Below are 55,687 nucleotides of genomic sequence, written 5' to 3'. Positions count from 1 at the left end.
GAGTGTAATCCGGAGTCCAGAACCCACCCCCGATATCCCACGTGCCCATCCCGATGGCTGCAACTTCTAACCCCATTTTCGGCACGAATTTCCTCTCCATCAATGTTCCTTCCATCGGGTAACAATATATACTTGCCCTTGCTGAGATTACGCAGAGGTCTATTATGCGCGCTGCCCAGGCGGAAGTCGTAGCCACCCTCCTACTGATGGCCATAGCGGTCGCGCTCTGGGCGCTAGCGTGGAACTTCTTCTACCCCACCTGGCAACAGATTTCGCAGAGGATCGAGAGGGAGCGCCTCGCCTCCGAGAAGGGGTTGCGAGAGTACCTCCTGGTGGAGTTGCTCGAAAAGAACAGTAGTACAAATACCATATGCGTCCACGTCACCAACACAGGCGATGTTTCTTCCGAGATAGTCTCAGTGTACCTCAACGGAACCTTGGCGTGGAGCGGTTACGCCCCGATTCCCGCAGGACAGTCGAAGAGCATATGTACAAGCTTCACAGCAAAGGGAACCTACAACGTGGGAGTCTGCTCCTACACCAACTGCTTCGAGGCGAGAGACTATGTGGTCCCGTAGGGCGCAGGCGTCTGCTCTTGGGGCAGTATTCCTCACGATAGTCCTCGTGCTGGCGGCAGTAGTCCTGGTGCAGTACATGAGGTCACAAACCGAGCTACAGGCAATAGCCTCCCAGGTTCAAGCGCAGAGAGCGGGCGAAGGAGCCCTCACCTTCTCAGTAAACGACACGTATGCAACATCAGTTAGTGGCAATAACAGTCCGATCTCGCTTAGGGTAAATGTTCTCAATGGAACTTCTGTCTCTACAGGGACTCTCGAGGCACCGGACGGGAAAGGCCTCCTCCTCACCCCCACGGCTACGTCAAGCGGGTACCTGCTCCGGGTAAACGTCTCAGTGTCTGTTCCACTGGACACTGTAAACCTTACGCAGGGTCTGTACCTCAGGCCTAGCGCCACTATATGCCTGGAAATTTACACTAAGACCTCCTCGGGGAGCTACGCATTCTACACGGCGTACATCCTGCCAGCAAACGCGACTTCAAGCGTCCAAGTAACGTCCACAAACTACATCCTCTCAGTGCTACATCCCAAGAACTTCACGCTCCTCTTTGACAGAGTCCAGACAAACCTCACGCGCTACAACGCTACAGGCTTCTACCTCAAGATCGTGAACAGGGGCCCGGGCTACACTGCCCTCTACGGCCTGTGGGTAGTCACCAGTACAGCCGCGAAGAGGATGCCGCTCAACGCCGTGCTCCCGCCCGGCGGAGTGCTGCCACAGATCCCGGTGCAGCCGAACTCCTCCTCGGTGAATGAGGTTAGAGTCACCACGTCGACTAGAGTGTATATCTTACGCCCAACGCCACCCCGACTGCTCGGAGGAGCAGCCCCTCCTGCAGCCGGTACTCTCTTGATAGCTGTGTACCCGCCCGGCTCTGGGACAACAAACCCCCCGCCAGGGACATACACGTACCCGCTAGGCTCTCAAGTAACAGTCACGGCGAACCCCAGTACCGGCTACGCCTTCAAGTACTGGCTCCTGAACGGAACCGTATACTCCTCCAGCCAAACCGTAACCGTCACTGTGACCAGCTTCGTAAACTTGACAGCTGTATTCCAACCCGCGCTGCCACCTAAATTCGTGGTACTGAGCTACAACACGACAGTAACTGGGGCAGTCTCCTCGCAGCAACGGCTAGTAGTCACAGTCAACAACACTGGCCAGTCTACAGGTGTAGCCCAAGTCGAGGTCTACGACCAGTCAGGCAACCTTGTAAACAGCACGCAGGTGACAGTGCCTCCGGCAACACCCCAACAGGCAGTCGTTGTTATAAAGCTCCCGTCAACGCGCGGGACATACACCTGGACAATCAAGGTGAAGAACCTCGCCACTGGAAACTACGACGACGTGAAGACATTCACGGTGATCGCCAGAGACATCTTCCTCCAGTCCCGGAGCGCAATAGTATACGAGGACTTCGAGTCAAGCGCGCTCCCCTCAGGCTGGACGCAACTCGGCGGGACATGGAGCACAGCGACAGGGGGCTGGAGAGGCTACGCGTTAAGCGGTAGCGACAACAGCCAGGGCCCCGGCGGCGACTCCATTTTCGCCAACAACACACAGCTACCCGCAACAATATACGCTGTGGTCAAGCTCGGAAATGTGAAAGTAGATTACACGTACAGAGGCTTTGGCTTACTTGACTCTCTGAGCACTACGGCGTTCTTCTATGAGGTCTCTATTAGTCCAGTATCTACCTCCTACCTCTACCTATACATATGGAGGTTCACGGGGAACTGGAGGCCTCTAAAGTCGACAACTGCTGCTTACACGGGGACATGGTACACTCTCTACCTCGTGTTTACGAGAGGCCCGCCGAACACTATTACTGCCGTCCTCTATGACTCCAGCGGCAACCAGTTGGCTACAGTCTCCGCGAGCGACTCTGTGGTGAAGCCCTCATACATAGGCCTGGCCGTGGACGGGTCATCTTCAACGCTCTTCGACGACGTCGTCGTCGCCACTGGAGACCCCAGGTACGTGACGGTAACTGGGCTACAGCAGGGCTGGAGCGTGCTGCTCGTGGACTTCTCGGGCAACACTGTTGCACGTGCAATCGCTGACTCGACGGGTGTGGCCCGGTTGTGGGTCTTGAACAGCTCTGTTCTGCGGGACGCCACTATAAGGGTGCTGGACTCGAGCGGCAGCACGGTGATTCAGAAGACGTTCCCCGTCGTCATCGGAGGGGACACTTACTCTTATGGATGACTTTCGCCGCCCATATTTCCAGTGTTAGCCTCTTATACTCTCTTTCAGTCTCAACCTTGACGCTGCTGCATGCCTGACATTGTAGTCCTGAACCCCGAGTCCAATGTGGCGGTGGCCACCCTATGGACGAAGAAGGAGCTTGTAGTTGGGAAGCTCAGGGAGCTCGGCGTCGACACGAAGGTTAACATCGTCGGCACCCTTTACACCAGGTACGGGATAAACTACCTCCTGTACACCCTATCCCAGCACACGGAGATAGACTCGGTCATTGTTTTCGGGGCAGACCTCTCGGGGAGCGGGGAGGCGCTCGTCGAGCTCTTCAGGGGCAGGGTTCCTGAAGGCCTGAGGCTTATGTGGCCCCTCGAGGAGGTCAAGCCTATAATAGATAGCGTCAAGGTCGTAGACCTCCGCGAAGCCTTCAAAAAGAACGACTTTAACGCACTTGCAGAGGCCGTAGCTAGAAGCTACTCGCCGGGCGCCAAGAGGCAGCGTGTAAACCTCGAACTAAGGGAGGTTAAGGCCTCCTCCTGGCCCTTGCAGGTGGCGGGCCTGAGCATAGTCGAGGACGACGTCGTGAGGGCCTGGGGGAAGCTCCTCGACGCCGTGATGACCTGGGGTTTCCTCAAGGAGAGCGAGTACGGGGAGATGCAGAAACAGCTGCTCGGGGCCCAGGTTGTGCTCTACGCGGAGAAGGCCCTGAAGTCTGCGGAGAGGCTCGGCGAGTTCTTCCCACGGGACGAGCTAGAGAGACACGTGGAGTCGCTAATCAGGGGTGTAGAAGGTGCGAGCTACTCGTACGGCGAGAGGCTACGCAGGCACAGGGAGGCCGGGGATCAGCTAGAGCTCATAGTGTCTAAACTTGCCTCCTCGCCTAGCACTAGGAGGGCTATTGCCTTGACGTGGGACTTCCAGGTAGACCCCTGGAGCAGGGATCCCCCGTGCCTCGTAGCGATTCAGGGAGACCTCTCAGGGGGCAGGTACAACCAGCTAGCGTACTTCAGGAGCCACGACGCCTACGCCGGCTGGCCCGTCAACGTCTACGGCCTACTGAGGCTAATGGAGCACGTCTCAAGCCTCCTCTCCGAGAGGACAGGCCGGAGCGTGAAGCCCGGCTTCCTAATAGTCTTCAGCGCCTCGCTACACGTCTACGAGCACGACTGGCTACGCGCGCAGGAAGTCGTGAGCCGGGAAAAGAGGGGCTTCGCGGCATTCGTAGAGGACCCCAAGGGCAATTTCATAGTAAGGCTCGAAGGCGGCAGAATAGTCCTAGAACTGAGAGACCAGGAAGGCGTCCTCGTCGAGAGCTACACCGGCACCAGCGCCAAGGAGATCCTAGGCCAGGTTAACCTCGACGCTCTAATGCCCAGGCACGCGTCGTACCTGGCCAGAGAGCTAGTCCGCGCCGAGGAGGCTTTGAGGAAGGGGCTAGAGTACGTACAGGACGCCGTCTAGCCCACTGCAACCACCAGTATCTTCCTGAGAGCCTCTTCGAACACGTCCAGCTCCTCGAGCGTGTTGTAGATGTAGAAGCTAGCCCTCACAGTCCCGAGGGGTGCTCCCAGCCTCTTTATGAGCGGTAAGGCGCAGTGGTGGCCGCTTCTCACAGCTATTCCCTCGCTGTCCAGCAGCTGTGCTACTTCGTGCGGCGTGAGCTTTCCAACGTTGAAGCTGACAACTCCAGTCCTCTCCCTTGGGTCTAGGGGGCCGTACACCTTCACCCCGAGCCCCTGCAGAATGTCGAGAGCCTTCTTAGTCAGCCTCCTCTCGTGCTCCTCGACGTCCTCCATGCCCAGTTTCTCCAGGTACTCGACTGCAGCTGAAAGGCCTACAGCGCCAGCCACGTTAGGGGTGCCGGCCTCGAACTTGTGAGGGGCTTGCAGCCACTCGGCACTACATTCATCTACCCCGCACCCGACCAGCGAGATGGCCCCTCCGCCAGGAAACGGGGGCTCGAGCTTCTCCGCCAGCTCCCGGGTTACGTACAGCCCTCCGATGCCCATGGGCCCCAGCATCTTATGCCCAGAGAACGCTAGGAAGTCGGGCTTAATCCTGCCCACGTCCACGTGCATGTGCGGCACGCTCTGGGCTCCGTCGACGAGGCACAGGGCGCCGTGCTTGTGGGCTTCTTCACAGAGCTCCTTAACAGGGTTAATGACCCCTGTAACGTTGCTCACGTGCGTTACTGCGAGAACCCTCGTCTTATCCGAGAGTTTCCTGTAGAAGTCGTCCAGGTCGAGTGTCCCGTCCTCCCTGACCTCGATGATCCTGAGCCTCGCCCCGGCGACTCTGGCGACGCGCACCCACGGGAGGAGGTTGCTATGGTGCTCCATTCGCGTGACGAGCACTTCGTCCCCGCTGCGGAGGTGCCCGGAGACTAGCAGGGAGTAAGCGGCGAGGTTTATGCTCTCGGTCGCGTTCTTCGTAAAGACGAGTTCGTCCGGCCTGGCCCCTATGAACGCGGCGACTATCTTACGCGAGGCCTCGTACGCCTCTGTTGCAGTCAACGCGAGCTCGTGGACACTTCTGCCGATGTTGGCGTTCTGGTTCCTGTAGAAGCTGTCGACAGCTTCAATAACCTGTACCGGCCTCTGGCTCGTGGCAGCGTTGTCGAAGTATATGAGTGTCTTTCCGTGAACCTTCCTCGTGAATATCGGGAAGTCTTTCCTGATCTCGTAGGGGTCTAGCAAATAGTATCCCCGGGTACCGATATACGGGGGCAAACAATATAAATCATTATGTCCAGTTCTTCTGAGTAAAGTTTAAAGGTGACCGTATGGATAGCCTTCGTGGTGCCCATGGAGCGCCAATTTTAGAGAAGGTTTTTCTCCCAGAGAGGCAGAAGAGGCTAGTCGAAGCGGTTCTAAGAGGGGTTGACGATGTAGACGTGCTCGCGTCCGTTCTCGGCGTGAGACGGGAAGACATAATGCGGGATCTAGAGGAGTTGAAAGCTAAGGGGCTCCTTGAGGTTGAAAGAGCGGAAGAAGTGCTCTACGTCTTGACGAAGGAGGGCGAGAGATGCCTGGCCGAGGGCCTCCCAGAGGAGAAAGTCCTAGGAATCCTCAAAGCCCGAGGCGAGCTCCCGAAGACCGATCTCCTCGCGCTGGGGGCGAGGAGCGGTGTTTCTGAGGGCGAGGTAGAGTTAGGCCTCATGCAGCTCGCCGCGGCCAAGGCTGTCTCGTTCAAGTCAGGCGTTGTAAGCCTGGTTGATGCTAGCAGGGCCCAAGAGCTCGTAGAGAGGAATAGGAGTGCGCTACGCCTTGTCGCCCAGGGCTCCCAGCCTGATAGTGATGTTGCAAACGCTCTCAGGAGGCGGGGTCTCATAGAGGCAAGGAAACGCGCCAGGCTTAGAGCCGGACCCACTGCTCGTCTACTAGAGCTCTGGGATAAGGGACTCGTGCTAGAGGCCAGAGTGGTAACAGAGCTTACACCCGAGTTGGTAGTAAGCGGCGCCTGGAGGGAGGCCGTATTCAAGCCTTTCGACCTCAGCGCCGAGCCCCCTAGAGTGCTCCTCGGCCGCAAGCACCCGTACCTGGAATTCCTCGACTGGCTCAGAGAAATCCTTGTAGAGATGGGCTTCGAGGAGATGAAAGGCCCACACGTAGAGCTCGAGCTGTGGAACTTCGACGCCCTCTTCCAAGCCCAGGATCACCCGGCTAGGGAGATACACGACACGTATTTCGTAAAGGGAGGTATCCAAGGCTCCTTCCACGACGAAGAGCTCCTGAGGAGAATCGCAGCCGTCCATGAGAGCGGGGGCGGCACAGGATCCCGCGGGTGGGGCTACAAGTGGAATCCCTCGAGGGCGCTCAGGCTCATACTCCGCACGCAGACAACAGCAGTCTCTGCTAGAACACTCTACCAGCGCGGCCCCGGGGAGTACATGTGCTTCTCCCTAGACAGAGTGTTCAGGCCGGAGAACCTCGACGCTAAGCACAGCATGGAGTTCTACCAGCTCGAGGGCATCATCGTCGGGCAGCACGTAACGTTCAGAAACCTCCTTGGCTTCTTCGACGAAATGGCGAGGAGACTGGGGCTGGGGAGGGTCAAGGTCAAGCCGGCCTACTTCCCCTTCACGGAGCCAAGCGTGGAGGGCTTCATAAAGCACGAGAAACTGGGCTGGATAGAAGTCTTCCCAGGTGGGATGTTCCGCCCGGAGATGCTCTCGGCCCTAGGGGTTAAGGACGTAAACGTCGCAGCATGGGGTATAGGCATCGACAGGATAGCCATGGCAGTGCTCGGAATAGACGACATCCGGCTCCTCTTCACACAGGATCTCGAATTCATAAGGCGTACTCCCCGGCCTATACCGCTGAGCCTGCTGAGGTGACGCGGGATGCCTGTAGTAGAGGTGAGTCTTTGGGACATCGAGAGGCTTGTCGGCCGGAGCCTCTCGGCCAGCGAGCTGGAGGATCTACTACCAAGGCTGAAGTGCGAGGTAGAGGAGATTAGCGACTCTAGAGTCGCCTACGAGGCTACGCACGATAGGCCGGATCTCTACTCCGCCGAACTGCTCTCGGTCTACCTAAAGGGGCTTCTGGGGGTGGAGGAGGGCCTGCCAAGGTTCAACTACGGGGGCCTAGCCGGCGAAGCCCGAATCGAGGGGCCGGAGTACAGGCCATACGCGTTCTTCGCCGTCGTGAAGGGCGTCAGGCTAGACGACGAGGCGATACGCCAGTTGATGCAGCTCCAAGAGAAGGTACACCTCACTTACGGCAGGGACAGGAGGAAGGTCTCGATAGGGCTCTACGACCTCAACGGCGTAGAGTTCCCTATCAGGTACGTCGGCGTTAGGCCAGACTCTGTGAAGTTCAGGCCGCTCGGCTTCACCGTGGAGATGACCCCCCTGCAGGTGCTCAGCGAGCACCCGAAGGGGATGGCCTATAGGCACTTACTCGAGGGGCAGAGCGTCTTCCCGTTAATCCTGGACGCTGCGGGTAAAGTCGTTAGCTTCCCGCCAATAACTAACAGCGAGGACTTCAAGGTGACGGAGTCCACAAGGGATATCCTCGTCGACGTGACGAGCACAGATCCGGAGGCAGGCAGGAGGGTCATAGCCCTAGTTACGTCGGCCGTGGCCGTCAGGGGAGGGACGATCTACCATGTGAGAAATGTCTTCGCGGACAGATCTGAGCTCTCCCCGAGGCTCGACCCGGAGACGATACTTTACGACGTCTCCCTGAACAAGAGGTTGCTCGGGATAGACCTGGGTGTACCCGAGACAAAGTCCCTGCTGGCCAGGATGCGGATGGACGCGACTGAGAAAAGCGGGAGCGAGCTACTCGTGGCTTACCCCTACTTCCGGGTAGACATACTCCACCCCGTGGACATTGCAGAAGAAGTCGCAATGGCGTATGGCTACGATAGGATAGAGCCGCAGTACATGCCCCCTCTCCACCCCGGGCGCGAGGACGGGCTAGAGGTTTTCTCCAGGGCTGTCCGCGAGGCAATGGTCGGGATGGGCTTCCTGGAGGTGAACAGCTACATTATGACGAGCAGAGAGCTCATGTTCACCAAGATGGGCCTGGAAGCCGGGGAACTAGTAGAAGTGGAGAATCCGAGGCACGAGATGTACCACGCCCTACGTGTGTGGATAGTGCCCCAGCTACTCTCGACTCTATCGAACAGCAAGCACGCAGGCTACCCGCAGAGGATATTCGAGGTAGGCGATGTAGTGATCCCAGACCTTTCGCGTGAAAACAGGGCACGCGACGAGCGCCACCTCGCCTTTGCGATAGCGGGTAGAGGCGTGACGCTCACGGATGGCTTAGCAGTTCTAAAAGCTCTCTGCTCGCTCTTCAATGTGAGGTACGAGCTCGGACACTTGGAGCACAAGAGTTTCATAGCTGGTAGAACCGCTAGAGTAGACACAGACTGCGGCGAACTCGGTATATTAGGGGAGATTCACCCGCAAGTTCTCGTGAACTTCGACCTAGCAGTCCCCGTGGTAGCGGGTGAGCTTAACCTCGAGGTTCTCAAGAGGTGCTACGAGAGGTGGAGAGAGGGCTCCTCCTAGACCTCTGGGGCACCCTCTTCTGGCCCAGGCTGCCGCTCGAGGAGTACCACCTGATGAGGGCCAAGATGATACTACGGGCTCTAGACCAGGATGAGTTGAGCTTCGATGCCGTGTATAAGGCTTATATGGACGCGAGGAGGCTTGCCGACAAAATCAGGAACACAACACTCCATGAGGTAGACGTCATTGGCGAGGCAATAATCCTCCTGGACAAGCTCGGAATAGAGCCCACTGGAGACCTACTCCGGGAGCTGGAAGAGGCCTACCTACACCCCTTCGTCACGCAACTAGAGCTGGCCCCCGGCGCTGTCGAGTTAATCCGAACAGCGCGGGAGCACGGCTTTAGAGTCATACTAGCCTCTAACACCATTAGCGGCAGGCACGCCCGCATCCTCCTCATGGAGAAAGGGGTGCTCGGCCTATTCGACTACCTCGCTTTCTCGAACGAGATAGGCTTCCGCAAGCCACACCCGAAGTTCTTTTCGGTGATAGTACACCAGACAGGGATATCGCCATCCCGTAGCGTCTTCGTGGGAGACGAGGAGGGGGATATCGCAGGCGCTAGAGCCTTCGGGATGAAGACAGTGGCCTTCACGGGGTTCCACGAGTACAATGGCGGTGTGGCCCCCGACTACTTTGCGAAGAGCATGTCAGAGGTCGCGGAAATTATAAAAGTTCTTAGTAGCGCTTAGTATTGAAAGTTTTTTAACTGGCTCGTAGATATCCTAAGACACATGTCTGACGATGCTATTGTGAGTATCACGCCCGAAATAGCGTTAGATGAAGGGTACACGTATGCCGGCGGGCTTGGCGTCCTCGAAGGCGACAAGTTCTACACAGCCGCTAGGCTCGGGCTGAACTACTACGTGCTGACGCTCCTGTACCGGGGCGGCTACGTCGACTACGATTTCGACGCGGACGGCACCCCAGTCCCCAGGGCCCAGCCGCAACCACAGAGCTTCCTCGGAGGGCTCCAAAAGTGCTGCGAGCTCGAGTTAAAGCTCAAGGGCGAGAGCGCGAGCGTAGTGGCCTGGCAGTACAGGAGGGGGAGCGCGAGCGTGATCTTCTTCGATCCCCAGGCGCCGGAGTGGGCGATACACCTCACGGATCGCCTCTTTATCGAGAAAGACCTCCCGGAGAGGTTCCTCAAGTACGTCCTGCTAGCCAGGGCCTCTGCTGAGTATATCAAGGAAGTCCTGGATCCCGAGTCTATACGCTACGTCGACCTCCAGGAAGCGTATACTGCCTTCCTACCCCTCATCTTGAGACTACCCGGGCGCTACAGGCTAATAGTGCACACGCCAGGCCCGTGGGGGCACCCTGCATTTCCTAGAGACTTCTTCGAGAAGGAGTTCGGCTACAAGATGATAGAGGAGAAGGTCGTGCTCACGACTCTCGGAGCCATCATGTCAGGTGAAGTGATAATGGTCTCGGCGAAGCACTACGACATCATGAGGCGCGTAATCCCCCATTTACTCGAGAAAGCCCGGTTCGTCACGAACGGGATCGACCTCGAGAGGTGGATGCACAGGAGAATCAGGGAGAAGTACGAGAAGGGCGAGCTTAACAGCGAGAGCTTCTCCTCTTCGAAGAGCGAGGCCCGCGGAGATCTGGCCAGGCTCGTAAACGCCAAGAAGCCCGTGCAGGCAATTAAAGATCGAGCAGTCATAGTCTGGGCTAGGAGGTTGACGAAGTACAAGAGGCCCTACTTCGTCACCAGGCTGGTGGAAGAGCTGAGAGACGAAGCCGTATTCGTCCTCGGCGGGAAAGCCCACCCGGAGGACAAGGAGGGGCTACAGTTCATGAAGGCCTTCAAGGAGCTCGAGAAAAAGTACAGCAACGTCGTTTACTTCCACGACTACGACGTGGGGAAGGCTAGAGTCATCCTGGCCGGAGGAGACATCCTCCTCTTCACGCCTTTCTCCGGCTGGGAGGCGAGTGGGACGAGCTTCATGAAGGCAGCCGTGAACGGCACAGTGCCCATTGCCTCCCGGGACGGTGCTGCCGTCGAGCTGATAACCGATGGCGTAAATGGCTGGCTATTCGGGCATGATATAAGGGATCTGGTCGACTTCGGCCGCGATCCACGGGTGGCGGAGATAGATGCTAGAGAGTACGAGGAGCTAGAAGCGAAGCTCCAGAAGGCGCTTGACCTCTTCAACTCGGATCGGGAGGGCTTCCAGACGATAGCCCTAAGCTCTATTCTGACGTTCGCGCCTAGAGTCGACATGAAGAGAGTGCTGAGAGAGTACTACCCTGACTTTGTCAAGTAGTACCTCCTCAAGCCGGAGTTAGGCATAAAGTATTTTCGGCGCAACTCCTATCTTTAAAGCTATGAGTAGAGGCGTGGAGTTCTCCGTCTGGCAGCCGACGCGCGTGATCTTCGGACGTGGCTCGCTAGACAGAGTGGGGGAACTAGCTTCAGGGGTGGGCTCCCACGCTCTCGTCATCACTGGGAGGGGCTTTGCTAGGAGGTACGGCTACGACGAGAGGATTAAAAAGCTCTTGGAAGAGCATGGTGTAAGGGCGAGCTTCTTCCAAGGAGTCGAGCCTAATCCAACGTACACTACAGTCGAGAAGTGCCTCGAGGTTGCACGTACTGCTGGAGTCGATGTCTTCGTGGCCTTCGGGGGCGGAAGCGTAGTAGACGTTGCTAAGGCGGTCAACGTCACTTACACTCTTGGGGGGAGGGTCTCTGACTACGTCTACCCGAAGTCTGTGAACCAGAAGCTTAAGCCCCTGATAGCTATTCCAACCACGCACGGGACAGGTAGCGAAGTAACGAAGTACAGTGTTCTTGTAGACGAGGCCAGCAAAATGAAGGTCGCTATCTCAGGCGACGGGCTGTACCCCGACTACGCTCTCCTTGACCCAGAAGTCCTCAAGCACCTGCCAAGGGATCAGAGTGCGAGCACCGGACTCGATGCGCTGAGCCACGCCATTGAAGCATTCTTCAGCAGGCGCAGTACCCCCTACTCGGACATACTGTCCCTAGAGGCGGCAAGAATCGCGTTCCGCTACCTGCCCTGCGCGGTCTCAGGGGTGCTGGAGTGCAGGGAGAAGATGCTCTACGCCAGTATGCTCGCGGGCCTGGCAATAAACTACACGGGGACGAACGTGGGGCACGGCCTGGGCTACACTCTCACGGTGGAGCTCGGTATCCCCCACGGCCTGGCAAATGCGATGATACTACCCGGCGCCGCCCGCTTCTACGAGGCCTACATGCCCGAGAGAGCGGAGACGTTCTTCGAGAGCATAGGAGTCTCCAGGCCAGCCGGAGGGCTAGGCGAGTTGCTACAGTCCTTGAAGGCTAGTATAGGTGCTCCTCTCAGGCTAAGAGAACTTGGTGTCCCAGAGGAGAGATTAGAGCACTTCGTAAGAGACGGCCTACGCTACCAGAGGAACCTCTTGAACTCTCCCTTTGAAATTACAGAGGACGTGGCCCGCGAGATATACAGGCTAGTCTACTAGGACGCCAGGAGGTTCGCGATTTTCCTCGCTATCTCCACCGGCACGCGGTCGCGGTTGGCAAAGCTGAGCTCCACCAGCTCCACGTCTCCCCTTGATAAGATGCTTTTCCCGTAAGGATCTTTGCCTGCCCTCTCGTGTATAGAAGCGGCGACAGGTCTCTTGGAGTCAAGCGCCGCCATGACAGCCTCCTTGAACTTGGGGCTGAGGAGCTCCATAGGGCCTATCTCGTCTATAATTACTACTGAAGCCTTATCCACTGCCGCGTAGATGGCGTTCACCCCCACGCCCTCTAAATCCCTAACGTTCACTGTGTACCTCCCTATCCTAGGGCCGCTCTTTAGCTCCACGCTTGCGAGGACACCCCTAGCGTTGCTCAGGAGGTCTACAATCTCGAACCCCTTCCTCACCCCCGCCTCTCTCACCTCGAGAGTCAACATGCCGCCTACAACAATGCCCCTGCTCGTCAGGATTTCAGCAACCTTCCTGAGGCACGTAGTCTTCCCTATGCCCGGCCGGCCTGTTACAATGAAGTTTTTAGCCAAGAGCACCCCCCAGCTTTTTCTTCACCTCCTCCACTATGCTCGCCAAACTCTCCGTTCTGAACTCGAAAAGAGAGCCGAGAGAAATAGGTGTAATGGCTATCTTGCCGTCCTCCAGTACCGCGTGGACGTCGCTGTCCTCCTCGGCCTCCACGGGTTGCCCATAGAGCCAGTAGTACGGTCTCCCATGGGGGTCTCTCCGCTTGACTACCGCCGCGGCAAACCTACGCTTAGCCGGCCTCGCCATGACAACGTCCGTCGAAATTACAGGCGGAAAGTTTACGTTGAGCGCGTCGACGCCCGGGGGGAAGCCGCGCTTGACCACGCTCTCGGCGATTGCACGGGTGGCGTTGAGGACGAACCTGTGGTACTCTGGCTCCTCCAACTCCTCTGGGGAGTCAACGCACGCGCTGAAGGCCACCCCAGGCGTGCCCTCGATTGATGCCTGGAGGACAGCCCCCAGAGTGCCAGAGGTAAGGATCACCTGGATACTCAAGTTATCCCCGATGTTTATCCCGGAGAACACTATATCCGGTTTACCCGTGACTACGTTCATGGCAATGTAGATGACGTCGGAGGGGGTTCCGCTAACCAGGTACACAGGCTCCCCGTCTGTCTTTAGCTTGTTGACCCGGACGGGTTTGTGGAGGGTCAGGCCGAGGCCCGTGGCTGACTTCGGCGTCTCTGGGACTACGACATAGACTTCTCCTAAATCCCGGACAGCCTCCCGTAGTAGCGCCAGTCCCGGCGAGAAGGGGCCGTCGTCGTTTGTCACTAGAATCTTCATACGTATCCACTCTCCTCAGTTGCTTTTAAAGGCTTATTTCTTGGAAAACCTTCGCAAATCCCTGAGGATTGGGATACTCGTGATGTAGTCCTCTCCGAGCAGATCCCAGTAGATGCCCTCCGGCCTGAGGTACTTCCTCTGAGTCTTAATACTACGAGTAGGAGTCACCACATAGTCCACGGGCACATCGTGCTTCAGCATGGGCACGCCGTCCACCACCTGTAGGTCGTGAACCGTGGTGACTATCGGGGCAGAGTCGTCGATGGCCCCCAGAGTTCTGAGGATCCCGAATTCGAGGTCGCTGAAACCTCCACCTTTCCCGACCCTCCCTCCATACGTGTCTACCGCTACGCTTCCCGCGACTTTCAGGTCTATTGGCGGCACGTCCAGCGTGATGAATCTGCCGTATTCAAATGCTCCGCGTATTGTTGAGGCGCGAGGGATGGCCGCTCTGGGTATATTCCTTGGATTCACGAGGATGAAGCCTTTACGCAATCTAGGGGAGGCCATGATGAGCAACTTTCCGCTCCTCAAGACGGCTTCCCTCACGTAACGCTGAGGCGTGTCCGGATTGCAGAACACGACTCTAGCATCCTGGAAGATGTTGCTTTCTACTAGTCTCCTGGCAGCCGCCTCGGCGCCCCGAAAGTTCGGGATCCTGCCCTCAATCGGGAACGGGGGGAGAGCCACTCTCTCGGCCAGGAGCCTTGACCAAATGCTCTTCCTTATCTCTTCCTTTACTCTCCTCACGTCGTGCGGTGCCTGCACCGGGATCACCCCTACGGAGAGATGCGGGCTTTGCGCGTGTTACCGTTCCTGTCTACGCCCACGGCTACGAGTTCGACGCGCCCCTCCTCCTCGACAGCTTTGATATCAGCGACGAGGACGTACTCCCTTGAAAGGATCTCAACGACGCGGGACGCCTCTGGGAGTCTAACCTCTAGCAAGCTGGCGACGGCTCTAGAGACCTCTGAGAGCATCGGTAGCAACTCTGCCACCCTCATGCCTCTAAATCGGGCCTCCCGTACCTTCAAGTAAACCCTAGCCACGTCCCCACGTGGGGCTAGGAAGCTGATCACCTCGTCGTCAGAGAGGAGTACCTTTGCCTCCCTGGCGGCTACAAACCTCGCGGCGCTCCTTAGCGACTTATAGGCGTAGTTGAGCGCGTTGTGAGGCCTGCCGGACAGGTAGTTCTGTATGCTGATCGAGTAGCACACAAGGGCGTGCCTACTCAAGTAGCTGAGTGAGCGGTCAGTGAGAGGGGGCTTCACGCTTAGAGCACTCGCAACCTCCTCCCCGCCGTAAATAAGCCGGCCGCGGACGATCTCGTGAGCGATGAACTCGCCGTCGCGTATCAGCTGGTTGAGCTCGTCGAGCGTGAGGAACAAGAGGGAGACGTCGGGCCCTAACTCCTCCATTATGAGGGCTCTCTCCTCCACGGGCGGCTTCTCCCTGACTATAACCGCTATATTATAGTCGCTTAGCGGCGTGAAGTCCTCGCGCCTACTTGAGGAGCCGTAGACGACTACCCCTAGCAGGTTCTCCCCAAGTAGCCGGCCAAGCAGCGTGGGTAGGGGTTCCAAGGCTATCCGGATGTACTTACGTTAAGGAGGCCTAAATATTCTCCCCCCAGTAGTCCCCCGTGCGAGGAGCGTAACCTTATTATCTCCTCCCAGTCTTCTGCTCCACCATGAGCGGTGAGTGCGTGTTCTGCCGCATAGCCCTACGCGAGCAGGAGTCCTTCATAGTGTACGAGGACGAGGAGTTCATGGTCTTCCTCGACAAGTATCCCATAACGCTTGGACATGCACTGGTCGCTCCGAAGAGGCACTATGTGAACATTTTCGACATGCCCGAAGAGTCTGTGGCTAGGGCTTTCGTTCTAGCCAGGAAAGTTGCCGAAGCACAACTGAAGGCTCTCGGCGCAACTGGCGTCAGAATAGTCATGAATAATGGCAGGGATGCCGGCCAGGAAATCATGCACGCGCACATACACGTCGTACCTTATGGCGTGCCCCGCCTGGGCAGGAGAGAGCTCGACAGGCGCGAGGGTGAGAAGGTTGCAGCGGTCCTCAGAGGCTCGCTCGCCTAGGAGAGTCTGCTCGCTCTTCTCGGGCGGTAAGGACAGCACGTACGCCCTGCACTGGGCTGTTCTCAAGGGTTTCGAGGTCGCCTGCCTGGTTACGGTAAAGCCGCGCGCGGAGGACTCCATGATGTTCCACGTGCCGTACGTTGAACTGGCTAGGCTCCAGGCCGAGGCCCTAGGCCTGCCCATAGTCTACTACGAGCAGGGTTCCGAGGACGATGTCAAGGCGCTCAGGAGAGCAGTGTCTGCTGCTTGCGAGGAATACGGGTGCACGTCGATAGTCACTGGAGCCTTGAAGTCTGACTACCAGCGGCTACGCGTCTCTATAGTCGCAGAGGAGCTCGGCCTAGAAGTCTTCAACCCCCTCTGGCGCAAGAACCAGGAGGAGTACTTGAGGGAGCTCGTGCGGCAAGGGTTCCGCTTTATAGTAACGTCGATATCCGCTAAGGGTTTAAGCCCTGACTTTCTCGGGCGGGTTATTGGAGTAGACGACGTGGAGGCAATAATTGAATTGGCTCGCCGCCACGGCTTCAACCCCGCCTTCGAGGGCGGCGAAGCCGAGACGCTGGTCGTGGACGCGCCCCTCTTCCGGAAAGTACTGATGGTCGAAGGGCATCCTGTTAGGGTGTCCGAGTACAATTGGGCCTTCAAGATCACTAAAGTAGAGCTATTGGATAAGTACAGCTCCAGCCTGACAGCTAGTACGGTGGCCAGCAGTGGCTGACGTGGTGATTGAACCCTATAACATCAGGGTTAGTGGCGAAGCAGGGGAGAGGCTCTACGACATCTTGAAGAGAGCCGGTGTGCCGTTTAGGACTGAGTGCGGGGGGCGGGGGCTCTGCGGTAAGTGCAGGCTCATCATAAGAAGCGGGAATGTTACTCCGCCGACAGAACGCGAGATTAGGCTACTCGGAGAGGACTTGGTCGAGAGCGGCTACAGGCTAGCCTGCCAGACCAGAATCCAGGGAGCGGTACGTCTACTAGTCCCGCTCGAGACGCGCGTGGGGTCTCTAAGCGTTGCGTACTCTGGTTTGGCGAGGAGCGCCCCCCTATCGCCAATAGTCAGAAAGAGGCTTGTTGATGTTCAGCAGCCAAGCCTCGAGAAGCCCTTAGCAGATGCCGACTCGCTACTCGCGTCTCTCAACGGGGAGCGCTTGGATTTCGGCGTGGAAGCGCTGAGGGAGCTACCCCGTGCCCTGCGGCGAGGCTCCTGGAGGGTGACTCTCTCGATCTGGAGGGGGAGTAGGGTCATACGCGTGGAACCAGGGGACACTACGCCAGAGAACCTGGGAATAGCCGTCGACGTAGGCACTACGAAAGTCGTGGTACACCTCGTTGACATGAATACAGGCCGGACTCTAGGAGGAGTCTTCAGCGAGAACCCCCAGGTCGTGTACGGGGACGACATAATCTCTAGGCTGAGAGCAGCCCTGGACAACCCGAAGGCGCTAGAGGACATGAGGCGCCTCGTTACAGGAACAGTGAACAACCTAGTTAGAACGCTCTTAGTCGACTCGGGTTTCGCGAGCTCTGAGATCAACGCTGGAGTGGTTGTAGGCAACACTGTTATGCACCACTTGTTCCTAGGCGTCGACGTCTCGGGCCTAAGCTTCTCGCCTTTCGTCCCCTCCTTTGCACGGCCCCTAGAACTGCCTGGAGCCTCTCTCGGGCTCGAGAGTGTCAGGATGGTCTACTTTCCTCCCGTGGTAGCAGGGTATGTGGGTAGTGACGCCCTAGCAGACGTTATAGCCGTAGGCCTCCACCTCGAGGATAGCCCGTCTCTCCTCGTCGACATCGGAACCAACACTGAGATAGTCCTCAACACGGGCAAAGAGCTCCTCGCATGCTCTGCGCCTTCGGGACCAGCGTTCGAGGGAGGACACATCAAGTACGGCATGAAAGCTATGACGGGAGCAATAGCGTCTGTCTCAATAGAGGGGGACGTGGTACAGTACAGCGTTATAGGAGGGGTTAAGCCCATCGGGCTTGCAGGCTCAGCGCTAATAGATGCGGTAGCATCCCTCCTCGATAGCGGCATCTTGAACGAGAGGGGCTTCTTCAACAGGGACAGCAGTAGAAGAGTCAGGAAGTCGGGGGAGGGTGAGTGGTACGAGTACGTGCTAGTGTATGGGGAAGAGAGCGGCACGGGAGAAGACATAACGGTCAGCGAGAAAGACATTAGCGAGCTGAGGCTAGCTAAGGCCGCAATTGCCAGCGGCGTGAGAACCCTCCTGGAACATGCTGGGCTCGACGCGGGCTCACTCGAGAAAATATACGTAGCCGGGTCTTTCGGCTACAGCATTCGCCCTGAGAACGCCGCTAGGATAGGGCTCCTACCGGATGTCGACCCGTCTCTGGTAAAGCAAGTTGGCAATACGGCTATTGAGGGCGCGAAGCTCATGCTGCTCTCAGAGGACATGATAGCTGAGGCGCTGAGAGTTGCTAGGGAGATGAAGTACGTTGAATTATCAGCCTCTCCGTACTTCAGGAGGCACTTCGCTAAGTCTTTGAGGCTGGGGTGAATCGCGTTGCGGCTAGTCTTCAGGGAATGCTCCTACATTTTATCGCCACAGGGCCTGCTGAGGAACATTGACATAGCAATTGAAGACGGAAAAATCGTTGCAATTGGAAGGAATATTGGTGGCGACGAGGAGGTTGACTGCAGGGGGCTAGTCTCCCTGCCCGGCTTCGCGAATGTCCACACGCACCTATCCCACGTCTTTGCGGCTCCCAAGGTCACGCCTTCATGGGAGAACCACCACGTCGAAGCCCACTCACGCGAGGCCGTAGAGCACCTCTTGAGGCTCGCCTTAATAGACTCTCTCGAGCATGGCGTGACTCTCGTCGCCGACACAACTGCGTACCCCGATGTACTGCGAAGAGTTGCAGCGGAAGTTGGAGTGAAGGCCGTGCCTGCGGTTCCGTGGAGGATGCACGGAAGGCGTGAGCGCGGGATAGTCCTGGAAAGCCTCGAAGACATCGTGGATTTCTCCGAGGAGATCAAGAGCGCTCTCGAGGAAAACCCATCGGCCGTGCTTTTTGTCCACGTGGCTAACAGTAGGTTCCAAGTGTATGCGTCAAAGACAAAATACGGGAAGTTCCCCATAGAGCTTGTGGACTCTAAGGGCCTCCTCAGCAATGTAACGATTCTCGTCAACCCGGGGTGGGCTGCGAGCTGGGAGCTGAAGCTCATCAGCAAGAGGGGGTCGAAGATAGCTTATGCACCTGTGGCCGACGCTTTTACGGCAAGCGGAGGCTCGCTACCAGCCCGCGAGGTCGGCTACCACGGGATAACTTCAGGCCTCTGCACAGAGTCTCCTCTCCTGGGCTTGTCCCTAAGCGTGCTTGACGCTGCGAGGCACCTGCTCCTCTTGCAGAGGAGCCAGTTCTGGGAGAGAGAGCTCACGGCGCTGGAAGTCCTCGATATTGCTACACGCGGAGGCTACTCTATCTTGGGCTTCAAGGGCGGCGTATTGGAGGAAGGGGCTCCTGCTGACCTCGTGTTCTTCTACACAAGTCTCGTATACGTTGAAGACGTCACCCCTGAGAGGCTCCTCTTCTCGCTAGGCCCTGCGGGCATTAAATACGTCCTGGTAGACGGGAAATTTGTCTTGGATCCCCCAAGGAAACGCTTGCTAGAGGAAGCTAAGCGCGAGTCCCTAGAAAAACTCCGCGAACTAAGTTATGAACCGAAGGGTTAATTACACTGGGTATCGAGAATTTTCTTAATGGCTGCGAAGAAAGTTGTTAAGCGGGACGGGAGAGTAGAGGACTTCTCTGCCGTGAAAATATACAACGCCTGCATTGCCGCTGGAGCTCCCGAAGAGGTTGCGCACGAGATTGCCCGCGAAGCCGAGGAGAAAATCAGAGACGGCGCGTCAACTGCAGAGATTAGGCGGTTCGTGCTTCAAAGGCTGAAGGAAATGGCCCCCCACGCTTACGAGGCGTGGATCTTCTACGACCGAATAACAAAGGGGAGGATAACGTTCGAAGACGGTAAGGCTGTCGTTGTCGAGAAAGGCCACCTGTACCTAGGGAGGGAGGTCAAAGACATCGGGCCGCCCGGTCTGTCCTCGTCCGAAGAAGTGAGAGGCGTCCTAAAGGAGCTGGAGGACGACCTGAATTTTGGAGTGTCGAAAGCCACGATTAATGCCCGGCTATATGCCCTCTTCATGGGTGTCCTAAAGTCTTCTAAAATGCCCGCTGAAGAGAAGGAGAAGTCTATAAGGCTCATAAACGAGTTTCGCCAGAAGCTCGGCTGGAAGCCCTACGAGTTGAAAAAATTGCTTTAAAAGAATCTTTTTAAGCCTCATCCTGTATCTGGCTTCTGGGGGATGATGCGTCCCGGCCTTGTCCGAGAACATGTGAGGCGCCGGGTTTAAGATGACCCCTCTTTGCCAGGTGCGTTCCGTCGCAATTCACTCCGGGTGTGTTTAGAATTGCTAACCCTTCCCTGCAAGTAGCGAAGGTTAAGCTATTTCTCTTGGCCACTTCTTTCACGAGTCGCATTACGCTCACCCTGTAGCTACTGTCAGCGTAGAGGTAGCCGTGCAGCCTCTCCCCCCTCTCGAGATAGAGTTCGCGTATCCTTGGGATGAGTTCTGGAAAAGCCTCTGTTACTCGCCTAAGGTTGTCGGGCTTGACTTTGTATGTGGAGCTGACAATATGCTTCGCACCGGCCGACGCCGCAGCCTCTATGACTTCTCTTATGCTATTGCTGTCGTCATTCAAGCCGGGTATTATCGGGTCAAACCTTACGACTACCGGTACCCCGGCCTCCGATAAGGCCTCGACGGCTTTAATCCTCCGCGTGGGCGGGGGAGCGCCAGGCTCAAGCCGCTTGGCTAGGTCGGTGTCAAGGGTTGTTATCGTTATCGAGACGACAGAGTTTGACTTCGAGAGCATGTCTATGTCCCTCAAAACGAGATCCGACTTCGTTACGATCTCTATGGTGAACTTTTCTCTCAGCATCTCCAGTAGGCGGCGCGTATATGCCTTCTCCTTCTCGAGTGGCTGGTAAGGGTCACTGCTACTACTTATGTTGACTGTAGAGCCTTCTCTGAGCTTCTGGAGATCTCTACGAACTACTTCAATGAAGTCCTTTTTAGGCCTGGGGCTGAAGAAGTCCCTAATGTAGGACGAGGCGTAGCAGTACAGACACCTGTGAGCGCAGCCCGTATAGGGGTTTACAGTGTACTTAAATGGACACGTGCAGAGGCTTGTCGCGCGCCACGGGTCAAAGGATCTAATGTATGACATAACTCCTCATTCGAGTTCCAAGTACTCCCTAACAGCGACTACTCTAGTCACAGACCTAGTTATGGCGGGGATGGCTGCAGTCACTCCCACTAGCAGCCCCCCGATAGGAGCCAGGAGTTCACCGCCAAAGAACTTCGCATAGACGAGGCCCCCAGCTACCCCGAAGAGTATTGCCAGGAGCGAGTAAGCCCCAAGGGAGACTCTCCCGTGGGCTGTCTGAGGGTACTGGGCCTCTATGACTATGCCGCTTGCCCCGTCGACGAGCGCCCGGTACTTGCCGTTGCGGTACGAGTATTCTAGTACCCACACTGGGTAATAAATGAGCCCCCTGTACTCGACCTTTCTCTGAGTCACGGTTAGGGAATTCAGTGAGCTAAAGCTCTCCATGGCTTCAAGCCTCACCTTAGACTCGATGATCGAAGCGGCTATTTTCTCGGCGGCCTCCCGTGAGACCTGCGGCTCGTGGAACACTCCTTTGTCCTTAATCTCTGGATTGAAGGGCAACTTCCCCCTCACGGGGAGAGGGTAAGCCTCCAGTTCTCTGTCGAGCCACGTCCCGGATGCAGGTATGGACACAAGCCTTGTCTCGGTAACTTCTGTTATCGTCTCGCCGTAAACGTGGCTGAAGCCTCTAGCTGTAGCCTTGAAGTCAGTAAAGAAGAAGTACACGGGAACCCAGTGTAGCTCCCTCTGCGTGACTGCAAACTCTGTGGGTAGGTCTCTCGAAGCTGCATACTGCCTTGCAAGAAATTTGACAAGCTTCTCGAACGGGTCAAGGGACTCATAGAGAGGGAAGTAGAATTGAGCCTCTTCGGCCTCTAGCCTCTTCTCTGGGTGGAATGCTGTGAAGCAGTAAGGGCACGTTACTCTCGCCAAGCTTGATGGTATGCTGAACCGGGCCCCACACCGCGGGCACTCGACTTCTACTGTGCTCATGCCCTCTCAACCCTGGCGCTTTCAACTATGCTTCTACCGATGGAGTAGGCGGCCAACGTAAGGCCTCCAAGAACTAGGAGCGAGTTTTCAAAACCTACAACTGTTGCTGTTGTAGCGAAGAGTGATCCCGAGACCATTGAGAGCGCCAGTCCCCCGAGCATGCGCGCCAGCCTCTCGGTCGCAGTTAGGGGTTCAGACCTGTAGACACAGTACCCATCATAGCCGTCAAGCACAGCCGTGTAGGACGCTCCCCCGACAACGTAGGTAACGCTCCATACAGGTACATAGACGAGTTTAAGGTCTGTAACTTCAGACACTTTCGCGCTGAAGAAATCTAGCTTCTCGCCCCTCGCCCTGTACTCGCTCCTTAAAGCGTCGACTAACTTGTCAATCATTATCCTCACAGCTTCTCCCTTGCCTACCTCGACGCCTAGGAATTCCAGCTTAATTTTCTCCCATTCGTAGTCCTCCTGCACAAGGGGGATAGTTTTACTACTCTTCACAATGTACCCGGCAAGCACGTCCCTTACAGCCGACGACGGTATTCTACGCCTCGCCGGCAGGAAAACTCTTCTACTTATGTTTTTTACCTCCCTTAAGTATGCTTTTCTTGCTACAACCCGCTTTCCCCTCTGCTCATACTGAGTTATTTGCCACGAGGCAGTCACAGTACCCTTAAGGCTCGCGTACCACGCGGGATGGTATGCTCCCGTTATCTCGATGACTTCCAGGTCTCTAAACTTTGACAGTTGGGGGTCGCTCCTGGCAGCCTCGTAGAACTTGTTCTCAACATCACTCCTTGGGAGGGACGGTACAACGTGAATCAACGAGGGGCCGAAATCGCTTACGATTATGTTCGGGTAGCCGCAGTAGTCGCAGATATCTATCAGCGACTCAGGGTCGACTGTTAGAGGGGCGCCGCATCTCATACACCTTAACTCTTCCACAATACCCTTAGGCAAGTCCTAAGTGATAAGTCTTCTCCATGATAGGAACTTTTATCTAGGCGGGGTTTAGGTATACAAGCCTATGGGGGACAACAGGGAACAGAGAGAGGAGAAATCTTCCCCCTTTGCGAAGCTAGAGTATGAGGAGTGGACGCGGCACTCTCATCCCTCTGCATATGATAGTGTACTGGATCAACGCGAGGCTAGAGTTGCGCTTGCTCTAATCTTGGTGGGGCTCACCCTACTTTTCCTATACGTAGCACTCTTCCTGGCGGCCAGGTGACCTGTCTCTACTGTCCTAGGGCCTGCTCATCTCCTATCCTGTAGACGTGCCATTGGGGCTTAGGTTGCCTCGGCGTGTATATTGCCTCGTACATTACTTCTAGGTTGTAGGGGTCTTCCCGGAATGCATCGCCGAATGGAAGAGTATACTCGAGAACTTCGTGTATTAGGACCCCCCTATAAGTGAAAGCCTTTACCAGTTCACTCTCCTCTAAGAAACGGTAGAGCTCGAAGAGATCGCTCCCCTGTATGTAGGACAGGACATATACTCTTCCGTCTTCGGAGACGAGTGTTTCGCGGATCATCGGGTGGAGGGAGAGGCCCCAGGCAACTTGCTCGGAGCTCTCCCTGCTCGTGTGTAACTCTAGCAGAATGCCCGGAACTCTCAGCGAGCGAAACTTGGGTGTAAGCACGTTGAACAAGTGCAGAGGGCGGACGTGCTGGTTGTAATGATAGCTTGCAGTCTGCTGCTTCAACCCCATTTCTTCAGCCTTCTTCGACAAGCGAACAAAGGGATCCCGCATAAGCTCTGCTGTTATCCATAGATCCACGTAGTCAGGTTTTCTCTTTACAGGTGCACTAATTCTCGGCGAAATCTCTCTTTCCATGATTTCTCGTATAGAGTCGAAGTTTACTCTGAGGTAGCCCCCATCCAGTACAGCGTCTCTTGGCATATCACTCCTCCACAGAAACCTCCCCGCAAGGCTAGTGTACTCCTCGGACTTCAGTATGTCTGCCACATCGCTACACCTCCCAGCGGGGCATAGAGCCAACAATAACAGGGAGAGCTCACTTTTCCCAAGAGACACGGGTATTTTCTCGAGGACGAACGGTATTGGCTTCTGGTACAGCTCTTCGCTGAACCTAACTTTAAATAGGCCTAGCGAGAAGCCCATAGAGTTTAAGTCGAAAAGGGCACGTAGGAGGAACTTAGACCTCAAGCTCGACAGGACACGGGGAACACTCGACAAGCTTACACCAGAGCTACGCGCAACGTCAGTGTAATCCCTGCAGAAAGGTAGGTGCCTTATTACGTTGAACTCTATCCTCCTAAGGCGAAGCACGCGCACTTCAATTTCTATTAAAAAAGAGTCCAAATAAAAATATCCGGTGAACTTACCTTACTATCCCCGAAACCTCTTGGATTAGCCTTAGAGGTGTGTACTTTCCGTCCTCGTAATACATCCTGGGTAGTGTTATAGCTACGAGTTTGAAGGCGTCCGGGCTCCTTGCCCGAAGACCTCTTAACTCGCTAGCGACTTGAACAGCCTCTGAGAGCATCTCTTCTCCTGTTTTAGTGTTGCTCCAGTCGTACAGGGCATAGAGAACAGCCCCAATAAGCTTTCCGCTGTTAAACTCTGGGAAGAGCGAGTCGTCTTCTATTATGGATGCTATTTCAACTACATGCTCGAGGAACTTCTCCCCGACAGCTGTTGTGGTGAAAACTCCGTTTCTCTCCACGATCATTTCCCGTGCGGTGAGTCCTTGAGCAAGCAGGTATGGAGTATCTACGCCGAAGCCTATCCCGCTCTTTATTCCCCCTCTAGACGCCCTAATACCCTTCTTTCTCGCGAGAATTACTAGCGTCTCCAGCACTACGTTTAGTGTTTTCTCCAGCTTCCCCGCGTCCAAGTATACCACGACTACTCCTGCCTTAATCCGCCCCATGTACCTAATTAAGGCTTGTTATCATGGGAACATATAATGTTGACTTCACTTTCACTATACTTGTTGGCAACCTTTAAATACTCTTTCAGCGTAATTTCCTCCGGGGATTAGTGGCGATGCCTAAGAAGAGCAAGGGCAAAGCCGAAGAGGAGGTAGAACTCCGGGAAGCCAGTTCTGAGGCAAGTGAGCTAGACGAGATAGCGCGTGGTATATTGCAGGAGGACGAGGCGGCTGAAGCCTTCCCGGAAGAGGTCGAGGGCGAGGAGATACGCCTAGAAGACCTTGAGGGTGTAGGTAGGATAACTGCGCAAAAGCTACGGGCAGCCGGTTACTACTCCGTTAAGGATCTAGCGTTCGCGTCTGCGCATGAGCTAGCGCTGATACTCGGCTCGGAGGAGCGTGCTATGGCTATAATCAGGGCAGCACAGAAGCTCGTAAGCCGGGGAGAGGAATTCATCACAGCGAAAGAGCTATTCGAGAAGAGGAAGAATATCGAGTACATTAGCACGGGCGTTAAAAGCCTTGACGACCTGCTCGAAGGCGGGATAGAGGTTGGAAGCCTCACGGAGCTAATAGGCGAGTTCGGCGCCGGGAAGACACAGCTATGCCACCAGCTTAGCGTGATCGTGCAACTACCAAAGGAGAAGGGTGGTCTTGGTGCACGGGCGCTTTACATAGACACTGAGGGCACGTTCAGGCCCGAGAGGATAATCCAGATAGCTAGAGCAAGAGGGCTAGAACCCGAGAAGGCTCTTGAGAACATAATATATGCTCGGGCCTACAACAGCGACCACCAGATGTTGCTTGTCGACGAAGCCAAGAAGTACATTGAGAAGAACAATATTCGACTAATAGTAGTTGACAGCCTAATCAACCACTTTAGGTCAGAGTATCCCGGCAGGGAGAACCTGGCCTCGCGCCAGCAGAAGCTGAACAGGCATATAAGCCAGCTCCACAAGCTCGCAAGCCTCTACAATCTGGCTGTTGTCGTGACGAACCAGGTAATGGCGGCTCCAGACGTCTTCTTCGGCAACCCCCTCAGGCCTGCAGGTGGGAACATTATGGCCCACGGCTTCACGTACAGAATATGGCTCCGCAAGGCTAAAGAGGGGAAGAGGATAGCCAGGATCATCGACAGCCCCAAGCACGCTGAGAAGGAAGCCGCCTTCGCAATATCCGAAGACGGCGTTACAGACGTCTAAGAATAGCCCCCGGCGCGCCGGGGCCTCAGACTCACATCCTGTACAGGGTTGGTAGGCAGAGGCTGGCTCGCCGGGCCCACGCAACGCGGCAGGCTTCTCCGTACTTCTAGGATGCTTGCAGTGGCGGAAAAGGTTTAAAAACGCTGGGAGGCTATATTGGGTAGAGAGTGAGTAAGTATGGGTGGGGGCAAGAAAAGGCCCACGGTAAGTGCCCTCGAGAAGAGAATGAAGAAGGGGGCTGAGGGGAAGAAAGAGGAGGGGGGCAAGAAACCGCAGATGAAGCTATCTGGGTCAACTGGTGAGTTGACGGAGCTCTCACTCGAAGCCGTTGTAAAGGACATAAAAGGCCTAAAGTACATTACTCCCTACGTTCTCGCCACCCGTTTCGGCCTGAAACTTAGCCGGGCGAAGAGGGTTCTACGCGAACTTGAGAGCAGAGGGGTTCTTGTAGCTGTCGACAAGAACAGCAGAGTGCCGATTTACGTGCCGGCCGGCAAGTAGTGTCCTTCAGGTTTTCTCAAAGAGGTCGTATAGCGGCAGGGAACTCTGCGTTCTCCTGTAGAGCTTCCTGAGCTCCTCGCCGGCATTTATGACATTGTTCTCTGTCAATTCCACAAGCCTCCTCCTCCTCAACTCGAGGAGTATTTTCTCGGCCTTCCCAAGTTCGACCCCATCGTTAACCATGTCGCTCAGGAACCTCAACTTGCCTACGCTCCAGTACCTGCCTAGATACCTTATAGCCTTCGAAAAGTCAGCGTCTTTCAGGAGATCCTCTAGTCCGCTCAAATCCCCTCCCTCCTTCTCGGTAGCCGTAGTTCTGGCGGGAGCCTCCTTGCTGGGCGCCTCCCCCTCAACCCCTCCTATTCCGGCCTCCTCGTGCTCCGGCTCCTCTGCCTCGCTTTCTACCTCTGCTTGGAGGAATTTTAGAAGCGAGTGGGAGGAAACTGCCCTAGTCTTCTTCCTGCTAGTCTTCCTCGGAGTAGGGGCTCTAGCAGGCCTAGCGGGCTGGACTGCCTTCTTGACGTAGACTACCCGTGAGGGCACCTCAATGTTTATGACAGGCTCGATTACCTGCGGCTCCCCCTCGCCGCGGAATTCCCCGCTCTCGAGCAACTCCTGTACAAGCACGTAGAGTGTGATTTCGCTAATCCCCTTTCTTTTAGCCCACTCCACGAGCTCCCCAGCGGAGACGCTGCCCCTGCTTTTTATGAAGCTCTCAAGGTCGCCCTTGAGGCTGGCATAGTCCTCCATGGCCCCTTCACGCTACAACATGTCTCATTCACTACTCTCCACAAGGCCCCTATATTTCTGGCGTCCCTCCCAACAACCCCGAGACAAAGGTTATTACCCAAAACCCCCATGGAGTCTCCTAGAAGGTAACTTAAAGTGGCTGAGGCGACGCTACAGGAACTACAAGACAAGTTGCCAAGGTCTCTACTAGAGGTGCTGGAAAGAGAGGGGTACAGTAGCCTAAACTACATACAGCTACAGGCCCTCAAGCTCTATAGCTACACCAGCAACCTCCTGATTGTAGCACCCACCGGGTCTGGCAAAACAGAGGCTGCTGTTCTTCCCATACTTAAGAGCCTATTGGAAGAGGGAGGGCAACCAATATATGCCTTATACATTACCCCCCTCCGGGCGCTAAACAGGGACATAAACCTCAGGATGCGAGACTTGTTTGTATCGCTAGGGTTCTCCGCAGAGATACGACACGGCGACACGCCCCAGTCAAAGCGCAGGAAGATAGCTGAGAGCCCACCGCACTTCCTTATCACAACCCCAGAGACGCTCCAGTTCCTAATTGTAGACAAGAGGCTTCGGACACACCTACCCAACCTCCGGTGGGTTGTCGTCGACGAGCTCCACGAGCTCATCGACGACAAGAGAGGCGTCCAGCTTGCAGTTGCCCTAGAGAGGCTTAGACTCCTCTCAAAGAGCCTCAGAGTAGTGGCTCTTTCTGCAACGCTCAGGGATCCTAGCAGGGCGCTTGAATTCATTAGTGGCGGGCGGAGCGGTACCGTCATAGAGTGGAGCGAGAGAAAAGCCTACAGGATCACGATTGCAGATATCCCCCAAACAGGCGGATATACCCCCGACAACGTGCCACCAGAGCTCTACTCCAAGGTTAGGCTAATCGCCGACGAAGCGGCCAAGGGGGGCGTAATAGTCTTCACGAACACCCGAGACACGGCGGAACTGCTTGGGAGGGTTCTCTCGAGAGACTTCGGGCTTGAGGTTAGAGTCCATCACGGCAGCCTATCCCGTGAAGAACGCGAGGAGGCAGAGTCCATGTTCAAAAGCGGGAAAATAAAGGCGGTAGTCGCGACTTCGAGCCTGGAGCTCGGCATAGACATAGGGTACGCTAGGCTAGTCGTGCAGTTCGGCTCGCCTCGACAGGCCATAAAACTGGTACAGAGGGTCGGGCGTGCGAGACACAAGCTAGGCGAGGTATCAGAGGGCATCATAATCCCCCTCGGCGTAGAGGATGCCGTCGAGTCGGCCGTTCTCGCCAGAAGGGCTGTACGCGGCGACCTCGAGTCTCTAGGCACCTTTAAATCCCCGCTGGACGTCCTGGCCCACCAGGTAGCTGGCCTAGTACTCGAGTACCGCGAAGTGCCCATAGACAGGCTCTACGCAATAGTCACGAGAGCCTACCCCTACAGAGAGCTGAGCTACGGTGCACTAGTCGAACTACTGAGGTTCATGGACTCTATCGGCATCGTCAGGCTCGACGGCGATAGGGTTAGGATGGGGAGGAGGACGATAAGCTACTACTACGGCTCGGCCTCGATGATCCCCGATAACCCCTCTTTTGACGTAGAAGACCTTGCCTCCAGGAGGGTAATAGGGCACCTAGACTACTCATTTGCATCAATGATAGACAGGGGTAAGGTGATTATCCTGTCCGGGAGAGCCTGGGAGATCGAGGAGGTAGACGTTGAGAGGAACAAAACCTACGTAACTGAGCACACGGGAGAATTGGGAGAGCCGCCGATCTGGACAGGCATGTTGCTACCCGTAGAGTGGAGGGTTGCCAGGGAAGTCGGAGCTTTTTACAGGAGGCTTTCCGAGCTATTGCCGAGAGGCAGAGAGCAGGAGCTCTTCAGAGAGTACAAAATCCCGGACTCCATAGCTGCCGAGCTGAGAGGAATCATGGAGAAACAACTGCGCCTGGGGATCCTCCCTACCGAAAACAGCGTAGTCGTGGAAGTCCAGCGCCAAAGCGGGAAAACTATTATCGTCTGCCACACGTACCTGGGCACGAGGGGCAACAACCTGCTGGCCCTCCTCCTGGCGTTTGCAATTAGAGGGTTTTACGGCTTCTCTACGCGCTACTACGCTGACCCCTACAGGGTATTTGTCTACGCCCCCTCCGAGCTTTCGGGCAACATGGTAGAGGAGGTCTTGAGGAAGGGCATACCCTGGGCGCTTGAGAGAGTGAGAGAGGCCGTGCGCGAGAGCAACGCATACCTTCTCGAACTCCTACACGTGGCGACTCGGATGGGCGTAATAGACAGGAGCAGGGGTAAAGTCGAGCCAGGCTACTTGTCCATACTGAAGAAGAGGCTCAGGGACACCCCCGTTGACGTGGAGGCGGTTAACTCGTGCCTGGTCGAGCACTTCGACCTAGAAGTAGTCGAGAAATTCGCCAGGTCTATTGAGGCCGGGAAGAGGAAAGTTTACGTCTACACAGTTGCAGAGCTAAGCCCTCTATCCCAGCTAATCTTCGAGAAGCCATTCGTGAGGACAGGGGTCATCTCCTCGGGCATCCCGATATCCTCTGTCCTAACAGCCGTCCTAAAGAGGCTGGAGAGCACGAGAATAGTGCTCTACTGCATGCACTGCGGCGAGTGGAGCTCAGAGCTCAGGGTGCAGGACGCCCGGAACATAGCTTCGTGCCCAAAGTGCGGGTCGAGGGCCTTAGCCGCCCTAAGGCCCTACGAGGCGGAGAACATAAAGATAATCAGGAAATGGAGGAGAGGGGAGAAGCTCACCCGCGAGGAGGAGAAGTTCGTTGAGAAAGCAAGGCAGATAGCGTCGCTCTTTATGTCGTACGGCTACCCAGCACTCCTGGCGCTAGCCGGTCACGGGATAGGCCCGTCGACGGCGAAGAGTATTCTCTCGAAGAGCCGGGATGAAGAAACGCTCGTTAAAAACATACTTTTAGCCGAGGCCAACTACACCAGGACTAGGAGGTACTGGGAGGACTAAGTTCTCCTCTCGACGTCGACAGGCCTGCCTTCACGCACGCTCTTCCAGCAAGCCTCCGCTATTTCGACAACCCTCAGCCCGTCTAGCCCCGAGATCGGCGGGTGCGTGTCGTTGAGTATGGAGTCGATGAACGCTTGATCCTCTCGCACGTAGGCGTCGTAGAACCTCGCCCAGAACCACTGCACACCCCTGAATACGACTCCACTCTTCACGCCAATAGCCAGGTTTGGATCCACGTGGCTGCCCACATAAACTGTCCCCTCGGTGCCCAAAACCTCAGTTCGCAGATCGTAGCCGAAGACGCTCTTCCTGCTACCGTGCAAGACGCCGTAGACGCCGTTTTCAAACTCGAAGTTCACGTTGACTAGGTCGAGGTCACCCTTAGCCCTAATCTCGTCGTAGAGGACTGCTGCCCCCGAGACGTATACTTTCCTAACCTCGCTACCTACCAGGAACCTGGCCATGTCGAAGTCGTGGCTAAGCATGTCCAGGAATATCCCGCCGCTCAGCTTCGGGTCTTGGGCCCAGCCCGGCGGAGCACCCGGGTCGCGCGCGATGTTGAGGAACGCGACGGGCCTGCCTATCTCGCCGCTCAAAATCCTCCTCCTGGCTTCCTCGTAGGCGGCGTCGAACCGCCTCATGTACCCGACCATCAGTTTAAGCCCAGCCTTCTCGGCCTTCCTCACTACGTCTACTGCCTCGTCTACCGTTACGGTTATAGGCTTCTCTGTGAAAACGTGCTTCCCGGCCTCCAGCGCTCTAACAATCATGTCGTGGTGCAGGTAGGTAGGAGTAGTGACAAAGACAGCGTCGACTTCCCCGTCTCTCAGCAACTTGTCGTAGTCAGTGTACGCCTTAACCTTGAGCTTCTCGGCCGTAGACCTAGCAAGATCCTCTACGACGTCCATTACAGCGACCAGCCTCGCATTCTCAACTCTGTAGGAGAGAATCTCCGCGTGGACTCTGCCGATCCTGCCGAGGCCTGCTACAGCCACACCGACTCTCTTCAAAGCCGCCACCCCTATTTCTCACCTAAAAACCCGTGTTAAGCATTGCTAGCAAGTTTTTAATAATGTATTTTCTTCAGGAATAATTCCAGTGACTCCAGTGCTATCTCCTCCCAGCCCTTAACCTCCACGATGCGAGCCCCCCTTAGCTCGACACGCGGCCTCACACCCCAGTTAAGCTCGACCAGCAGGCCATAGAGGCTCGCCTGCGCGCGCTCATAGCCGCGGTACGAAGTGTAGCTCTTAACCTCCGCGACGCGGACGGGAACGCCCTCCCGGAAAAGCACCTGGTCGGCCACACCGTAGAGCCACCCGAACCTGAACCTCCACGCCAGCGGGAGCGGGGTTGAGACAAGCCTCTCTCGTGCGATCAGCTCGGGATCTCCCCAGAGCTTCGAGTGGAGCTCTCTGCCAGCCTCTGTTCCCATGCCTTTGCCTCTACCCCGTATCTTTGCAACTTGCGTGACCGTGTACTTCGCCTCCTTAGAGCTACGAGCTCTCTCAAACCTCTCAATACTCTTCTCGAGGAGTAGAAGGGCGAGACTACCTGGCATCTCGGAGGCCGTCCCTAGCTATTGCAAACTCCGCGCTAGCACCCCTGGGCAACCGGGGGCTGTCCAAGACCTCCACGAGGAATGTCTCACCAGTCCTCTTCATTAGGAAGCGGTGCGTGCTGGCATGCGCGATAATGTTCCCGCCAGCAGGGAGTTTTACCGCCACGCCCCACGCGCTTGGGACGCTCACGACCTGGTTTGTTATAACTGTCACAGTCCCGTACAGCCTTGACAGCCTCTTCAGCCAGTCGAGCATGTAGTTGATGCGCTGCTGCCTCATGGCAAGCCACTCCCTCCCCCGGAACTGGGCCCTGTACAGGGCGATGACGCTGTCTATCACCACTAGCCGGGCCCCAGACTTGAGAACCTTTGGCAGGCCCCTCACGACGAATTCCTCGAGCTCGTCGACGCTAAGAGGCCTTACGACGTATATTCCCGACAAAGGATCCTCCACGCCAAACCTCTCCCCGATGCCCTCTATTCTCTCGGGGCTGAAGGTTCCCTCCGTGTCCACGTAGACTGCTCCACCCCCGAGACCGCCCCTAGCCGGGGGGAGCTGAACCGTGACTGCGAGCTGGTGGCATAGCTGTGTCTTGCCCGTGCCGAACTCGCCCGCGAACTCGTAGATATCGTAGACCGTGAAGCCGCCTCCCATTAGTTCATCAATAGAAGCCACGCCCGACGACAGCGCGTCTCTCTTTTGGAGGAGTGCGGCGTACTCCCTCCCAGTATATGCTTTTGTCTCCCACCCCGCAATGCGCCTGGCTGCACGAACGATCCTAAGTGCACGTTCAAAATCGATTCCAGCCAGCTCCTCGAGCTCCTCGGGGTTGAAGAGAACTAGATCCTCGACGTGCTCGATCCCCAGAGCCTTAAGCTTGGCGATGGTGACCTTGCCGATGTTCTCCACACCGGCAAGTTCATCGATGTCGTGCATCAAGGCCCACCGCAGAACGGCTCGCCATCCAGGGAGCACAAACCCTTGTCACCACAGGCCAAGCGCCTGGCGAAGCTCCAGGCCCCCTCCAGGCTCCTGTCACCGTATACTAGCACTGGGACGCGGTAAGTTACAGATATCCTCGAAAGGATGTCTAGTGCGTACAGCACGCCTTCGCGAACGTCTCTCGTAAACCTCTGGTCGATGTCCTCTACGACCACGGGACGCCTGGCTTCATCGAGGCTACGCGGGAGGTCGAAGAGCAGGAACTCGAGAAACTCTTCGTCGAGCAACTCTGGCACGTAAAGGCCCCCAGGCACGTCCAGGTATACTCCGCTCGCAAGGCTAACTCCAGCTGGCAGGTAAACGCTCCTACCACAAAACTCGACGGAGACGCTGAGTGGGAGGTAGAGCACGGTGGTCTCGCGGGTAATAGCTAGGACTTCTTCTGCGAGCTCACCGAACATCGAGCGTATCTCTACGTCCCTGAACACCTTGAGGTGTGTTCTCGAGAACTGCTCCCTACCTATCAAGACTACCCTGCTCACAGTCCCAGCCTCTCACGCCCCCTCTTCGCCAGAACCTCTAGCCAGGGGTTACCCGCTAGGAAGGACGGCACAGCCCCCGCTCCTGGTGCTACGGGCTCGAGGGCGCTTGCTGTGTTCTCCGCCTGCTGCACCAGGCGCGCATCTAGCCCGATCAACTCCCGCATCTCTCTGATCTTCCTGTAGACCCCGAACCCTTTCTCCGATAGTGAGATCAGGAAGACTCTACCTTTCTTCCTTACTTTTACCAGTGAGTACTTCTGGAGGAGCTCTATAGCCTCCCGAGCCTTACTAGAATTCCTCGAAACCTCTACCAGGCTCTTCTCGCTCTCTCCTATCTTCCAGACCCAGAACAATATCCTGGTAAACTCGTCCACAATAAAGCACTGGGTAGCCTAGTATAAATATGTTTTTATTGAGTAAAACAATGTTCTATCAATAGTGGGGGCGAAAATAACATTACCTCACGTGGCATTGAGTGGGGGTATGTCCGACGACGTTAAAGACAGAGTGTTCTGTCCCTCATGTGGGGACTACGTAAGACCACGGGTTGTCCGCACACTAACGCTCAGCGGAGAAGTCATCATCGAGTACTACTGCCCGAAACATGGCCTCGTCGAAACGCAGAAGAAGCAACTCGCACTACCCCAGAGGCGGGTAACGCCAGGAGGGCTTTACATCGTCTTCGAGGGCATTGACGGTAGCGGCAAGACAACACAGGCAGTCATTCTCTACGACTACCTGTTGAAGAAGGGCTTCGACGTGGTGCTAGTCAGGGAGCCGTGGGTCAAGGCAATCAAGGACTTCCTCTACAAGCACGACCTAGATCCCGACGCCGAGGCCTACCTCTTCGCCGCCGACAGGATAATCCTGCAGAAGGAAGTCGTGCTGCCGTCCCTAGAAGCCGGCAAGATAGTGCTCTCCGACCGATCTGTGTTCGCCAGCCTCGCGTACCAGGTTGCGAGGGGGTTGCCCGAAGAGTTCATCCTCGCTATAAACAGGTCTATACGGTTGCCTGACGTGGTTGTACTGCTGGACGTGACCCCAGAGGAGGCCCACAGGAGGCTAAAGGCTAGAGGCGAGGTGACGCGATTCGAGGATCCAGGCTTCATGGCCAAGGTGCGTGAAAGGTACCTCCAGCTAGCTAAAGACTACGACGACATATTCCTCGTAGTAGACGGCAACAGACCAATACAAGAGGTTCACAGAGAGATTCTCTCAAGGCTTAAAGAACGACTCTCAGGGAGGGTTAAGCTCGATTGATGGCATAAGAAAAACAATTTATAAATTTGGAGAACTACTTACTCTTGTATGCCGGGAGCTCGTCGCTCGTCCACAGGCTCGATACTAGTACTGGTGCTGTTACTTTCGGGTTTAGCGTTTCTAGCCGGCCTCTACCTCGGGAGCAAGTACCAGGCTCCCGCACCGCTAGAGGCCCCAGCAACGTATGCCGGAGTAAGAGTAAAAATAATAAATGATAGAGACTACTACCCCACTCTCTTGGATCTTCTCTCAAAGGCTAACAAGTCAATATACATTGCAATGTTCGAGTTTAAGAGCGACACTGACGAAATATCGAGAATAGTGGAGATCCTCATATCAAAGGCTAAGAGAGGGGTTGACGTGAAGGTAGTCCTAGAGAACACTATTGACGTGAACGAGCTCACCTATCGCAGGCTCCTGGACAACGGGGTCTCTGTGAGGTTCGACACTAGGGCTAAGACGACTCACGCCAAGCTGGTGATAGTAGACGGGAGGTACGTGATAGTAGGCTCACATAACTGGAGCTACATGGCGATGATGCGCAACCACGAGGCAAGTGTCCTCATCGACAACCCGGAAATCGCGGCTGCTGATGCATCGTACTTCATGTCGATATGGCGGGGTGAGTAGGTGGACAAGGACAGGCTTGTAGGCATAGTACTCACGCTACTCTCACTCTCCATCGGAGCAACTTACACGTATGCTCTATTCTTCGCGGGCGATGAGACAAGCATGCTTGTCTTGAAGCTGACTGCCCTTGCCACAGTAGGCTCCTTCCTCCTAGTACTCCTAGTTATCGGCGTGTCTCTAGTGCTCTACCCGCCCCCCGTTAAGGTAGAGGAAATCGAGAGGAAGCTCTCGGAGGAGCTCAGGAAGCTCAAGGAGAAAGGCTACCCGTTCCCCTGGGTGCAATAATTATAGGCCTGGCGCTCTCTCTTAAGCGATGAAGCTTGGAAAAATCCCACTAAACGAGCTGCTCGGAACCCTCAGGGAAGTAGGAATAGCTCCCAGCTTAGACGCCAACACTGTTGAAGGAGACCTCGTAGCATCAACAAACCCCGCGGTAGGAGTCCCCCTAGAAGCCCTCGGCTTCTTCGCGTTCCACTACTCTGCCTCCAACGTCGCCGTGGCACACGCTCAACCGCTCTACGCGTTTCTAAGCCTGACGATGCCCCCTACTTCCACCGATGAGGAGGCGAGCCTGGTCATAAAAGCGTTTGCAGACGAGTGCAGGCGGTACGGAGTTAAGCTCGTTGGTGGCCACACAGCCCGGTACGAGGGCATAGAGTACCCCCTGGCCGTCTCAACAGTGATTGGTAGGAGGGTGCGCGACCGTAAGCCGCCGAGCACAGGTGACTCTATATACGCCCTGGGGGTTGTCGGGGCCGAGGCAGCCTGGCTCCTCGGCAGTGAGGTTCCTCTGAGAGAGATGACCCCGCTGGACTATGCCCTCTTGCTCCAGAGAGTCCCCGAGGTTAAGTTCATGCACGACGTCTCGGAGGGCGGCGTGCTCGGGGCTCTACTCGAGGTTAGCCACTTCTACGGCCTACAGATCGAAGTTCAAGCTGACGGGATTAAGGTCTACCCCGGGCTACCACCAGAGCTAGACCCCCTTACTGCCCCAACGTACGGCGTGCTACTCGCATTCACCGACGAGCCAGCAAAACTCGAGGCTGTTTGTAACGACGGCAACATTGCGTGCGCCAGGATCGGCTACGTTAAACAGGAGGGCGTCGGGGTGGTCTACAAGTCGTCGGTCTACGTGGAACCGCTGCCAAGCCCCCTCGTTGAACTCTACAACCCGTACACGCCAGGGGAATTTGAGCTAGCGCAAGTCGAGCTCGCGGCTAGGAGCCTCCTAAAGACGCCCGGCTTTGAGCAGTTAGTGCCGGAGGTCGGGTCGAATATAGCCTTTGCGAGGACAAGGCCCGAGAAACCAGAGGATGTAGCCGCAATCGAGGGCAGGATAGTGAGGACGCCCCGTGGATTGAGAGTGTGCGGCAGAGTTGCTTACGGCGCTTCGAGGCACCTGGCAAGAGTCCTCATCGAAGCCTCGAAGCTCGACCCAAGGCTACGCTCCGCGATAAACCTGAGGCCTGACCCCCTGTTCCTGGAAGCCCTAAGGAGCATGGGCATAGTGCCCGTTGTCGTCTCGGGCGTGCACTCTGAGTGCCCAGTAAGCTACGCTATAGCTAGTGGGGCGAGAGGAGTAGCGTTCTACTACTCCAACGTGCCCAATCTGGAGCCCTCCCTCGTTATTCTAGCGGAGACGCCCACGGCCCTCGTCGAGATAATAAGGGAGGCTTTGAACCGGAGGAAGACTTTATCAAGCCCCGAGCCACCTAATACACGATGATGACTTCGCTTGCCCCCCGGCGACCGGTGAGCCGGATTACCGCGGACTGAACTTCTCCCTTTTGGAAAAGTATTATAACGCCCTCAGAGGTGGGTTAACCAATGCCGAAGCTACTCTACCAGTTTGACAGCTACATGAGAGAGTTTGAGGCTACTGTCACTAGGATTGAAGGCAACAAGGTTTTCCTTGACCAGACAGCATTTCACCCCGGGCCGAGCGGTGGCCTGGACACAGACAAGGGCTGGCTCGAGCTCCCAACTGGCGAGAGAGTTGAGGTACTCCAGGCCGTAGAAGAAAGCGGAGACGTGGCACACGTGGTCTCAACCCCGCTAAACCTCCAGCCCGGAGCACGCGTGAAAGGGTTGCTGGACTGGGAGCGGAGGTACAGGATGATGAGGCTGCACACCGCCAGCCACGTCCTAGCGGCAGTCCTCTACAACAGGTACGGGGCCATGGTCACTGGCGGGCACATCCAGCCTGAAGGCGCGCGCGACGACTTCGACCTACCGGGTGTAGTCGACTGGAAAGCGGCTCTCGCCGAAGCCATAGCCGAGACCAACGGCATCTTGAAGAAGTGTATAGAGGTGAAGGTATACTGGCTGAAGAGGGACGAAGCCCTAAAGATCCCGGGCATCGTGAAGCTAGCTGGCAGGCTCCCGCCAGAAGTGGATGAGATAAGAGTAGTAGAGATTCCTGGTATAGACATCCAGGCAGACGGCGGCCCCCACGTCAAGAATACTTGTGAAGTCGGAGAGGTCATACTCCAGAAGACAGAGAGCAAGGGCGCGAAGCGCAAGCGCGTCTACTATACTGTGGCACCGTAAAGCTTTACCCTTACCACGGGTAATGCTCACGTGAGCGAAGAAGTAATCCGGGTTTTCTCGGAGAACGCTGAAGCCTACGACTCCTGGTATAGAACCGACGCGGGCAAAGTCGTCCTTGAGGCAGAGGCAAAACTCCTAGAAACGTACCTGCCCGAGGGCACCGGGATAGACGTGGGAGCCGGCACCGGAGTCTTCGCGGAAAAGCTCTCCAGGAATCGGGAGATCGTGTGTTTAGACCCCTCTGAGTCCATGTTACGACTCGCTAGAGAGAGGTGCATGCACTCGATTGTAGGCGTAGGCGAGTACCCGCCGCTCAGGAGCAGATCAGTGGACTTCGCCTACATGGTGACTGTAGTGGAGTTTCTCGAAGACCCCAGCAGTATATTTAAGGCCATAGGGAGCTTGCTCAAAGAGAAAGGAGTACTAGTGGTTCTGTCCATAGAGAGGGAGAGCCCCTGGGGGCGGCTCTACATGAGGCTCGCCGCAGAGAGAGCAGACCCGGTACTCTCGAAAGCAAGGTTCTACACGAGACGCGAAGTCGAAGAAATCCTCCTCGCGTCCGGCTTCGCCGTAAGGGGCAGGGCGTCGACCCTAGACTACGAGCCCCTAACAGTCCCGGAGGGCGAGCCGAGACGGTACATAGAGGAGGAGTGCTCAGAGTGTGGCGTCTTCTTGATCGCCTGCGAACAGGCCCCCCGAACCCCTTGCAAGCCCGCCTAGGCCGCCCAGCCTAGCGACCTTCAGGAAGAAGCCCGGCCACCTCGCAAGAGCCCCAGCTAGAAAGGACTTAGTCACGCACCCTGCAGTCACACACTCCAGCACTTCTACTGGCGCCTTCTCGAATATCTCGATCCGACCAGCAGGAGTACTCCTCTCGAGGGCCCTCAGTACTCCGAGCTGGACTTGGATATTGAAGTCGAGGCCATAGCCCGAGATTACATCCTGGAAACTCCTCCTGCCTAGGACGCTCTCGAATAGCGCCCTTGCGGTGATCATTGAAGGCCTAATGCCCTCTCCTGAGAGAGGCATTACCGCCCCAGCGGCTTCGCCTATCCTGACTATACCGTCCCCCTCCAGGCGTAGCCCGCCCGAGGCGACAGCACTACCCATTACAGAACCCCCCGTTTCCAGCCCAATAGTTCTCGCCAGGGATCTCAGATGGCCGAGCAAGCGATCCCTGCCAGCGATTCCCCCAACGCCAACCTTTGCTTTACCATCCCCGAGTGGGAAAACCCAAGCGTACCCGACCAGGTCTGGTAGGAAGTGTATTCGAATTGCGTCTCCAGGGTACTCCCTGACTCTGCCCTCAACTTGGAGCGCTAGCGCTTTCCTGCCGCCATAAGCCGCGTGGCCCCGGGCATCGACGACAAGGTCAAAGCCGTGTAGTCTCCCAGGATCAACCCACCTCCTCTCGACGTCTACCCCCTCCAGGAGAGAGCTGATAAGCCTCTCCTTGTCGATTATATATCCGTAGAATCTCCCCCTGCCAGTCTTGGAAAGCCTCTCCCCAACGTATACCTCATAGCCGGTGATCTTCACTAGCACTATGTCTTCAGGTATCCTGAACACTCTTTCAATAGTGTGAGGCACTCCCCAGCCACAAGCCTTGAAGGCATACCTTGGAGCTCCCTCGAAGACTTTAACCTTGTAACCGGCATCGACGAGTAGCCTGGCGAGGAAAGCACCAGCAGGCCCCCCTCCTACAATGGCTACTCTCTCAACTCCTCCTCTTGTGCTCATAGGCACGCCCGACCTCCACTATATGAACCACCTTGAACCCGTCCTTCACCAGTGCATCCGCTATGAACCGCCTATGGCACTTGAACCAGAGCCTCTCGGCGCACAGCACAGCAACAACCCTTTCAAGGGCCAGCTCCTCGAGGGCCCTCAACCCCCTCTTGAACTCTTCTGTCTCCATGTACCGCTCATAACCCCCCTCCCGGTAGCCTCCCAGCTCTCTCCCAAGCCACACGTAGCCGTAGCCCCGGCTCTCGAGAGACTTCTTCAGGCTCTCTGAGTTGAAATGCGGGTACTTCGAAGAGACAGGCCAGCGGCGTACGTCCACCACGGCCTCCACGCCGTACTTCTCGAGAATAGAGAGTAACTCTTCTAAGCTCCTGCTACTATGCCCAACAGTGTAGATAACTCTGGCGTTCCCCTCTATCCGCGACCCGCAAGCCTCTCTACTCCGGGGTTGCACCTTTTCTTCACCACGGGAGCGCCCAGGGCTGTCTGGACGTGTTGCTGAAGACCTTACTCAAGTGACTTCAGTACCTGCTCGAACTCGTCTACTGACAGTTTACTGAACTGTAAAATCACTTGGACTTTGTCAGGCTTGACTATAGTCACGATGGCGTCCCTGTACACGCCCTTGACTAGGGGTCCAAACTTCGCCGTGACTTTCCCCTCCCTCTCGAGAAAGCCGACAATCTTGTCTATACAGCCGTCCTTTACTGTAAAGACGTACGTCTTCGACGACGCACACACCAGGCTCCTGTTTACCACGCACACAAGTACAACTAGCGACCACGCATATATTACCTTTAACTTCAACGCGCTAGACGCTCACACCTGCCCTGCGGTTCTCCCTATACCAGTACCACTCGAAAAGGGGGTTTAGGCTCCTCTCGCGTCGGACTAGTCCAGCCCACTTCCTGTCTATCTCGGCTCCTATCTCGAACGCCCGCCTGGACAGGCTGGCCAGGTCTTCCCTTGAAGCCCTTCCAGCCAGGAACTCCTCCCGGAGACGTATAGCCTGCTCGTAGAGCTCCCTCTCGGCCTCTTCAATCTCCCTCATTATGGCATCGGCGTACCTTGGATACGACACTAGTAGCCTCCTGTGAAGTAGCTCGTGGGCCCACCAGTAGCTCTGGGGGTCATACCTGTCTGTCGGGCTAGAACCCAAGTCCGGGACTCCCGACTCGAGGAAAACCGGCTTGTAGAGGGATATGCACGGGGAGCTTGTAGCAGTTACGAAGACTATTGGCGTTCTCTCGTAGAGCAGTGCAATCATAGAGTTTGCCGTCTGGCTTGGCCGCGTTAAGCCCCCGGCGTGCATGCATATGTCGCGCATAGAGCCGCGGGCAGGCGAGTAGTTCCCGTCTCCTGCATGGCTCCTCATTAACCTGCTGACTTTCCAGAAGTCGATCTCGCCCTTGCTAGCCTCCAGTAGGGCCTGCGTAAACCTCTGTCTGTAGACACCTTTAGCTACCTTGGTGTACAGAAAGTCTGAGAAGTGTCTCGCGAAGTCCAGCTTCTCTATTCCACGTGTCTTCATGTATTCGCGCAGGCTCTCGCTCTCGAGATCCCACCTCTCGTGTATCGATAGAGCGTTCGAGATGCTCCTCACGTCCTTCACTCTCTCGGCGACCCAGTACCTCCCTGCTGTCTCGAGAACCCACGCTTCCCGTGGATCCGCGATTATGAAGGAGTTGTGGTAGTAGAACTTTCTGTCCTTCCTGCAGCTGCCACCCTGCCCGTACTCCTCCAAGAGCTGGGTAATCACGCCGAGTGCCTCTCTCGCTGTTCTAGCACGCTCCAGGGCGAGGCGTAGGAGATCCATGCCGGTCAGCCCCGTCTTCGCGTACTGCTCTTTAGTGAATACTGCCTCGTTCCCGATGGCGACGCTGTACTCATTGACGCCCATTTCAGCCCCCCACATCCACCAGGGCCGCGAAATGACAGCCGCGTACGTTTCGTCGACCTGGGGGACTTCAATATAAGTACACTTAACGTACTCCTCGCTGTGCCTCTTGCGGGGCAGAAACTCGACGACCTGCGCCTCGTTAGGATCCCTATCGCTGTTTTTCGCAAATATTGTTACTCTCTCCCTAGTATACTCGCCTAGTGCTACAATAGTATCGCACATACCTGCAAGAGTCCCCGCCTCTACGGGTAATAAACCTAGCTACTCGGCGCACCCCCCTACACTGTTGCTGAGACTCGCGTCCTCCAGGATTTCCCGGGGAATAGGCGGGGAACCGCTCCACGTAATCCTCCCGTCATATAGCACGAATACTCTGTCTGCAACCCTGCTGACTAGCTCGACGTCATGAGTAGCTACCAGCACGGCTTTACGCTCTCTACGTAGCTCGCAGATAGTGTCGAGTAGAAGCTTCACGCTTCTAGCGTCAAGGTTAGCCGTGGGCTCGTCAAACAGAACCACCTCGGGGTCGTAGACGAGGATCGATGCTATCGCAACCCTCCTCTTCTCCCCGAAGCTGAGAGCGTGTACAGGCCTCTCGAGCAGATCTTCAATGCCGAGCTGCGCGCTCACGCGGGCAACTCTCTCCTCCTTCTCCTTAGAAGATAAGCCCAGCTGGTCGAGGGCGAATAGCAGTTCATCTCTCACAGTAGGGTTGAAGAGCTGGTCGTCGGGATCCTGGAAAACCACGCCTATCCTCCTCCTCGCGTGGGGTAGCTGGCTGTAGAGATCCCTGCCGTCTAAGAGAATTCTGCCCCTCTCAATCTTCAAGAGCCCGGCCATTGCCAAGATTAAAGTAGTCTTACCTGCGCCGTTGGGTCCCAAGAGCCCGGTTATCTCTCCAGCCCTAACTTCAAGGCTAACTTCCTTGAGCACGCTGCCAACGCCTGGCAACGAGACCCACACGCCTTCGGCAGTGAGCATGCCTACACCACGAGCACGAACACGAGTACAGCAGAGAATATAACCATGGCGGCGTCGACCTTGCCGGGCCTAGCAGGAGGGGCTCCCCCTATAAGCCTGGAATCAAAGTTCCGCGAGGCGAACGCGAGCCTAGCCCAGTAGGCCTTTGCGTACGCCGACGCCAGGACGCTGCCGGCTACGCTGTTAACGGCTGTCCAGGAAAAGCTCCTACTTTTCACTAGAAGCCTAGCCTCCCTGGCCGAAATCAAGCGTAGCGTCTTCCACGCGAACAGCGGTATGAACCTAACAGTGAAAGCCAGCTCGTCGCCTAGAGAGCCCAGGAAAGCCAAGCCTCTCAGGCCTGAAACCAAACCACGCCACCCCAACACCGCGTAGAAAGCCGTGAAAGCCGATGCGGACGCGACAGCCCGTGCCACGAAGACGGGGACTGGTGTCTTTTCCCCGTGCAGGAATCCTGCAATGGCAGGCAGGGAGACGAGGGAGGCAAAGAAGAGGGCCGTCAGTGTCACGAGTAGCCACTCACTGAACTTCCTCGCTACGAGCGCCGCCAGGCCTGAAGCAGCCACGACGAGCAGGAGGGCTTGGAGCCGCGTACTGAAAGAGGAAGCCACAGTTACTGCTAGAGCAGAGAGGAGAGCCAGCGTGCTGTTCAAGCCAGGGTGCCCGCGGGCTGATAGATTGTCGAGGGCTCCAGCTATCGCGGATAGGAAGGAGGAAGTCAGAGAAAAATGTCCTTTTAAGGACACGCTCCTACCTTAGGAGCTTCAGTACGAGGAATGCGAGCAGGAGCACGACTACAGAGCCTATAACCCCGCTAACGATGTAGCCGAGCCAGTCCGGCAGTCCCGGGACAGTGTAGTCGATGAGCGGTGTCCAGTTATTTTCCTCAGTTGTCTCTTTGAGCCCCAGCGCCTCAGCTGCCAAGTCTAGGGGTTCGTGATAGCCTACGATGCCCGTGAGTATCACCCCGAAGACGGGGCTTACGGCGATGAGCACGGTGATTAGGGTGAAGGCCCTCCTGTGCTTCGAGAAGTACTCCCTGAAGCTCATGCTTTCACCCCTTCACTAGCTCCGGGTGCCTGGACTTGAGGTACGAGTAGACGCCTGCCGTTATAGCCCCCTCGACCACCCCAAGCAGGGCGTGCCAGCCGCCCATCACTGGCACTGTAACGCTGAGCCCGTAGAGGAAAGCTGACGACAGGCCCAGCTCGACTCCGGCCACTAACCCGGCTAGAGTAATGCTTAGCCAGCCTGCGAGGAAGTTCGCGAGAGTTCTATACTTGTCGGGGAAGGCCCTGTAGACAGCGTAGCCGGCGAGGACGGCTACAATCGCCATGTTCAGTACGTTCGCGCCGAGCGTTGTTATACCCCCGTCGTGGAATACTAGCGCCTGAACAACCAGGACGAGTGTAAGGGTTAGGTAGCCGAGCCAGGGCCCCATTAGTATAGCGGTAAGAGCTCCTCCCACCAGATGCAGGGAAGTGCCGCCCGGGATAGGCCAGTTCAGCATCTGCGCCACGAATACCGCTGCAGCCATGACCGGCAAGAGGGTCTTTGTCTCCTCAGGGGCCGCGCGAGCCTTCTTCACGGCGACGAAGCCGAAAGCCAGGGAAACTGCATAGGTCACAGCACACGTTACTGGGTCGAGGTACCCGTCAGGTATATGCATTTGGATCGCTAGCTATTACCCCAGGAGGTATTTATACATTATGCAAATAATACACAAAGGTATTCTAGTATTACAAGAAAAAAGCTTTAAGGAACAGCGACATTTCCTCCTGATCCACATGCCGCGGCTGAAAGACTGGTTCATGGCCACTAGGCCCTGGTCATTCGTGCTCACAGTAATCTCTATAACTGCCGCCACGGCCTACACTTACTTCCTGACGCAGACGGTCAATTTCCCGTTCTATGTCGCGACGCTTATAGGAGTCATCCTGCTGCACGCCTCTGCGAATGTATTGAATGACTACTACGACACCCTGCGGGGAGTAGACATCCCTGGAGCACCTACGACGATGTACAGGCCACACCCCCTCATAACGGGCTTCACAACCCCCCAGGGCCTGAGAAACTTCGGCCTATCATTGCTCGCCGGGGGCCTACTCGTAGCCTTTATACTCGCGGTGTACAGGACGCTAGTAGTAGTCTTGCTGGCTCTCTCTGGAGTGCTTTTCCTCATAGGCTACTCGGGACCACCGGGGTTCAAGTACAAGTCTCTCGGCGAACTAGCAGTCTTCCTCAGCTGGGGTCCCTTAATGTGGCTTGGAACATTCTACGTGCAGACGGGCTACCTTGACTACAGGCCTATCCTGGCGAGCGTGCCGGTGGGGCTTCTCGTTGCGGCCGTGCTCACTGCCAATAACTTGAGGGACATTGAGTTCGATAAGAGCAGGGGTGCAATAACGCTCGAGGTTGTTCTCGGGAGGGACAGGGGCCTCAAGTTCTTCGAGTACTTCGAGGTCTACACTGCTTACGTGGTTCTAGCGATCCTAGCTCTGACTCGTGTTATACCCCTACTCTCGCTACTGTCATTCTTGACCCTACCCCAGGCGGTCAAGCTCGTGAATACCTTCAAGCGGGAAATACCACCAGTAGCTGATCCCATGACAGCACAACTCGTACAGAACTTCGGCCTTCTCATGGTAGCAGGCATAATCCTCGGGGGAATACTACACGTCTAAATCCCTTTTTATTTTTAAATATCGTATTTACTTTAAAACCATAAGCAGGAAAACAGCGCCCATGAACATGTTAACAGTCTTGAAAGCCTTGTAAGACCACTTGCCGTACTCGCCGCTACGGAGAGCCTTCACCAGGTAAGATACAGGTAGGGCTAGTACTGCTAGCGACACCACGAGGCCGACTAGCGAGAGCACACCCACGGCCCAAATGCCCGTCGTCACTGCGGCCACTAAGAGAAGTGCTACGAGCGAGCCTAGGACTCCAGCTCTCTCCCCCTTCACCACGGGTAACATCGGCACTCCAGCCCTCTTGTAGTCTTCGACATAGTACGTGGCTAGCGTCCATATGTGCACATTGCTCCAGATTGCAACGAGCAGCAGGAGTAGAATTCCCGGGATGCCCGGTGAGCCAGTCGCACCGGCCCAGCCCCCGAGCGCGGGCATCCCGCCGGCAAACCCCCCGAATACTGTGCTGAAGGGGCTCCGGCGCTTCAACAGGTAGGTGTAGAGTAGGATGTCTATGAGAAACCCTAGAACGCCCGCTACGAAGACCCAGGCGTTGACCATGAGAGCCAGTAAGAGGCCGGGGACGAGCACTGCTAAGCTGAGCAGGCTCCCCCTCTTCTTGTCGAGCCTACCGGAAGGTATGGGCCTGTTCCTTGTCCTGAACATCTTAGAGTCTATGTCGGCGTCGAGAACCATGTTAAAGCCGGTCGTCCCGATGACGGTGAGGAATATCGAGAGCACGGTGAAAGCAAAAGCAACTGCATCTACCCTCATGTTGGCGCCTACGAGGAACGCGAAAACCCCCGTCCACAGTAGCAGGAGGCTCTGTTTAATCTTGAAGAAGTCGGCGGCTAATCTGAATGCTTCTCTCATAGCATTTATCTATCTATCACCACAAATTAGATAAAAATATTGTCAGATCCCTGGGGGAGCCACTTGTACGTCCTCGTTGAAGTTGAAAACAGCGTACTCGACGCTACAGGAGCCTTCTGCACCCTTAAAGACTAGGATTATTCTTGAAGGGACTCTGTCCATCAGGAGAATTATCCCCGAATAGTGGCTAGGAGCTCCGGCTCTAGAGCCGGCCAGGCCAGACACGTCGTTGAACACGTTTAGACAGAGAGGGTTACAAGTCCCGCTAAACAGTACTCTAGCCTCGGTGCCGCTCTTACTCAGGACTTTCTCCTCCGCGGACAGAGCTAGGTCGATTAGCCTGACGAGGATGGTGTCCTCAACTCTCCAACCCCCTCCGCGACTAACCCAGGCGCCCTCCATGTTCACGAACGACGCGCTCCTATTGGCGTAGAAGAGGTAGGCCTGCGGAGTACCGTGCCTCGGCATGATCGTGACACTTGTCAAGAGCTTGTGTTCTTTGAGGCTGACATTTCCAGCGACGAGGGCAGAGCCGTCGGAGCAGTTAACTCCCTCCCTGAACCTCCACCCACGTGATTCCAGAACACGGTTCCTAGCGTCAGCCAAGATAGCGTGGGGGGCCTCAGAGTACCCGGTAAAGAACAGTAGGAAGTAAGCCGTTAGTAGTGCGGTCGCCAGTAGCAATAGAGCCTCCCTAGAGTAACGCATCCAGCTCATTTCTATCTGTCCAGAGTAAATAAAGTTTAAGTGCAGAGTACTACTTACCCAGCTCTTGAGAGCACCCATGGCGTGCAGGCTATCCTCGATCTCGAACTCGCTAAGGAGGATCCCGAGGAACATCTGGGTTCTCGCGACTGGGTGGCTCTTCTGGTCACCTGTCCAGGCGATGACGGGGCCGTACATACAGTTATACCTCAGCAGGCTTGGAGCTATGCCAGAAGACCTCTCGCTGGTACAGTCTCTGCAGCAGTACGGCAACGCTCTATCACGCGTAGTAGGGGGCTACTTCACCGACAGGCACGGCCGGAAGAAGATCATATGGGTGGGCACCATGCTGGTCTCAGCGACCTACTTACTCATGGCTCTGGTCTCGGACTGGAGGCTGTACGCAGTCATCTCAAGCGTAAACAGTTTCTCGCTCTTCTACCAGCCCGCACTTGAGAGCATACGGGCAGACTCTGTCGCTCTAGACGCCAGGGGGAGGATATATGCTTTCATCCAGTTCCTCAGTGGTCTAACGTCCTCGCTTGCTCCACTCGGCGGCGCTGCAGTCGTGAATGCTCTGGGTCTGGTCGACGGAGTTAGGCTAGGCTTCATACTCAGCGGGCTAGTCGGCTTCGCGATTGCAGTGGCTAGGCTCAAGTACCTGGAGGAGACCCTCCCCTCCAACAATGCTGAGGGCTTCCTAGAGGCTTACCGCGAGGCGTTGAAGCTCATAAAGAGCAGCATAGCAAGCATGCTCGTCGTCGACGTCCTCCTCAACCTCGTAGGAGCGATGACGTTCCTCGACAACTACTACATGTTCTACTACCTCGGAGTCGATAAAACAGCCCTCGGAGTTTTAGCAACTGTCGGGGGGCTGACGGGCCTGCTCTTCACCCTACCCGCAGGATTTGTAGTCGATAAGTACGGGAGGGGCCTTGCGCTAACATGGGGGTACATCCTGGGGACGCTAAACCTACTCATATTCGTCCTCACGCCGCCGAAAACTCGCGCCACACTCCCCCTCCTGCTCCTCTCAGCGGTCATAGGGTCTATAGGAGGCCCCCTCTACGGACTGGCCCACGACTCGCTCCGCGCAGACTTAGTGCCTAAGGAGTACAGGGGCAGGGTTTTCGCGCTCCTAGGAATACCCCCGGCTATCGCCTGGAGCGCTGGTGCGATGATTGGCGGCTGGATGTACAGCGCCCTTGGCCCCCAAATACCTTTTATAGCTAGCCTGGCGCTGAGGATACTCCTAGCACCACTACTTATCGCGTTATTCAAGGATATGACCCGGCTTATCGACGAGCAACTCAGAGATAACGGATAGCTGGCCTTATAATGGGAGGAGGTTCACGCTTGTGAGTGCTTTTCCTGTGCATCTCGACGATCTTATCGACGATACTCCGTTCAATCCCGGCAACCTTGCTGACTTCTCCAGGCTCCAAGCCCACGTCGAACAGCCAGTAAAGAACCTCGTCAATAACCTCGTAGCTAATCCCCAACTCCTTCTCGGCCTCGTGTCCGGGCCATAGGCGTGGGCTGCTTGGCTTCAGGGCTATCCTCTCCGGCAGGCCCAGGTGGAGTGCCAGTTGCCTGACGTATGTCTTGTAGAGCCCGCCGATAGGCAGGACGTCTACGCCGCCGTCACCGTACTTTGTGAAGTAGCCTATGAGGATCTCGCTCCTGTCCCCCGTGCCTACCACGAGGCTACCGTACCTGTAGGCGCGTTGGTGGAGGACAGCCATCCTGACGCGCGCTGCGAGGTTGCCTCTCTCAACGTTCGTCATCCCCCCGAGAGCCCTGTCAAAGCTGCCTAGAATTGGCTCGATGTCGATAAGCTCGACGTTCTTCTCAGGAACGCCAGCTCTCTTTGCTACGAGGAATGCGTCTTCTATGTCGCTCTTTGGCGTTGATGCACTGGGCATTACTATCACGCGGACGTTTTCCGGGCCGAGAGCCTGGGAAGCTAGCACGGCAACAACCGCGCTGTCAACGCCCCCACTCACCCCCACTACGCCGCCACGCTTACCAGCGATCTCGAAAACGTACTTCCTGAGACCACTCACTATTGATTGCCGGGCTAGTTCGAGGTCTATCTTCGGGAGCGCCACTCTATATCACGGAATCCTTAAAATACCGCTTCAGATATAAGGGTTCCGGGATTAAATGCTCATAAACAAGGAGAAGCTCTTTTCGTTTACGAGGCACAGCGGGCTCTATTCGGTCGAGGAGAGCGGGGATAGGGTGACGATAACATTCTCCTCTGTAGTTTTAGAGGAGCTCCTCGGAGAGAACACCGAGATAGTCGTGTCGGGGCGAGTTGTGGGCGAGAACGTAGACATAGACCGCGTGTTTATCGGGAGAGCTGGCGTGAGGGAGGAGGTAGACCCTAAAGTGCTTGAAGGGTGGCTCAAGTACATAGAGTCGACGGAGCGCAGGTAGTGTACTAAGGCCATTTAACACGCACACAATATAATCTTGCTGACCGAGGTATAGCACGTGAAGCTCGTCTACCTAGTCCTCGACGGGGTAGCCGACAGGCCGGGCGACGGCCCAACGTCTCTCGAGCTGTCGAGCCACCCGGCACTCGACGAGCTCGCCAAGAGGTCTAAAGCAGGGCTGATGTATACCATTGGAAAAGGCGTAGCCCCGGAGAGCGATGCCGCTGTAATCTCCATACTGGGCTACAACCCCCACGAGGAGTATACGGGCCGCGGCCCCCTCGAGGCTGTAGGGGCTGGGCTGAGCATAAGAGAGGGCTACGAAGTAGCGTTCAGGGCAAACTTCGCTACCATAGACCCCGACACCAGGAGGATCGTCGACAGGAGGTGTGGGCGCAACCTCACGAGCGAGGAGGCGCGCGAGCTGGCAAGAGCCCTTGACGGGGCCGAGCTGGGGGTGTACAACGCTTACGCCAGGGTAGTTGCCACGGTGGGCCACAGGGCAGTCGTAGTAATCGGGAGCAGGGATTTCAGGCTGAGCGACGCGGTCGAGAACACAGATCCAGCGTACTCCAAGCAGGGCTACGTCTCGGTCGCAAAGCCCACATTCGAGCCATTTGTTGCGCGGGCAAGGCCCCTAGAGGACACGGAAGAGGCCAGGAGGACAGCGGAGCTCGTAAACGCGTTTACCGAGCTGTCGATATCCGTCCTCCGCGACCACTCCGTAAACGTCAAGAGGTCAAAGGAAGGCAAGCTACCAGCTAACGCTATCCTACTTCGGGACTCGGGCGGCAGGCTCCCGAGGCTACAGCCGATAAGCGAGAAGTTCGGCTTGAGCTTCGGGGCTGTCGCGGAAATGCCCGTAGAGATCGGGATAGCGCGCGTGCTCAAAATGGACGTCGAGGCTGTGCCGCCGCCGACGGGGGACAAGAAGTCGGACTACAGAGTGAGGCTTGAGGCCACGAAAAAACTCCTCGAGAAGAGCGACGCAGTATACGTGCACTTGAAGGGGCCAGACGAGCCAGGCCACGACGGAGACCTCAAGGCCAAGGTCGAGAGCGTAGAGGCGATAGACGCCTACTACGTGTCCCCCCTGCTGGACCTCATAGAAGGCGAAGACATAGCAGTCATCGTGACTGCAGACCACGCCACACCCTACACCAGGAAGTCGCACACAGACGACCCAGTGCCACTCATACTCTACTCGCCAAACCTGCACCACGACGGCGTTGAAAGGTTCACTGAGAAGGAGTGCTCGAAGGGTAGCCTCGGCGTATTCCAGCACGGGTGGGAAATGCTTCCAAAAATCCTCGAAGTCCTACGCGGGGGACGCTAGAGCCTCCTCTCAACGTGGATCTCGCAGTACGGGTCGCCGCGTCTAACGCACTTGGTCTCCGTTACAGCCACGGCACCGTAGGGCGCCTTCCACACGCCAGCCATGAAACCGGCGAGGAGGCCCCTCGTAGCGAGTTCCGCCTCGACACTGCTACCCTCTAGGACTTTAGCCTCCAGGCCGTCGTACACGCGGAACACGGCCTTATTGCCGGAGAAGCCCCTAAACTCCAGGACGCCGAAACCATTCAACCTGAACAGCTCGGTGAACAGCGCTACTTGGTTCTCGACTCTAGACGCGAGCTTACTGACCCAGTTCTCGAAGACCGCCCACCCACCCTGGTAGAACACGTAGAAGAGGATACCCCCAAACCCGTTGCCTAGCTTCTCGAACCCCGCTACAATGAGGGTTCTAAAGACGTCCTCGCTTATAACCACGACCCTTCTCCCCCAGAAAAAGAGAGGGTGACTCCAGACGTCGAGGGCAACCCCGTCGAAGAGCGGCGGAGCATACCTGACCTCTACTACGTGCTTCAACGACATCAAGTCCCTGTGAATTACTTTTACGAGGTGCTCGGAGCCAGCAAGGTCTGCCGACAAGAGGACTCTTATTTCCTCACCTTTTACCGGGGCAGAGACCTTCAACGCGAGGATGTTTAAACCATAAGACTTGAAGACTCCGAGTATCTGGTAGAGAACCTCCGGAGTGTCTATCGACTCCGGGAGAAGAGTTATTTCGAAAAAGTACGGTTTCCCCTTCTCGGCAACAACAACCCTACCAATGTTATACTTTCTAAAATTTCTCGAGTTCACAGTTAAAATATACAACATGCTGTATATATATATTACCTTTTTTACAAGGTATTACTAAGTAAAAGTAGTGCTCCTGCAAGGATGAAAAAGGCACCTGCAAGCTCGAGTATCGCGATGCTCGGCCAGCCGATAGTGGCTTCTACTAGCAGTGCGAGCGGCATGGGGAGCACCCCGAGGAGTAGGAGGGCTATGCCGTGAACAAGCTTCTTTTCGAGTAGCAAGCCAACACCAAGCACAGCCATGCCCATGAAACTCTGAACGTAGAACCACGACGAGACGAACACGTGAGGCCTAGTTCCGCTCGGGTAGACTCCTATAAGAGCTAGGAAGACTCCAGCCATGAATAGAAGCCCCGATGCAAACGACACGACTCTGGACTTTGACAGGCCTAGCAGTCCGATTGAGAACATGCAGAAGAGCACGCCTGCTACGATCAACGCTGAGTTGAAGATCCACGGGGCACGAGCCTTAGGGCCTCCTAGGTCGCTGAATGCGTCCTTGTAGAGGCTCCACCAGGGGTTTAGCTGTGACGACAGCAATACACCTGCCGAGAATACGGCGAAAGCTAATGGTCCTGCGAGCAGCAAGAGCCGTGAAACCCTGTACAATTTCGCCGGCACCATGGCATGGAATAGTGTCTGTTTAGCCTGTTAAACTTAACTTTCTTAAACATAGCCGGCTTTCCCGCCGTGTGGGGAGCAAGCCTAAATCCCTCGTGCTGTCCCTTGTAGTTATAAATGCAACGCTCTACGCTGTACTGGGGTACTTGACCTTCCTGGGGGTCTTCGCCCCGGTAGTAGGGACTGTGAGGTTCTGGCCTAGCGTCTTCATACCGGCAGTATTCGCCATAGCTTTCTCACCGCTGATCGGCGGGCTCGGCGCGGCTATAGGCATATTCATCAGCGACATGCTAATACACGGCAACGCCCTGCTAAGCCTCAGTGTAGGCGTCCCAGCAAACTTCCTAGGCTTCTACGCTGTCGGCTTGACTTACAGGCGCGTCAAGAGCACACGCATCGCCATAGCCCTTGTCTCGGCCGAAATTCTGCTGGCAACTCTACTCCTAGCTCTCTCCTTGCAGTACAACATGGTTGACTGGAACTTCTTCTACGCTGCGGTAATCGCCATTATCGCCACGCTCGGCTTAACCCTCTCCTTCGCACTGTTACTCAGGGGCGAGGCCTTCAGAGTGGTTTTCGCCGGCTCGACCGGGCTTATGCTCGGGTCAGTGATAATCGGCGTAGGAGTATGGCTCTTCAGCCAGTACCTTACTCTGCCAACAGGCCAGAAAGCCCTGCCAGCCTGGGCTGCTCTAGTCTGGTTCCTCTGGACGTACCTCACGGAAATACCGTTCATCGCGCTACTCGCACCCCCTCTCGTAAGCGTCTTGAAGAGAGTCGGCTTCACTTGGGGTGACAGTAACTGAAGTGCGCTAAGGCTTGGAGCCCTGCAGGGCTCTCAGCGCTATTCGAAGCACACATCGTGGAAGGCGACCCTTTAAGGTCAGGTGCTAGAGGCGCCGGTTTAGCGCTTGAGAAAGGAGTGACCGTCGAAGTTTGTATCGGAGATGACGGAGTAGAAAACTACCTCAACGGCGTTAAGGGAGACTACGAGGTAGCTAGGAGGGCGGCTATCGAAGTAGCTAGGCTCGCGGCCTACACCGGCGGCTTCTCCATCAGGCAGACTGTAGACGTCCCCATAGGCGGAGGACTTGGGACGAGCGGGGCAAGCGCCCTCGCCACCGTCCTGGCAACAGCAGCCCTTCTGGGGGTAAAACTAAGCTACACCAAGCTGGCTAGGATAGCCCACAAAGTCGAGGTTGAGTCTGGCACTGGCCTTGGAACAGTCTCAGGCCTGGTGGTCGGAGGAGCATGCGTAGTCCTGGAGCCCGGCCCCCCGGGCTCTGATAGAGTAGACAGGATAATCGTAGACCAGGATCACGTGGTTGTTGTGGGTTTCTTCGGGCCGATAAAGAAGAGTAGCGCGCTCAGGTCTGCAAGCTTGGCAGATATAAATAGGAGGGGCAGGCTCTACGTAGAGGCCCTCGCGAGAGACACAACGATCGAAAACCTTTTGGATTTCTCGAAGAAATTCTCGCTTGAGACGGGGCTCGCAACGCCTAACGTGAGGAGGGCGTATGCAGTGCTGGAGAGCAAAGGCTTCCCGCACGCGGGCCAGGCCATGGTCGGCGACACGGTTTTCACAGTCCTACCCAGTGGAGAGGCCGACAGCGTAGCTACTCTCCTCGAAGAGATGGGCGCGCGAGCAGTCACTTCTCGTATATCCTGGAGGCCCGCGGTTCTCCTGCAAGCCTAACATAACCGATAAATTCTCCTCGAACCTCTAGAGGTTGGTGTGGGGCTTGGCTCGGCTTGTTAGAGCACACATCTATGTATCTGGGCTCGTGCAGGGCGTGTTTTTCAGAGCCTCAATGCAGGAGGTCGCGAGGAGCCTTGGGGTCACGGGATGGGTTAGGAACTTGCCCGACGGGAGAGTTGAGGCAGTTCTCGAAGGCGAGGAGGACAAAGTCCTAGAGGTCATAGAGTGGGCTCGGCGCGGCCCGCCTCTGGCCAGAGTTGAGGAAGTCAGAGTTGAGTGGGAGGAGTATAGAGGGGAGTTCCGGGACTTTTACATCAGGAGGTGACCCTCCTTTGAGAGAGCTACACAGCGTACACGTGGTTCTACGCGAAGTTCAGAAGTACTTGAAGCCCCCAGCAGAGGTCGGAGTTCCCGTGGAGAGCTCTCTGGGGCTCTACTCTGCCGAGACTGTGCTCTCGACGTTTAAACTGCCTCCCAGGCCGAAGAGCGTTGTAGACGGCTACGCGCTGCGCGCGTCTGACGTGGAGCCGGCGTCCCCCAGCTCGCCCGTCCCACTCAGGCTACTCGAGGGCATTCTCAGGCCTACGGTCAACTACCCCCTTAGCATAGGCCCGGGTGAAGCCGTCAGAATCGAGACAGGTGCTCTGCTGCCCGAGGGCGCGGATGCTGCTGTCCCGCTGGAAGACACCTTCGAGGAAGGCGGTAGGGTCTACGTCCTAAAACGTGTCTCGGTTTACGAGAACGTCTCCCTACCCGGCGAAGAGTACGACGAGGGCCTGACAATAATCAGGAGGGGGGAGAGGGTAAAACCCCAGTCTATAGCCGGCCTGATCCTTGAGGGGAGGTCGAGGATTAAGGTATTCGACACTTCCGTCAGAATACTAAACGTTGGCGACGAGATAGTATCCGGGACTTTCTTTAGACCGTTTACACACTTCTTTGTCAAGAGCTGGTTCGAGCAGCACGGTTTCAGGGTAGAGGGTCTATCTCTGGCCCGAGACGACGTGGGAGAGATTCGGGAGTGGTTGGAGGGCGGGGAGGCCTATATTAGCGTGTTGCTCGGGGGCACCTCCATGGGAGGCCATGACTTTACAGTGAAGGCGTTAGAGAGCCTAGACCCCGAGTACATCGTCCACGGCTTTGCGGTTCAACCCGGCAAGACGGCCTGCCTGGCCGTGAGGGAAGGGAGGCCTATAGTGGCCATGAGCGGGCTACCCGTGGCGGCGATGTCGACGCTCGAGGTCGTGGTGAAGCCCCTGCTCCGCTCGCTGGGTCTAGAAGTGCCGGAGTACCCCAAGGTCAAGGCAGTACTAACTAGGAGGGTTACTGTCAAGATGGGGGTTGTGGGCTTCGTGAGAGTGAGAGTCTACAGGTGTGGCGGGGGGCTCTGCGCGGAGCCCCTGATGGTGGGGGGCTCAGGGTCGCTTACAAGCCTGTTGCGGGGCAACGGCTTCGTGGTTGTTCCCGAGGGCGTGGAGGGGTACGAGGAGGGCGAGGAGGTTGAAGTCTACCTGTACAGGGGTGTGGAGTAGTGGAGGGTAGGAAGATATACAGGAATCTCGTCCCGGTAGACGAAGTCCTCAGGGTGCTGGAGTCGTACAGGAGGCTAGAGCCCCTAGGAGAGGAGGAGCTGCCACTCGTGGAAGCCGTGGGTAGAGTGCTGAGCAGGAATGTGTACTCGCCTGTAGACTACCCCCCGTACACGCGGGCGCTTGTCGACGGCTTCGCGGTTATAAGTGCGGATCTCGTGGGCGTTTACGAGGACAGACCCCGTACCCTGAGACTCGTCGGAAAGATCGCGACGGGGGAGACGAAGCTCCTGAAGATTGATAAGGGCGAGACCGTCGAGGTATCGACTGGCGCCGTTGTACCCTACCCTGCAGACGCAGTAGTCCCCGTCGAGTACACGCACTCTTCCAGCGGCCAGGTAACATTCTACAGGAGCGTGTCGCACGGAGAGAACGTCGATGTTGCGGGCTCGGATGTGGCGCTTGGCGAGATACTAGCGTGGAAGGGCGACGTCGTGACGCCGCTCCTGGTGTCTGTCCTCGCGGCCACAGGAGTCGACAGGGTCTGGGTGTACAGGCAGGTCAGGGTCGGCATAGTCCCTACGGGCAACGAGATAAGACCTCTTGGGGAGCGCCTAGAGTACGGGCAGATCTACGACTCAAACTCCTACATGGTCTACAGCTTCATGAAGCTCCTAGGG

Annotated in this window: 62 protein-coding genes (2 of these 62 running past the window's edge); 32 read left to right on the top strand and 30 right to left on the bottom strand. The window is 56.3% G+C overall.

Translation table 11 applies throughout. The annotated features are described in order from the left end of the window. Positions 1–100, bottom strand: the beginning of a protein-coding gene (locus IG193_RS02790) for an aldo/keto reductase (protein ID WP_192819378.1). It extends 734 nt beyond the left edge of the window; the window shows 100 of its 834 coding nt (coding positions 1–100); it begins with the start codon at positions 98–100; the stop codon falls past the left edge of the window. 64 nt (positions 101–164) lie between these two features. Between IG193_RS02790 and IG193_RS02785 the strand changes: the two genes are divergently transcribed. The 3 genes from IG193_RS02785 to IG193_RS02775 all read left to right on the top strand — a co-directional run bounded on the left by IG193_RS02785 (position 165) and on the right by IG193_RS02775 (position 4,239). Beyond that, positions 165–578, top strand: coding sequence for a hypothetical protein (locus IG193_RS02785; RefSeq protein ID WP_192819377.1), 414 nt, complete (start codon positions 165–167; stop codon positions 576–578). Next, positions 565–2,787 (top strand): InlB B-repeat-containing protein, encoded by a 2,223-nt coding sequence (locus IG193_RS02780; RefSeq protein ID WP_192819376.1) that lies wholly within the window; start codon positions 565–567, stop codon positions 2,785–2,787. Before IG193_RS02785 ends, IG193_RS02780 begins: the two co-directional genes overlap by 14 nt. A 69-nt stretch (positions 2,788–2,856) precedes the next feature. Further along, the gene (locus IG193_RS02775) at positions 2,857–4,239 is read left to right on the top strand and encodes a thymidylate synthase (RefSeq protein ID WP_192819375.1); all 1,383 of its coding nucleotides are present in this window, start codon (positions 2,857–2,859) and stop codon (positions 4,237–4,239) included. Here the strand turns inward: IG193_RS02775 and IG193_RS02770 are convergent. Beyond that, complete coding sequence (locus IG193_RS02770; protein ID WP_192819374.1) at positions 4,236–5,474, bottom strand: aminotransferase class V-fold PLP-dependent enzyme; 1,239 nt, start codon at positions 5,472–5,474, stop codon at positions 4,236–4,238. The two genes, IG193_RS02775 and IG193_RS02770, sit on opposite strands and share 4 nt — an antisense overlap. An 86-nt stretch (positions 5,475–5,560) precedes the next feature. On the opposite strand from IG193_RS02770, the gene pheS reads away from it, so the two are divergent. The 5 genes from pheS to IG193_RS02745 all read left to right on the top strand — a co-directional run bounded on the left by pheS (position 5,561) and on the right by IG193_RS02745 (position 12,271). Continuing rightward, positions 5,561–7,114 carry a phenylalanine--tRNA ligase subunit alpha gene (gene pheS / locus IG193_RS02765; protein WP_192819373.1) on the top strand — a complete coding sequence of 518 codons (1,554 nt, stop codon included), beginning with the start codon at positions 5,561–5,563 and terminating at the stop codon, positions 7,112–7,114. Between the two features lie 6 nt (positions 7,115–7,120). Beyond that, on the top strand, positions 7,121–8,800 hold the full coding sequence (gene pheT, locus IG193_RS02760; RefSeq protein ID WP_192819372.1) for a phenylalanine--tRNA ligase subunit beta: 1,680 nt from the start codon (positions 7,121–7,123) through the stop codon (positions 8,798–8,800). Beyond that, entirely contained in the window at positions 8,779–9,492 is a 714-nt protein-coding gene (locus IG193_RS02755) for an HAD family hydrolase (protein WP_192819371.1), read from the top strand. The genes pheT and IG193_RS02755 overlap by 22 nt, the downstream gene beginning before the upstream one ends. Before the next feature lie 42 nt (positions 9,493–9,534). Further along, complete coding sequence (locus tag IG193_RS02750) at positions 9,535–11,073, top strand: glycogen/starch/alpha-glucan phosphorylase (protein WP_192819370.1); 1,539 nt, start codon at positions 9,535–9,537, stop codon at positions 11,071–11,073. A gap of 61 nt (positions 11,074–11,134) precedes the next feature. Continuing rightward, on the top strand, positions 11,135–12,271 hold the full coding sequence (locus tag IG193_RS02745) for an iron-containing alcohol dehydrogenase (protein ID WP_192819369.1): 1,137 nt from the start codon (positions 11,135–11,137) through the stop codon (positions 12,269–12,271). Here IG193_RS02745 and IG193_RS02740 read toward each other — a convergent pair. Genes IG193_RS02740 through IG193_RS02725 form a run of 4 tightly spaced genes read right to left on the bottom strand, consistent with a single transcriptional unit; the run spans position 12,268 to position 15,180 of the window. Next, positions 12,268–12,813, bottom strand: a complete 546-nt coding sequence (locus IG193_RS02740) for an NTPase (RefSeq protein ID WP_192819368.1) — start codon at positions 12,811–12,813, stop codon at positions 12,268–12,270. The two genes, IG193_RS02745 and IG193_RS02740, sit on opposite strands and share 4 nt — an antisense overlap. Continuing rightward, complete coding sequence (surE, locus tag IG193_RS02735; protein ID WP_192819367.1) at positions 12,806–13,597, bottom strand: 5'/3'-nucleotidase SurE; 792 nt, start codon at positions 13,595–13,597, stop codon at positions 12,806–12,808. Before surE ends, IG193_RS02740 begins: the two co-directional genes overlap by 8 nt. A gap of 33 nt (positions 13,598–13,630) precedes the next feature. Beyond that, positions 13,631–14,365 (bottom strand): 5-formyltetrahydrofolate cyclo-ligase, encoded by a 735-nt coding sequence (locus IG193_RS02730; RefSeq protein ID WP_225876111.1) that lies wholly within the window; start codon positions 14,363–14,365, stop codon positions 13,631–13,633. An 11-nt stretch (positions 14,366–14,376) separates the two neighbouring features. Further along, positions 14,377–15,180 carry a nucleotidyltransferase domain-containing protein gene (locus IG193_RS02725; protein ID WP_192819366.1) on the bottom strand — a complete coding sequence of 268 codons (804 nt, stop codon included), beginning with the start codon at positions 15,178–15,180 and terminating at the stop codon, positions 14,377–14,379. A 107-nt stretch (positions 15,181–15,287) separates the two neighbouring features. On the opposite strand from IG193_RS02725, the gene IG193_RS02720 reads away from it, so the two are divergent. Genes IG193_RS02720 through IG193_RS02700 form a run of 5 tightly spaced genes read left to right on the top strand, consistent with a single transcriptional unit; the run spans position 15,288 to position 19,975 of the window. Next, the gene (locus IG193_RS02720; RefSeq protein WP_192819365.1) at positions 15,288–15,689 is read left to right on the top strand and encodes an HIT family protein; all 402 of its coding nucleotides are present in this window, start codon (positions 15,288–15,290) and stop codon (positions 15,687–15,689) included. Then, positions 15,658–16,407, top strand: coding sequence for a diphthine--ammonia ligase (locus tag IG193_RS02715; RefSeq protein WP_225876110.1), 750 nt, complete (start codon positions 15,658–15,660; stop codon positions 16,405–16,407). Before IG193_RS02720 ends, IG193_RS02715 begins: the two co-directional genes overlap by 32 nt. Then, positions 16,400–18,205 carry an ASKHA domain-containing protein gene (locus IG193_RS02710; protein ID WP_192819363.1) on the top strand — a complete coding sequence of 602 codons (1,806 nt, stop codon included), beginning with the start codon at positions 16,400–16,402 and terminating at the stop codon, positions 18,203–18,205. Before IG193_RS02715 ends, IG193_RS02710 begins: the two co-directional genes overlap by 8 nt. Before the next feature lie 6 nt (positions 18,206–18,211). Next, positions 18,212–19,384, top strand: coding sequence for an amidohydrolase family protein (locus IG193_RS02705; RefSeq protein WP_192819362.1), 1,173 nt, complete (start codon positions 18,212–18,214; stop codon positions 19,382–19,384). Positions 19,385–19,411: 27 nt separating this feature from the next. Next, a complete protein-coding gene (locus IG193_RS02700; protein WP_192819361.1) occupies positions 19,412–19,975 on the top strand; it encodes an ATP cone domain-containing protein in 564 nt (187 codons plus the stop codon). A gap of 10 nt (positions 19,976–19,985) precedes the next feature. Here the strand turns inward: IG193_RS02700 and IG193_RS02695 are convergent, their stop codons facing one another. Genes IG193_RS02695 through IG193_RS02685 form a run of 3 tightly spaced genes read right to left on the bottom strand, consistent with a single transcriptional unit; the run spans position 19,986 to position 22,825 of the window. Beyond that, the gene (locus IG193_RS02695) at positions 19,986–20,942 is read right to left on the bottom strand and encodes an SPL family radical SAM protein (protein ID WP_192819360.1); all 957 of its coding nucleotides are present in this window, start codon (positions 20,940–20,942) and stop codon (positions 19,986–19,988) included. 6 nt (positions 20,943–20,948) lie between these two features. Continuing rightward, positions 20,949–21,878: a zinc ribbon domain-containing protein gene (locus IG193_RS02690; RefSeq protein ID WP_192819359.1), complete on the bottom strand. Its 930-nt coding sequence runs from the start codon at positions 21,876–21,878 to the stop codon at positions 20,949–20,951. Further along, positions 21,875–22,825 (bottom strand): hypothetical protein, encoded by a 951-nt coding sequence (locus IG193_RS02685; protein WP_192819358.1) that lies wholly within the window; start codon positions 22,823–22,825, stop codon positions 21,875–21,877. Before IG193_RS02685 ends, IG193_RS02690 begins: the two co-directional genes overlap by 4 nt. A gap of 82 nt (positions 22,826–22,907) precedes the next feature. Between IG193_RS02685 and IG193_RS02680 the strand changes: the two genes are divergently transcribed. After that, positions 22,908–23,108 carry a hypothetical protein gene (locus tag IG193_RS02680; protein WP_192819357.1) on the top strand — a complete coding sequence of 67 codons (201 nt, stop codon included), beginning with the start codon at positions 22,908–22,910 and terminating at the stop codon, positions 23,106–23,108. A 7-nt stretch (positions 23,109–23,115) separates the two neighbouring features. Here IG193_RS02680 and IG193_RS02675 read toward each other — a convergent pair whose 3' ends face one another. Then, positions 23,116–24,177, bottom strand: a complete 1,062-nt coding sequence (locus IG193_RS02675) for a hypothetical protein (RefSeq protein WP_192819356.1) — start codon at positions 24,175–24,177, stop codon at positions 23,116–23,118. Positions 24,178–24,223: 46 nt separating this feature from the next. Further along, positions 24,224–24,775 (bottom strand): hypothetical protein, encoded by a 552-nt coding sequence (locus IG193_RS02670; RefSeq protein WP_192819355.1) that lies wholly within the window; start codon positions 24,773–24,775, stop codon positions 24,224–24,226. A 116-nt stretch (positions 24,776–24,891) separates the two neighbouring features. Here IG193_RS02670 and radA (IG193_RS02665) point away from each other — a divergent pair, with 116 nt between their 5' ends. Beyond that, a complete protein-coding gene (gene radA / locus IG193_RS02665) occupies positions 24,892–25,977 on the top strand; it encodes a DNA repair and recombination protein RadA (protein ID WP_192819721.1) in 1,086 nt (361 codons plus the stop codon). Positions 25,978–26,154: 177 nt separating this feature from the next. Further along, entirely contained in the window at positions 26,155–26,478 is a 324-nt protein-coding gene (locus tag IG193_RS02660; protein WP_192819354.1) for a 30S ribosomal protein S25e, read from the top strand. Positions 26,479–26,484: 6 nt separating this feature from the next. Here IG193_RS02660 and IG193_RS02655 read toward each other — a convergent pair whose 3' ends face one another. Further along, positions 26,485–27,228, bottom strand: coding sequence for a hypothetical protein (locus IG193_RS02655; protein WP_192819353.1), 744 nt, complete (start codon positions 27,226–27,228; stop codon positions 26,485–26,487). A gap of 135 nt (positions 27,229–27,363) precedes the next feature. On the opposite strand from IG193_RS02655, the gene IG193_RS02650 reads away from it, so the two are divergent. Continuing rightward, entirely contained in the window at positions 27,364–30,192 is a 2,829-nt protein-coding gene (locus IG193_RS02650) for a DEAD/DEAH box helicase (RefSeq protein WP_192819352.1), read from the top strand. Here IG193_RS02650 and IG193_RS02645 read toward each other — a convergent pair. The 5 genes from IG193_RS02645 to IG193_RS02625 are packed head-to-tail and all read right to left on the bottom strand — an operon-like array spanning position 30,189 to position 33,612. Then, the gene (locus IG193_RS02645; protein WP_192819351.1) at positions 30,189–31,202 is read right to left on the bottom strand and encodes a Gfo/Idh/MocA family oxidoreductase; all 1,014 of its coding nucleotides are present in this window, start codon (positions 31,200–31,202) and stop codon (positions 30,189–30,191) included. The two genes, IG193_RS02650 and IG193_RS02645, sit on opposite strands and share 4 nt — an antisense overlap. Before the next feature lie 56 nt (positions 31,203–31,258). Continuing rightward, positions 31,259–31,753, bottom strand: coding sequence for a hypothetical protein (locus IG193_RS02640; RefSeq protein WP_192819350.1), 495 nt, complete (start codon positions 31,751–31,753; stop codon positions 31,259–31,261). After that, positions 31,743–32,690 carry a DNA repair and recombination protein RadA gene (gene radA / locus IG193_RS02635; protein ID WP_192819349.1) on the bottom strand — a complete coding sequence of 316 codons (948 nt, stop codon included), beginning with the start codon at positions 32,688–32,690 and terminating at the stop codon, positions 31,743–31,745. Before radA (IG193_RS02635) ends, IG193_RS02640 begins: the two co-directional genes overlap by 11 nt. After that, complete coding sequence (locus IG193_RS02630; RefSeq protein ID WP_192819348.1) at positions 32,690–33,238, bottom strand: hypothetical protein; 549 nt, start codon at positions 33,236–33,238, stop codon at positions 32,690–32,692. Before IG193_RS02630 ends, radA (IG193_RS02635) begins: the two co-directional genes overlap by 1 nt. Further along, complete coding sequence (locus IG193_RS02625) at positions 33,235–33,612, bottom strand: hypothetical protein (RefSeq protein WP_192819347.1); 378 nt, start codon at positions 33,610–33,612, stop codon at positions 33,235–33,237. The genes IG193_RS02630 and IG193_RS02625 overlap by 4 nt, the downstream gene beginning before the upstream one ends. A gap of 109 nt (positions 33,613–33,721) precedes the next feature. On the opposite strand from IG193_RS02625, the gene tmk reads away from it, so the two are divergent. The 6 genes from tmk to IG193_RS02595 all read left to right on the top strand — a co-directional run bounded on the left by tmk (position 33,722) and on the right by IG193_RS02595 (position 38,398). Next, a complete protein-coding gene (tmk, locus tag IG193_RS02620; RefSeq protein ID WP_192819346.1) occupies positions 33,722–34,498 on the top strand; it encodes a dTMP kinase in 777 nt (258 codons plus the stop codon). Between the two features lie 48 nt (positions 34,499–34,546). Further along, positions 34,547–35,128: a phospholipase D-like domain-containing protein gene (locus tag IG193_RS02615; RefSeq protein ID WP_192819345.1), complete on the top strand. Its 582-nt coding sequence runs from the start codon at positions 34,547–34,549 to the stop codon at positions 35,126–35,128. Continuing rightward, positions 35,129–35,413, top strand: a complete 285-nt coding sequence (locus IG193_RS02610) for a transcriptional regulator (RefSeq protein WP_192819344.1) — start codon at positions 35,129–35,131, stop codon at positions 35,411–35,413. A gap of 28 nt (positions 35,414–35,441) precedes the next feature. Then, positions 35,442–36,854, top strand: coding sequence for a thiamine-phosphate synthase family protein (locus tag IG193_RS02605; protein WP_192819343.1), 1,413 nt, complete (start codon positions 35,442–35,444; stop codon positions 36,852–36,854). Positions 36,855–36,955: 101 nt separating this feature from the next. Then, the gene (alaXM, locus tag IG193_RS02600) at positions 36,956–37,678 is read left to right on the top strand and encodes an alanyl-tRNA editing protein AlaXM (protein WP_192819342.1); all 723 of its coding nucleotides are present in this window, start codon (positions 36,956–36,958) and stop codon (positions 37,676–37,678) included. A 30-nt stretch (positions 37,679–37,708) separates the two neighbouring features. Beyond that, entirely contained in the window at positions 37,709–38,398 is a 690-nt protein-coding gene (locus IG193_RS02595; RefSeq protein WP_192819341.1) for a class I SAM-dependent DNA methyltransferase, read from the top strand. Here the strand turns inward: IG193_RS02595 and IG193_RS02590 are convergent. From IG193_RS02590 to IG193_RS02555, 8 genes are read right to left on the bottom strand one after another with little or no spacing between them, the layout of a single operon-like run. After that, positions 38,333–39,418 carry an NAD(P)/FAD-dependent oxidoreductase gene (locus tag IG193_RS02590; protein WP_192819340.1) on the bottom strand — a complete coding sequence of 362 codons (1,086 nt, stop codon included), beginning with the start codon at positions 39,416–39,418 and terminating at the stop codon, positions 38,333–38,335. The genes IG193_RS02595 and IG193_RS02590 overlap by 66 nt on opposite strands. After that, positions 39,396–39,878 carry a DUF488 domain-containing protein gene (locus IG193_RS02585; protein WP_218042167.1) on the bottom strand — a complete coding sequence of 161 codons (483 nt, stop codon included), beginning with the start codon at positions 39,876–39,878 and terminating at the stop codon, positions 39,396–39,398. Before IG193_RS02585 ends, IG193_RS02590 begins: the two co-directional genes overlap by 23 nt. Positions 39,879–39,931: 53 nt before the next feature. Continuing rightward, positions 39,932–40,231: a hypothetical protein gene (locus IG193_RS02580; protein ID WP_192819339.1), complete on the bottom strand. Its 300-nt coding sequence runs from the start codon at positions 40,229–40,231 to the stop codon at positions 39,932–39,934. Positions 40,232–40,235: 4 nt separating this feature from the next. Continuing rightward, positions 40,236–41,546 carry a C69 family dipeptidase gene (locus IG193_RS02575; RefSeq protein WP_192819338.1) on the bottom strand — a complete coding sequence of 437 codons (1,311 nt, stop codon included), beginning with the start codon at positions 41,544–41,546 and terminating at the stop codon, positions 40,236–40,238. 39 nt (positions 41,547–41,585) lie between these two features. Then, the gene (locus IG193_RS02570; RefSeq protein ID WP_192819337.1) at positions 41,586–42,305 is read right to left on the bottom strand and encodes an energy-coupling factor ABC transporter ATP-binding protein; all 720 of its coding nucleotides are present in this window, start codon (positions 42,303–42,305) and stop codon (positions 41,586–41,588) included. Between the two features lie 2 nt (positions 42,306–42,307). Beyond that, positions 42,308–43,051, bottom strand: a complete 744-nt coding sequence (locus tag IG193_RS02565; protein ID WP_192819336.1) for a CbiQ family ECF transporter T component — start codon at positions 43,049–43,051, stop codon at positions 42,308–42,310. 4 nt (positions 43,052–43,055) lie between these two features. Beyond that, on the bottom strand, positions 43,056–43,355 hold the full coding sequence (locus tag IG193_RS02560; RefSeq protein WP_192819335.1) for a type IV pilus modification PilV family protein: 300 nt from the start codon (positions 43,353–43,355) through the stop codon (positions 43,056–43,058). A 4-nt stretch (positions 43,356–43,359) separates the two neighbouring features. Continuing rightward, a complete protein-coding gene (locus IG193_RS02555; protein WP_192819334.1) occupies positions 43,360–43,974 on the bottom strand; it encodes an energy-coupling factor ABC transporter permease in 615 nt (204 codons plus the stop codon). A 118-nt stretch (positions 43,975–44,092) separates the two neighbouring features. Here IG193_RS02555 and IG193_RS02550 point away from each other — a divergent pair, with 118 nt between their 5' ends. Continuing rightward, positions 44,093–44,989, top strand: coding sequence for a UbiA family prenyltransferase (locus IG193_RS02550; RefSeq protein WP_192819333.1), 897 nt, complete (start codon positions 44,093–44,095; stop codon positions 44,987–44,989). A 27-nt stretch (positions 44,990–45,016) separates the two neighbouring features. On the opposite strand, the gene IG193_RS02545 is transcribed toward IG193_RS02550, so the two are convergent. Together IG193_RS02545 and IG193_RS02540 are read right to left on the bottom strand one after the other, a co-directional pair. Continuing rightward, positions 45,017–45,868, bottom strand: a complete 852-nt coding sequence (locus IG193_RS02545; RefSeq protein WP_192819332.1) for a protoheme IX farnesyltransferase — start codon at positions 45,866–45,868, stop codon at positions 45,017–45,019. A gap of 42 nt (positions 45,869–45,910) precedes the next feature. Next, positions 45,911–46,771, bottom strand: coding sequence for a hypothetical protein (locus tag IG193_RS02540; RefSeq protein WP_192819331.1), 861 nt, complete (start codon positions 46,769–46,771; stop codon positions 45,911–45,913). Between IG193_RS02540 and IG193_RS02535 the strand changes: the two genes are divergently transcribed. Further along, positions 46,755–47,900, top strand: coding sequence for an MFS transporter (locus IG193_RS02535; RefSeq protein ID WP_192819330.1), 1,146 nt, complete (start codon positions 46,755–46,757; stop codon positions 47,898–47,900). The two genes, IG193_RS02540 and IG193_RS02535, sit on opposite strands and share 17 nt — an antisense overlap. Here the strand turns inward: IG193_RS02535 and IG193_RS02530 are convergent. Then, entirely contained in the window at positions 47,884–48,684 is an 801-nt protein-coding gene (locus IG193_RS02530) for an NAD+ synthase (RefSeq protein WP_192819329.1), read from the bottom strand. The genes IG193_RS02535 and IG193_RS02530 overlap by 17 nt on opposite strands. A 55-nt stretch (positions 48,685–48,739) precedes the next feature. On the opposite strand from IG193_RS02530, the gene IG193_RS02525 reads away from it, so the two are divergent. Both IG193_RS02525 and IG193_RS02520 read left to right on the top strand, forming a co-directional pair. Next, positions 48,740–49,015 carry a hypothetical protein gene (locus tag IG193_RS02525; RefSeq protein ID WP_192819328.1) on the top strand — a complete coding sequence of 92 codons (276 nt, stop codon included), beginning with the start codon at positions 48,740–48,742 and terminating at the stop codon, positions 49,013–49,015. Between the two features lie 57 nt (positions 49,016–49,072). Continuing rightward, positions 49,073–50,350, top strand: coding sequence for an alkaline phosphatase family protein (locus tag IG193_RS02520; RefSeq protein WP_192819327.1), 1,278 nt, complete (start codon positions 49,073–49,075; stop codon positions 50,348–50,350). Here the strand turns inward: IG193_RS02520 and IG193_RS02515 are convergent. Further along, entirely contained in the window at positions 50,347–51,159 is an 813-nt protein-coding gene (locus IG193_RS02515) for a hypothetical protein (RefSeq protein ID WP_192819326.1), read from the bottom strand. The genes IG193_RS02520 and IG193_RS02515 overlap by 4 nt on opposite strands. Before the next feature lie 41 nt (positions 51,160–51,200). Then, positions 51,201–51,782 carry a DUF998 domain-containing protein gene (locus IG193_RS02510; protein WP_192819325.1) on the bottom strand — a complete coding sequence of 194 codons (582 nt, stop codon included), beginning with the start codon at positions 51,780–51,782 and terminating at the stop codon, positions 51,201–51,203. 68 nt (positions 51,783–51,850) lie between these two features. On the opposite strand from IG193_RS02510, the gene IG193_RS02505 reads away from it, so the two are divergent. The 5 genes in view from IG193_RS02505 to IG193_RS02485 are tightly spaced (at most 56 nt apart) and all read left to right on the top strand, a layout consistent with a single transcriptional unit that may run on beyond the window. Then, complete coding sequence (locus IG193_RS02505; protein WP_225876109.1) at positions 51,851–52,585, top strand: hypothetical protein; 735 nt, start codon at positions 51,851–51,853, stop codon at positions 52,583–52,585. A gap of 56 nt (positions 52,586–52,641) precedes the next feature. Then, positions 52,642–53,475 carry a pantoate kinase gene (locus IG193_RS02500; protein ID WP_192819324.1) on the top strand — a complete coding sequence of 278 codons (834 nt, stop codon included), beginning with the start codon at positions 52,642–52,644 and terminating at the stop codon, positions 53,473–53,475. A gap of 46 nt (positions 53,476–53,521) precedes the next feature. Then, complete coding sequence (locus tag IG193_RS02495) at positions 53,522–53,803, top strand: acylphosphatase (protein ID WP_192819323.1); 282 nt, start codon at positions 53,522–53,524, stop codon at positions 53,801–53,803. A 7-nt stretch (positions 53,804–53,810) separates the two neighbouring features. After that, positions 53,811–55,010 (top strand): molybdopterin molybdotransferase MoeA, encoded by a 1,200-nt coding sequence (locus IG193_RS02490; RefSeq protein ID WP_192819322.1) that lies wholly within the window; start codon positions 53,811–53,813, stop codon positions 55,008–55,010. Continuing rightward, on the top strand, positions 55,010–55,687 hold the beginning of the coding sequence (locus IG193_RS02485; RefSeq protein WP_192819321.1) for a molybdopterin biosynthesis protein. The gene runs 1,278 nt beyond the window's last position; only the first 678 of its 1,956 coding nucleotides appear in the window; its start codon is at positions 55,010–55,012; its stop codon lies beyond the right edge, outside the window. The genes IG193_RS02490 and IG193_RS02485 overlap by 1 nt, the downstream gene beginning before the upstream one ends.

It is taken from the genome of Infirmifilum lucidum (genome assembly GCF_014876775.1).
GTDB classification, from domain to species: Archaea; Thermoproteota; Thermoprotei; order Thermofilales; family Thermofilaceae; genus Thermofilum; species Thermofilum lucidum.
This window is presented reverse-complemented; position numbering and strand designations above follow the sequence as displayed.

What these genes read in the sequence shown, in the direction of transcription:
- IG193_RS02785 (WP_192819377.1), top strand. Translation starts at nt 165, where the DNA reads ATGCGCGCTGCCCAGGCGGAAGTCGTAGCCACCCTCCTACTGATGGCC.
- IG193_RS02780 (WP_192819376.1), top strand. Translation starts at nt 565, where the DNA reads ATGTGGTCCCGTAGGGCGCAGGCGTCTGCTCTTGGGGCAGTATTCCTC.
- IG193_RS02775 (WP_192819375.1), top strand. Translation starts at nt 2,857, where the DNA reads ATGCCTGACATTGTAGTCCTGAACCCCGAGTCCAATGTGGCGGTGGCC.
- pheS (WP_192819373.1), top strand. Translation starts at nt 5,561, where the DNA reads ATGGATAGCCTTCGTGGTGCCCATGGAGCGCCAATTTTAGAGAAGGTT.
- pheT (WP_192819372.1), top strand. Translation starts at nt 7,121, where the DNA reads ATGCCTGTAGTAGAGGTGAGTCTTTGGGACATCGAGAGGCTTGTCGGC.
- IG193_RS02750 (WP_192819370.1), top strand. Translation starts at nt 9,535, where the DNA reads ATGTCTGACGATGCTATTGTGAGTATCACGCCCGAAATAGCGTTAGAT.
- IG193_RS02745 (WP_192819369.1), top strand. Translation starts at nt 11,135, where the DNA reads ATGAGTAGAGGCGTGGAGTTCTCCGTCTGGCAGCCGACGCGCGTGATC.
- surE (WP_192819367.1), bottom strand. Translation starts at nt 13,597, where the DNA reads ATGAAGATTCTAGTGACAAACGACGACGGCCCCTTCTCGCCGGGACTG.
- IG193_RS02720 (WP_192819365.1), top strand. Translation starts at nt 15,288, where the DNA reads ATGAGCGGTGAGTGCGTGTTCTGCCGCATAGCCCTACGCGAGCAGGAG.
- IG193_RS02700 (WP_192819361.1), top strand. Translation starts at nt 19,412, where the DNA reads ATGGCTGCGAAGAAAGTTGTTAAGCGGGACGGGAGAGTAGAGGACTTC.
- IG193_RS02695 (WP_192819360.1), bottom strand. Translation starts at nt 20,942, where the DNA reads ATGTCATACATTAGATCCTTTGACCCGTGGCGCGCGACAAGCCTCTGC.
- IG193_RS02690 (WP_192819359.1), bottom strand. Translation starts at nt 21,878, where the DNA reads ATGAGCACAGTAGAAGTCGAGTGCCCGCGGTGTGGGGCCCGGTTCAGC.
- IG193_RS02680 (WP_192819357.1), top strand. Translation starts at nt 22,908, where the DNA reads ATGGGGGACAACAGGGAACAGAGAGAGGAGAAATCTTCCCCCTTTGCG.
- IG193_RS02670 (WP_192819355.1), bottom strand. Translation starts at nt 24,775, where the DNA reads ATGGGGCGGATTAAGGCAGGAGTAGTCGTGGTATACTTGGACGCGGGG.
- radA (WP_192819721.1), top strand. Translation starts at nt 24,892, where the DNA reads ATGCCTAAGAAGAGCAAGGGCAAAGCCGAAGAGGAGGTAGAACTCCGG.
- IG193_RS02660 (WP_192819354.1), top strand. Translation starts at nt 26,155, where the DNA reads ATGGGTGGGGGCAAGAAAAGGCCCACGGTAAGTGCCCTCGAGAAGAGA.
- IG193_RS02655 (WP_192819353.1), bottom strand. Translation starts at nt 27,228, where the DNA reads ATGGAGGACTATGCCAGCCTCAAGGGCGACCTTGAGAGCTTCATAAAA.
- IG193_RS02640 (WP_192819350.1), bottom strand. Translation starts at nt 31,753, where the DNA reads ATGCCAGGTAGTCTCGCCCTTCTACTCCTCGAGAAGAGTATTGAGAGG.
- radA (WP_192819349.1), bottom strand. Translation starts at nt 32,690, where the DNA reads ATGCACGACATCGATGAACTTGCCGGTGTGGAGAACATCGGCAAGGTC.
- tmk (WP_192819346.1), top strand. Translation starts at nt 33,722, where the DNA reads ATGTCCGACGACGTTAAAGACAGAGTGTTCTGTCCCTCATGTGGGGAC.
- IG193_RS02615 (WP_192819345.1), top strand. Translation starts at nt 34,547, where the DNA reads ATGCCGGGAGCTCGTCGCTCGTCCACAGGCTCGATACTAGTACTGGTG.
- IG193_RS02605 (WP_192819343.1), top strand. Translation starts at nt 35,442, where the DNA reads ATGAAGCTTGGAAAAATCCCACTAAACGAGCTGCTCGGAACCCTCAGG.
- alaXM (WP_192819342.1), top strand. Translation starts at nt 36,956, where the DNA reads ATGCCGAAGCTACTCTACCAGTTTGACAGCTACATGAGAGAGTTTGAG.
- IG193_RS02590 (WP_192819340.1), bottom strand. Translation starts at nt 39,418, where the DNA reads ATGAGCACAAGAGGAGGAGTTGAGAGAGTAGCCATTGTAGGAGGGGGG.
- IG193_RS02575 (WP_192819338.1), bottom strand. Translation starts at nt 41,546, where the DNA reads ATGTGCGATACTATTGTAGCACTAGGCGAGTATACTAGGGAGAGAGTA.
- IG193_RS02570 (WP_192819337.1), bottom strand. Translation starts at nt 42,305, where the DNA reads ATGCTCACTGCCGAAGGCGTGTGGGTCTCGTTGCCAGGCGTTGGCAGC.
- IG193_RS02560 (WP_192819335.1), bottom strand. Translation starts at nt 43,355, where the DNA reads ATGAGCTTCAGGGAGTACTTCTCGAAGCACAGGAGGGCCTTCACCCTA.
- IG193_RS02555 (WP_192819334.1), bottom strand. Translation starts at nt 43,974, where the DNA reads ATGCATATACCTGACGGGTACCTCGACCCAGTAACGTGTGCTGTGACC.
- IG193_RS02550 (WP_192819333.1), top strand. Translation starts at nt 44,093, where the DNA reads ATGCCGCGGCTGAAAGACTGGTTCATGGCCACTAGGCCCTGGTCATTC.
- IG193_RS02545 (WP_192819332.1), bottom strand. Translation starts at nt 45,868, where the DNA reads ATGAGAGAAGCATTCAGATTAGCCGCCGACTTCTTCAAGATTAAACAG.
- IG193_RS02535 (WP_192819330.1), top strand. Translation starts at nt 46,755, where the DNA reads ATGACGGGGCCGTACATACAGTTATACCTCAGCAGGCTTGGAGCTATG.
- IG193_RS02540 (WP_192819331.1), bottom strand. Translation starts at nt 46,771, where the DNA reads ATGTACGGCCCCGTCATCGCCTGGACAGGTGACCAGAAGAGCCACCCA.
- IG193_RS02525 (WP_192819328.1), top strand. Translation starts at nt 48,740, where the DNA reads ATGCTCATAAACAAGGAGAAGCTCTTTTCGTTTACGAGGCACAGCGGG.
- IG193_RS02510 (WP_192819325.1), bottom strand. Translation starts at nt 51,782, where the DNA reads ATGGTGCCGGCGAAATTGTACAGGGTTTCACGGCTCTTGCTGCTCGCA.